The following is a 55,882-nucleotide window of genomic DNA, read 5'->3' on the forward strand; positions in this document are numbered from 1 at the left end:
AGCCAGGGCGGTCTGATGCAACGGCCGCCCTGGCTGGCGTGCTAGACTCGCTGCGTTTTTTTCCTCGGCCCGACCATGTCCTGCCCCACTGCCGAACTGCAGAAGAAAGCCGACGTGCTACGCACGACCTGGCAGGCCTATCGCGCCCGGCCGGGCTTCGAGCAATTCGTCGAATTCGCGATCACCCAGTCCAGCTTTGCCGAATTTCTGCAGGCCAAGGGCCTGTCTGGCCTGCACCAGACCGCGCGCGATCTTGAGCAGCAGGCGCTTGGCCTGTTCGGCGACGAACTCAGCCACCCGATTGCACCGACCGAACTCGGCGCGCTGGACGACCGTCTGCAAGGCCTGCTGCAACGCATTGCCGCCTATATCAGCCAGAGCAGCCACCCGCTGCCCGACCGGCGTGCCGGCGAAGTACCGGGTTCGGACAGCGATCTCGGCCCGGCGCGGCGCATCTGGTATGTGGGCCAGCAGGTATCGCAATGGCAGGAGCTGATGCTGCAGCTCGGTTACTTCGGCATCGATGTCGAGCAGCACCCGCCCACCGCCCAGCCCGATCAGCGCGATGAGCCGTTTATCGTGCTGTTCGACACCCAAGGCCTGGACGCCGCCCAATGGACCGAGCATCTGCGTGCACTGCGCCAGCGCTTTGCCGCCAGCAAGCTGATTGCCCTGTGTGTGCCGAGTGATTTCGCCAGCCTGCAGCTCGCGCTGTCGGCCGGCTGCGATTTCTGCTTCCCGCAGGGCACGCCGCAGACGACGGTGATGGGCAAGATCCTCGAACTGAATGGCAGCGAGGAGGAAGACCCCTACCGCGTGCTGGTGGTAGAAGACTCGCTGACCGCCACTAAGCTGATCCAGCGCAGCCTGAACGAGAGCGGCGTGGAAAGCCTGGCCATCGCCCATCCGCGCGATGTGCTGACCACCCTGCACCGCTACCAGCCCGACCTGATCCTGATGGATATGTATATGCCAGGCTGCACCGGCGTGGAGGCGGCGCGGGTGATACGCCAGCATGCCGAATTCCTGTCCATTCCCATCGTTTACCTGTCAGGCGAGACCGATGTGGCGCTGCAGATCGACGCGCTGCGGCTGGGCGGCGATCACTTTCTGACCAAGCCCTTCAACCCGGTCATCCTGAATGCCATCGTGAAAAGCAAGATCGAGCGCTACCGCGCGCTGCGTCGCTCGATGTTCCACGACAGCCTGACCGGCCTGCTCAATCACACCAGCTCCAAGCAGCGCCTCGACAGCGCACTGGGCACCGCCGCGGCCGAGCATGTGCCACTGGCCGCCGCGATGATCGATATCGATCACTTCAAGAAGGTCAATGACAACTACGGCCACCCGGTCGGCGACCAGATCATCCGCAGCCTGGCCTGGCTGCTCAAGCAGCGCCTGCGCAAGACCGATATCGTCGGCCGCTACGGCGGTGAGGAATTCATGGTCGCCTTGCCCGGCGCCAGCAGCGCACAGGCCCTGCAGGTGCTTGACCGCATCCGCCACGACTTTGCCCAGATCCGCCATCCCTTCGGCGGCAGCTGGTTCAACACCACCTTCTCCTGCGGCATTGCCAGCTTTCCCCATATCAGCCATGGCGAAGCGCTGGTGAAGGCCGCCGACGAGGCGCTCTACCAGGCCAAACGCGCCGGGCGTGATCGCATCGTCACGCAAGACTGAGCACCGTCGGGCACCCAACCCACCCCGGGCGGTCCAAGCCGGGTCAGCCAAGCCACTTAACGCGGAAGACCGCCACAGCCATGCACGCACTCCCCGCCCAGATTTTCAAGGCTTACGACATCCGCGGCCTGGTCGGCAAGGAGCTCGACGCCCCGACCCTGTTCCTGATCGGCCGCGCCATCGGCAGCGAGGCGCTGGCACGCCAGCAGACCCGCCTGGTGCTCGGCCGCGATGGCCGCCTGTCCAGCCCGGCCCTGGCAGCCGCACTATGCGAGGGCCTATTGGCTAGCGGCGTGGCGGTCATCGATATCGGCCTCGTACCCACGCCCCTGGTCTGGTTCGCCGCCCACCAGCTGGAAACCCTGTCCGGCGTGATGCTGACCGGCAGCCATAACCCGCCCGATTACAACGGGGTCAAGATCATGCTCGGCGGCGAGACGCTGGCCGGTACGGCCATCCAGGCCCTGCGCGCGCGCATCGCGGCAGGCGAGCTGGCGGCCGGTGTCGGTAGCTACAGCCAGGCCGATGTGCGCGAGGCCTACTACCAGCGCATCACAGCCGATATCAAGCTGCACCGCCGTGTCAGCGTGGTGGTGGACGCCGGCAATGGCGCAGGCGGGCCGATTGCGCCGGTGCTGTACCGGCGCCTCGGCTGCCGCGTGCGCGAGCTGTTCTGCGAGGTGGACGGCCGCTTCCCCCATCACCATCCCGACCCGGCCAAACCGGCCAATCTGCAGGATCTGAGCCAGGCACTGGCGCTGACCGATGCCGAATTCGGCCTCGCTTTCGACGGCGATGCCGACCGACTCGGTGTGGTGTGTAAGGATGGCGAGATCATCTATCCCGATAGGCTGCTGATGCTGTTCGCGGCCGATGCACTGAGCCGCCAGCCAGGCGGCAAGATCGTCTACGACGTGAAGTCGAGCCGCCTCTTGGTGCCCTGGGTCAAGCAGAACAAGGGCAAGGCGGTGATGGCACGCACCGGCCACAGCTATATGAAGGCCAAGATGAAGGAGACCGGCGCGCTGGTCGGCGGCGAGCTGTCCGGCCATCTGTTCTTCGCCGAGCGCTGGTATGGCTTTGACGACGGCATCTACGCGGGCGCCCGCCTGTTGGAAATCCTCTCCCAGGTCGATGACCCGAGTGAGCTGCTCAAACGCCTGCCGCAGGGGGCCAGCACGCCCGAGCTGCAGATTGATATGGCCGAGGGCGAGGCGCAGGCGCTGATCGAACGCCTCAAACAGGGCGCGCATTTCAAGGATGCCGAACTGATCACACTCGATGGGTTGCGGGTCGAATACGAGGACGGCTTCGGCCTTCTGCGTGCGTCAAACACCACGCCCAGCCTGGTACTGCGCTTCGAGGGCGACGACAGCAAGGCGCTCAAGCGCATCCAGGCCGAATTCCGCAAGCTGCTCAGCAAGGCCATCGCCAACCCGCTACCGTTCTGAACGCTGGCCAGGGTTTAAAGCGGCGCAGGAGGATGAGCTGATCAGCGCATCCGCTAGCGGTAGCGCGCCAGAATCGCCTGAAGGCTGCCATCGGCCTGCATGGCCAGGAAGGCCGCTTCCAGCGCCGGAATGGCATCCTGCTGGGCCGAGCGGCGCGAGAAGGCGATATAGGACGGCTTGCCCGCCACCACCCAGCTCGCCTTCTGCAAGGCCAAGCCCTCGCGGCGCAGCAGCCAGTCACCTTCCTGCTCGGGCAATAACGCTACATCACTGCGCGCGGCGGCCACCTTGCGCAAGGCGGTCAGTGAGTCATTGCACAGATCGCGCCGCATCCGGGTATCCGCATCGAACTGGTCGAAGAATTTCTTGCCCGCTTCCACTGAGACCAGCAGGCCATCCAGATCCTCATAGCGCTGGATATTCGCCCCACCCGGCCGCACGTAGAAGGCCTTGTTGGCGGGCGGGAAGCTCGCGTGCAGATAGTGCATGAACTGCTCACGCTCGCTGCTGCGGTTCGGGCCCAGCATCAGGTCGGCCTGGCCCTGCTCCATCATCATCAGCGCCCGCTTGGGCGGCACCTCGCTGAACTTCAGGCGGTAGCCACTGCGCTTGGCCAGGGCCTGCATCACATCGCAGTAGATGCCGCTGCAATTGCCCTGCACCACGATGCGAAAAGGCGGCGCATGGTCACCGACCACATGCAGCAGCTTGTCGGGCTCGGATGCCTGCGCCAGCAAGCTCAAACCGTACAAGCCACACAGGAATCCGCTGCCTAGCCGTGTCATTCGCCTCGTCCGAGATGGGGTGGGAGCTTGGAATGTAGCGCCTGGGCGGCGCGCCGCAAGCCCTTTCTAGCGCCGGCGCAGCCAGATCACGCGCGGTACCTGGTCACCATTGCGTTCCAGCAAGGCGCGATAGGCAATCGTGACGCGACCGAAACGGGCATCGACCTCGCTAAGAAAATACTCGCTGCGCACATCGGCCACATTGGGCAGATTCTCGTTGCGCACGCTCTCGGGCAGCGCATCGCGGAAGGCATCGATGGTCTGGAACGGTGCCGTAACGCGTTCGCGTACCAGCGCATCGGCCTGGCTCTTGTCGAGGCCGGGCAACAGCGCGGCCATGACCGCGGCCGGTGCGAAATTCACATTGATCTTGCTGGTGCGCGGCAGGGCGATCAGCAAGGGACGCAGCTTCTCCACGCTCTCGGCCGTGAAGCCGCGCACCTGACGCAGCTCGTCCAGGTCGAACAGCAGGCGGTTGGCCGTGCGCCGCGCCGGGGTCTCGGCCAGGTACTCGCGGTCTTCCGCCCCGCCCGGATAGCGGGTTTCCGAATCAGCATCCAGCCAGTCGAGCACCGCATTGGCCAGGTCAGGCGACAGGCCCTCGCCTTCCAGCAGGGTCTTGAAGGCGCGCAGATCGGGCTCGCTGACCGCGCCATCGCGCAGCAGATTGTTCAGATTGAAGCGGCCCTGCGCGTCGTAGATCGCACCACCCGCACTGCCCTGCTCGACCGGCAGATTGGGAATCGGGATCGCCCAGGCCTCGTTGGCCGCGTCGTAATTATTCTCGCGCGCATCGCCACGCAGGGTCAGCCGGCTCAGATTGACTGCCGCGCGTGCCACGCCGCGCGCCTGGATCAGGTCATGCTGGTTTTCCACCTGGCGCAGCCACAGGCTGTGGCGGAAGGCCATCGCCCCGGCAATGGCCGCCACCAGGGCAGCCACGGCCACGGCGGTAATGATGGCAATGCCGCGTTGGCGAGCGAGACGGGTCATGGCAGCACGAACAAACGGGTGATGGTTTCGCCGCTCTGCAAGGTCAGCACCAGCTCCACGCCGCGCGGCAATTGCCCGGCGCTCGGGCCCTGCGGCCAGGCCAGCTGCCATTGGCCGCCGGCATCGAGGAAGCGCACCTGGAAGCTGGCGACTTTTTCCAGCAGCGGCAAGGCGGTCGGGGCGCTACGCGGCGCCAGGTCCAGCGTGGGCCAGAGCAGCAGTTCCAGCGTGCCCTCGCGCAAGCGGTAGCCAAGGTGCACCAGCTGCCCACCATCGAAGCGCACCAGCTCGAGCTGCGCGCCATTCGCATCGATGGCGCCCGCGCTGCCGCGCACCGGCGCCTGGGTGGTGCCGCCCTCATCCATCCACTGCCGGTTGGCCACCTGGGAAAAATCTTCGTCGAAGCGGGCCAGGGCCACGGTCAACTCGCGCCATTTGCGATTGTCGGCGTCCATCACCTGCTTGGTAGTGGCCATGCGCGCCACGCCCTGATAGGCAATCACCGCCAGCACGCTGAATACCGCCAGCGCGATCAGGATCTCGATCAGGGTGAAGCCGGCCGCGCGGCGCAGGCTAAGGTTAGCGCGGAACATTGGCCACATAACCAATCAGCACGATATCGGCATGCTCGGGCTTGCCAGGTTCGAACACGCGGATCTCGACGCGGCGGAAGGATTTGTTCGGGGTTTCCGACACCGTTTCACGCCAGGCGAAATCCAGCCCAGCCTGCTGCTCACGGCCTTCATTGACGCCGGTGTCGGGAAACATGTCCTTGGCCGCATAGCTATTCAGGCGGTTCTGCGCGACCCAGCCACCGGCCAGATGGCGATGCAGGACCAGCGAGCCTTCGCTGACCGTCAGGGTGGCGCGTACCGCCGCCGCCAGGGCAATACCGAGCACGGCCAGAGCGATCAGTACCTCGATCAGGGTGAAGCCGCGCGCAGGCCTCATGGCTGGCCCGTCGCCTGCGGCGCTTGCGCAGCAGCGGCCGCCACGGCAACCGGGTCGCTGACCACCAGCCGCCCGAGCGGATCGGCGCTCAGCAGGCGCTTATCCTGGCCGGCACGCAGCAGCAGGCTGAACGGCGCATTCACGCCCGAAGGCGAGAACACTACGCGCGCATCGGGCGGCAAGGGCGCCAGATTGACGCGGATATCTTCCAGCTGCACAGGCGTGGGCAGTTCACGTACGCGCAGCGCCTCGTTCTTGTCCAGCGCCTGCCACGCACCTTGCGCATCCTGCTGCCAGAAGCGGTAGGTGCCGGCCTGTGCGCTAAAGCCGATGGGCTGGCCCAGGCCAATCGCCTCATCGCGCGCGGTTTCCAACAGCAGCGACAGACGCTCGGCCTCGCGCTGCAACGTGTCCACATCCGACATGCCAAAGCGTACCGCCGCCAGCGCCACCACGATGCCGACGATGGCCATCACCACCAGGATCTCGATCAGGGTGAAGCCAAGCTGGGTACGCAGGCGAGCAGCCATACGGCTTACAGCAGCCAGGAACCGATATCGGCCGCGTGGCCTTCACCGCCGGCCTGGCCGTCGGCGCCATAGCTCATCACATCGATTTCGCTCTTGATGCCGGGGTTCAGATAGACGTAGGCATTGCCCCAGGGATCATTCGGTAGCTTGTCCAGATAGGACTTCCAGTTGCCGGGAATCTGGCCGGCGGTGGGCTTTTCCACCAGCGCCTTCAGGCCTTGCTCGGTGCTCGGGTAGACACCGTTATCGAGCTTGTAGAGCTTGAGCGACTGCACCAGGGCCTGAACATCCTGCTTGGCGGCCACCACGCGCGCTTCGTCGGGGCGGCTCATGATCTTGGGCACCACCAGGGCGCCGAGAATGGCCAGGATGGCGATCACCACCAGGATTTCGATCAGGGTAAAGCCGCGCTGGGCGCGCTGTTTGAGGTTCATTGGTTTGCCTTTCTACTTAAACGGTCTTGTTGTCGGAAGCCTTGCCGGCAGACACCGGAAAGCGGGTTTCGTTCTTGGCCAGCTTGGCACGAATGGCCGCTGCCACGTCGATATCGAGGCTGTTGGCAAAGGCCAGCGCATACATGAGCACATCGGCCAGTTCCTCGGCCACCGCGGCCTGATCGACAGCTTCAGGCGCAGGCGGCGACCACTGAAAATGCTCCATCAGCTCAGCCGCCTCGATGGCAATGCTCATGGCCAGATTTTTGCCCGTATGAAAGGGCTGCCAATCGCGCGCGGCGGCAAAGTCGGCAATGGCCGCCTTTAGCTCGGCGACGCTAGTGTACTGATCTTGCATGACGAAGGAATATCACTTTCCGGAAAAGCGCCGTGGCGGTTATTTGACCAGCTGGTTCATTTCAAACACCGGCAGCAGGATGGCCAGCACGATCAAGAGCACGGCCACGCCCATCAGCAGCACCATCACCGGGCCAAGCAGGCTGGTGAAGGTGGCCACGCGCTGTTCGAGCTCGCCGGCCTGCTGGCGCGCCGCCTTGTCGAGCATGTCCTCCAGCCGACCGCTGGCCTCGCCGCTGGCGATCAGGTGCACCAGCACGGGCGGAAACAGTTTCTGGCGGTCCAAGGCCTTGGAGAGCGGCGCGCCTTCGCGCACATCACGCGCGGCATTGCTGACCGCACCGCGCAGCACCAGGTTCTCCACCACCCCGGCCGCCGCCTCCATGGCCTTCAGCAGCGGCACACCGCTGCCGACCAGGATGGACAGCGTGCTGGCGAGGCGCGCGGTATTGCTGGCCTTGTTCAGCCGACCGAACAAGGGCAGACGTAACAGCCAGGCATCCAGACGCAGGCGGAAAGCCGGGTTCTTCAGGGCACGGGCAAAGCCGGCACCGGCCAGACCCAGCACGATAAAACCGATCAAGCCGTATTCACGGATACCAGCCGAGATGGCCAGCAGCGCACGGGTCAGCAGCGGCAGTTCCTGCTTGGAAGACTGGAACACACCGACCATCTGCGGCACCACCCACCACAGCATGCCAACGATGACCAGCAGCGACACCGACAGCACCACGGCCGGATAGACAAAGGCCAGCGCCACCTTGGCGCTGAGCGCCTGGCGTGCCTCGATATAGTCGGCCAGGCGCGCCATTACCCCGGCCGCCTTGCCCGACTCTTCGCCGGCCCGCACGATGGTGCGATACAGCTCGGGAAACACACGCGGGTGACGCGCCAGCGCCACCGACATGGCGGAGCCGGCCAGCACCTCGCTGCGCACCCCGGCCAGCACATCGCGCAGGCGCAGATTCTCGGCCTGTTCGATCAGCACGGTCAGCGCACGTTCTATGGTCAGGCCGGCATCCAGCAAGGTAGCGAACTGGCGGGTGATCAGCGCCAGTTCCGCAGTGGACACGCCACCGCTACGGCTACGCTTGCCCTGGGCATCGCCCTCGGCCAGCTCCTGCATATCGAGTACCCACAGGCCCTGCTCGCGCAGCTTGGCGCGCGCCAGGCGGGCATTATCGGCCTCGACCACCCCATCGGCCTGCTTGCCGGCCGCATCCAAGCATTGGTAGCGAAAACCGGCCATCAGCGCGGGCTCGGCACGGTGGCAGGGGCGGCAGACGGCGTGCCCTGTGCAGGCACACCCAGCAGGACTTCCGCCAGCTTGGCCGGCTCCACGCCCAACATCGCCAGCAGTATCGACAGGAACACGCACAGCACCAGCACAAACAGCACGAAGACAAACAGGCCGTTCACCATATGCTTGGCCGGCACGCCATTGGTCTTGGCCAGCGCATTGACCAGCACGGCGAACTGATAGAACAGCAGCAGCATGAAGGCGGGCAGCTGCAGCACGCCAGGCACCAGGACCAGCAAGAGGCTGCTGAGCTGGGCGCAGCTGGCCAGCACGACCAGCGGGAACAGCGAGCCAGCCGGGCGCTCGCCCGGATAGCGCTTGAGCCACCAGCCGGAGAACAGGGTGAATAGCAACACCTGCACCCAGGTCAGCACCGCCGGGAGCAGCTGGCGCGTGGCAACGCCGCCACCCAGCAGGGCAATCAAGATAGGCAGGCCGGCCAGCGCGGTCAGCAGCAGGACGGGCTGCCACCACTCGTAGGCATAGTGGCTAAGGGCTTTGACCCGGAAACGGGCTACATCGATGGCATCCAGAATAATCGGCGGCATGGGCTTCAAAACAATAAGGCCGCCTGTTGGCGGCCCCAGGGCTAGTCGGGATCCTCAACCCACGCGGCAATCGGGGCGTGCTTCACTATGTTGCACCACCAGCTCGAAAGCCTGCCGCAGCGGGTTGTCGCGTTTGGCGACCAGATAGTAGCGCTTGCAGGCTTCTACGGTAAACGGCACGTCCATGACAACCGAATCATGGAAGGGCGTAGCCGGTGGCGCGCTGACCCGCAAGGTATGCTGGCCGGGCTGCACGCGCGGCAGCCAGGGGTCGATCACATACTCGCCATCGACGGCCAATATCTGAACCGGGTAGGTATGCATTTCCGCCCGGCCAAACTCGCGCTTGCCATCCAGCAAGCTGGTATTGGTATCGGTAAAGCTGGCACAGCCTGCCAGGGCAAGCGTGGCAAGGCTCAGGCTGATAGGCAAGGCATAAGACATGGCATCACTCCCACAAGAGGTTGGCACCTGGTCATTCTGCGCCGCCGCCACGCCAGAACCCAGACTTTGCAATCAATGTTTACAAAGCCTTGCCATCGCTAACAGGCTGCGCTCAGTCGAACACCACCGTCTTGTGACCATAGACGAGCACGCGGTGGTCGAGATGCCAGCGCACCGCGCGGCTGAGCACGATGCGCTCGAGGTCGCGTCCCTTCTGAACCAGATCGTCGACTGTCTCGCGATGCGAGATGCGCGTGACGTCCTGCTCGATGATGGGACCATCGTCGAGGATTTCGGTCACATAGTGGCTGGTGGCGCCGATCAGCTTCACCCCGCGTGCATGGGCGCGGTGGTAAGGCTTGGCCCCTTCGAAGGCGGGCAGGAAGCTGTGGTGGATATTGATGATGCGCTGGCGATACAGGCTGCTGAAATCCTGCGATAGCACCTGCATATAGCGGGCCAGCACGATCAGATCGACCTGGTTGGCGCGCAACAGCGCCTGCTGCTGGGCCTCGGCCTCGGCCTTATTGTCCTTGTTCACCGCAATCACATGGAAGGGGATGCCGTAGAACTCGGCGATGCGGCGGCAATCATCATGGTTGGCAATGATGAGCGGAATCTCGCAGGCCAGCTCACCGGTGTGCCAGCGATGCAGCAGGTCGACCAGGCAGTGGTCGTATTTGGAGACGAAGATCGCCATCCGCGGCTTCTGGCGCGACAGCTTGAGCTTCCATGCCATGCCGAAACGCTCGGCAATCGGCGCAAACGCGGCCTCGAAGGCGCCCATATCCAGTGCGAAGCCCTCGAGGTCCCACTCGATGCGCATCAGAAACAGATCGGCATCGTCGTCCTGATGCTGGTCGGCATGCAGGATATTGGCGTTATAGGTGTAGAGAAAATTGGCAATCGCCGCGACCAGACCTTTGCGGTCCGGGCAGGAAATCAGCAGGGTGGCAGTGTTTTTCATGCAGGCTTTCGATTGAATCAGATGCGGCTGGGCGCCTTGACCAACGCCTCGCCCTCCAGCACGGTGCGCTCGCCCACCCGGCAGCGCGTGGCCAGGGTCACCCGCTGCTTGAGCGGATCGAGGGCGGTCACTTCCACGCTGGCCGTGACGGTATCGCCAATGAATACCGGCGCCATAAAGCGCAGGCTTTGCGAGAGATAAATGGTCCCTGGCCCCGGCAGCTGGTTGCCCAGCACGGTGGAGACCAGGCTGGACGTCAAGAGGCCATGCGCGATGCGTCGGCCAAACGGCGTAGTACGTGCATATTCCTCGTCGGTATGCACCGGGTTGTGGTCGCCGGTAATGCCGGCGAATAGCACGACGTCAGCCTCGGTAACCGTCTTGCGGAAGGAGGCTGTCTGACCGAGGGTAATCTCGTCGAAGTAGACCGTCATGCTGCGCGATTCCTTGTATGAATGCGGCGGGAGGCTGATTCTGGCAAAGCGCAGGCCCGCAAGGCAAGGCGCACGCTTGTCGCATCACGCCCACAATCACAAATCAAACGCTTGTTTTAATCAAATATTCGGTGCTAAGTTGCTGCATGCGCAGCCTCCAGCATCGCGCGGCCAAATGACAGCGCGGTGACGCGCCACCCCGGCCGGTGCTATGCTGCAGGCCCCCTTACGTTCACGTCACGTAAGCACAAAATTCCTAATCCGACCCCCAGCGGAGGCCGTTTTGAAAATCCTGGTCGCAGTGAAGCGCGTTGTTGATTACAACGTCAAAGTCCGAGTCAAAGCCGACGGCAGCGATGTCGATATCGCCAACGTCAAGATGTCGATGAACCCCTTTGACGAAATCGCGGTGGAAGAAGCCGTGCGTCTGAAGGAAGCCGGCAAGGCCACTGAAATCGTCGCCGTGTCGCTGGGTGTCAAGCAATGCGAGGAAACCCTGCGTACTGCATTGGCCATGGGTGCCGATCGCGCCATCCATGTGGAGACCGATGCCGAACTGCAACCCCTGGCCGTGGCCAAGCTCTTGAAGGCTGTGGCCGACAAGGAAGCGCCGCAGCTGATCATTCTGGGCAAGCAGGCGATTGATGACGACGCGAACCAGACCGGCCAGATGCTGGCTGCGCTCTTGAACGCCCCGCAAGGCACCTTTGCCTCCAAGGTAGACGTGGCTGGCGACAAGGTGAATGTCACACGCGAAATCGACGGTGGCCTGGAAACCGTTGCCCTGAGCCTGCCTGCCATCATCACCACCGACCTGCGCCTGAACGAGCCGCGCTATGTGAAGCTGCCCAATATCATGGCCGCCAAGAAGAAACCGCTCGACAAGCTGTCTCCGGCCGACCTGGGCGTGGACCCGGCGCCGCGCCTGAAGACGCTGAAAGTGGCCGAACCGGCCGTGCGCAGCGCAGGCATCAAGGTGGGCTCGGTGGCCGAGCTGGTAGCCAAACTGAAGAATGAAGCGAAGGTGATCTGATCATGGCAATCCTGGTTATCGCGGAACACGACAACGCTTCGCTGAAGTCCGCCACCCACAATACCGTTAGCGCCGCCGCCAAGATCGGTGGCGATATCCATGTGCTGGTCGCCGGCCACAATGCCGCTGCCGCCGCGCAAGCTGCCGCCAAGCTGGCCGGCGTGAGCAAGGTTCTGGTCGCCGATGGCGCCCACCTCGCCCACGGCCTGGCCGAGAACCTGGCCCCGGTAGTCGTGGATCTGGCCAAGTCCTACAGCCATGTGCTGGCTCCGGCCACCACCAGCGGCAAGAACCTGGCACCGCGCGTGGCCGCCTTGCTCGATGTGGCCCAGGTGTCCGATGTGATCGACGTGGTGTCCAACGACACCTTCGTGCGCCCGATCTATGCCGGCAATGTGATCGCCACCGTGCAATCGTCGGACGCCATCAAGGTGCTGACCGTGCGGACCACCGCCTTCGATGCGGTAGCCGAAAGCGGCGCAGCCGCAATTGAGAACGTGGGCGCTGGCACTGACGCCGGCAAGTCGAGTTTCGTCGGCGCTGAGCTGACCGTCTCAAGCCGCCCCGAACTCGCCGCGGCCAAGATCATCGTCTCGGGCGGCCGTGCGCTGGCCTCCAGCGAGCAGTTCCACGCCGTGCTCGAGCCGCTGGCGGACAAGCTCGGTGCCGCCATCGGTGCCTCGCGTGCCGCGGTCGATGCCGGCTATGCACCGAACGACTACCAAGTCGGTCAGACCGGCAAGATCGTCGCGCCGCAGCTCTACATCGCGGTCGGCATTTCGGGTGCCATCCAGCACCTGGCCGGCATGAAGGACTCCAAGGTCATCGTCGCCATCAATAAGGACGAGGAAGCCCCGATCTTCCAGGTGGCCGACTATGGTCTGGTGGCCGATCTGTTCACCGCCGTGCCCGAGCTGATCGCCGAACTGAATAAATAAGCGTCGCCATGCACTAAAACGGTCACCACGGTGGCCGTTTTTTCAGCCCCAACAATCAAGCAAGCGCTCGAATTCAAGCGTTTCAATGGAGATAGCCATGACCTACCGCGCCCCTATTGCCGATATCCGTTTTGTACTCAATGAGCTGGCTGGCCTGAACGAAGTGGCCGCCCTGCCCGGCAATGAAGATGTGAACCCTGAGCTGGTCGATGCCATCGTGGAAGAGGCGGCCAAGCTGGCCGAGAACGTGATTGCCCCGCTGAACAAGATCGGCGACCAGCACGGCAATAAGCTCAACGATGGCGTGGTCACGACGGCACCAGGCTTCAAGGCGGCCTACCAGCAGTTTGCCGAGAATGGCTGGGTCAGCCTGGGCGTGTCGCCCGAGTATGGCGGCCAGGGCATGCCGGGCCTGGTATCGATGGCCACCGAAGAGCTGTGGTGCGCGTCGAACGTGGCTTTCAGCCTGTGCCCCTTGCTGACCCTGGGCGCGCTCGAGGCGCTGTCCCACCACGCTTCGGACGAAATCAAGGCCACCTACCTGCCCAAGATGGCCTCGGGCGAATGGACCGGCACGATGAATCTGACTGAGCCGCAAGCCGGCTCCGACCTGGCCCAGGTGCGTAGCAAGGCCGTGCCGGTGGGCGACGGCACCTACAAGATCTCCGGCCAGAAGATCTTCATCACCTGGGGTGAGCACGATATGGTGGAGAACATCGTCCACCTGGTGCTAGCCCGCCTGCCCGACGCCCCAGCCGGCGTGAAGGGGATTTCCCTGTTCGTGGTGCCGAAGTTCCTCGTCAATGCCGATGGCTCGCTCGGTGCACGCAATGATGTGAAGTGCGTGTCGATCGAACACAAGCTCGGCATCCATGCCTCGCCCACCTGCGTGATGAGCTATGGCGACCAGGGCGGCGCGATCGGTTATCTGGTGGGCGAAGCCAATAAGGGCCTCAGCTATATGTTCACCATGATGAATGCCGCTCGCCTCGGTGTAGGCGTGGAAGGCATGGCGATTGCCGAGCGCGCCTACCAGCAAGCCGTCTGGTATGCGAAGGACCGCGTGCAATCGCGTGAACTGGGGTCCGATGATCCGGCCCCGGTGGCCATCATCAAGCACCCGGATATCCGCCGCATGCTGATGACCATGAAGGCGCAGATCGAAGCGCAGCGCGCGCTCACCTACTTCACCGGTGCCGCGCTCGACAAGGCTGGCAGCCACCCCGACGCGAACGAAAAGGCCAAGTGGCAGGCTGTGGTCAATTTCCTGATCCCGATCGTGAAGGGCTGGAATACCGAGCAGGTGAACGAGATTGCCTCGCTGGGCGTGCAGATCCACGGCGGCATGGGCTTTATCGAAGAAACCGGCGCCGCCCAGCATCTGCGCGACGCGCGCATCACCGCCATCTATGAAGGCACCACCGGCATCCAGGCGCTGGACCTGATCGGTCGCAAGACCGCCATGGAGCGCGGCATGACCGCCAAGGCCCTGCTGGGTGAGGCCGAAGCGGTGGCTGGCAAACTGAAGGCAGCCGGCCTGGCCGAGATGGGCGATGCCCTGAACGCCGCCCTCGTCCATGCACGCAGCACGACCGATTATGTGGTCGGTCAGTTCGGCGAGCAGCCGCGCGCCGTGGCCGCAGGCTCGGTGCCCTTCCTCAAGCTGATGGGCATCGTGCTCGGCGGCTGGCAGCTTGGTCGCGCCGCTCTGGTCGCCAAGCAGAAGCTGGCCGATGGCGAAGGCGATGCCGCCTTCTTCGAAGCCAAGCTGATCACCGCGCGCTTCTACGCCGACCACCTGCTGCCGCAGACCGGTGGCCTGGCCGCCGCCATCCTGAATGGCGCTGCCAGCGTGATGGCCCTGCCGGACGAAGCGTTCTAAGTCCCTCAGCCGCCACATGGAAAAGCCACCCGCGGGTGGCTTTTTTTACGCCCAGCCTCAGCGCGGCCGCTGCAATACCCACATTGGCGACCTGGGCTATTTGCGCTAGGCTGCCGCTCCATTTCACCCCATCGATCTTCGCCATGCACCCGCCGTTCCTCCTCCCCTGTCTATGCCTGAGCCTGAGCAGCGCACTTGCGCTGGCCCAGGCAGCGGAATGGCGTGGCGATTTCGATGTCAGCGCGCGCTATGCCACCGGCAGCAGCCGCGAACTGGCCTGGGAACTGGATAGCGAGCTCGAGCGGCGCGCCAATCACAAGCGCGCCAGTCTGCAGGTCGAGGTGCGCCACGACCGCGAGGGCGAGGACATGGAGAAAGTGCGTGATCGCTACTTGATCTCGCCCAAATTCGAATGGTGGGATGAGGCAGAGCGCCTGTATACCTTCGTCGACCCCGAGTACAAGCACGATCAGCTCGAGTACCTGCGTAGTCGCGCCTCGGCCACGGCGGGCATAGGCGCGGGCGGTTTTGGCCTGGGTGCGGGCGAACTGCGCTTTGAAACCGGCCTTGGTGGCCGGCAGTCCCGCTATCAGGATGGGCGGCGCCAGAGCGCCGTACTGTGGGTGGTGCGTAATCGGCTCGACTATCCGCTGGGCACCGGCCTCAGCGCCTTCCAGACCCTGGCGCTGGAGCGTAGCCGGCACGAAGAGCAGGCCGAGGCGGAGTTCGGCCTGAAGCAGAAGCTGAGCGAGCGCCTGTCGCTGCGCGCACGCCTGACGCTCACCTATAGCCAGCCGGTGGAAGTAGACAGCAGCCACCTCGATACCGAGAGTCGGCTATCAGTCGCCTATAGCTTCTGAGCGCCCACCCACGGCAAGGCGCCCAGTGCGCGCCTAGACCGGCATGCGGTAATGGCCTTCGTCGAAGCGGTCGATGCCGCAGGCCAAGGCCTCGATCCAGTCCAGGAAGGCCAGCAAGACCGTCTTGCCGACGAAATAGCGCCCGTGCTGCGGCACCATCATCACGATCTCGCCGCGCTCGACCATGGGCCGCACCATGCCTGCCCACAGCCGGCACACCTTATTGGCCACCATATAACGGCGATGGAAGCCTTCCATGCTGGCGATATGCTTGTTGAAGTCGGCCACGCTGGAGATCGGTGTCTCGACCGCCTCGTGCTGAACCATGGACGCACCCATATCGCCAGAGAACAGGATGCGCGACTTCGGGTCGTAGAAATGGAAATTGCCCTCGGCATGCAGGAAATGCGCGGGCACCGCCGCGATACGGCTCTCGCCCAGCTTGATCCAGCTGCCTTCGTCCGGCACGCCGATGATCCGCCCAGCCGAATTACCCACACTGCAGAAATGCGGCACGAAGCGCGACCACAGCTTGGATACCACTAGCTGGCAATCGGTGCTGACCAGCCATTTGTTCAGCGAGGCAATGATGTCCGGGTCGGCATGCGAGGCCAGGATGTATTTGAGCTCGCGCGCCGGAAAGAAGCGCGCCATGGTCATGATCAGCGCGTTGTAAGTCATATTGCCAGCTGGGTCGATCAGCGCGCCTTCGCGCCCAGAGACAATCAGGAACTGGTTGGCCTGGACCGCGTGGTCCTCATCATCGTCCACCAGATCGGCGAACATCAAGCAACGGTGTACGCCGTCATCGAACAGGGAAATGGCCATGACTAGTGCCTTTGCAGCAAAAACGCGCACGCTAACGCACTAGTCCGAAGGGCGTATTGACTTAGCGCAAACCTGCCCACGAGGCAGGCCAAATCAAGCGTTTGACCGACAATCCTTGATTGGCCGCGCCGGATCGGCCGGCTACAATCAGCGCTTCCCCAAGTGAAGGAAGCAAGCAAATGGGTTTTCTCGCCGACAAAAAGATTCTGATTACCGGCCTCCTGTCCAACCGTTCCATCGCCTACGGCATTGCCGCGGCCTGCAAGCGTGAAGGCGCCACCCTGGCCTTTACCTATGTGAACGACAAGCTCAAGGACCGCGTGGTCGATATGGCGCGCGAGTTCGGCAGCGATATCGTGCTGCGCTGCGATGTCGGCTCGGATGAAGAGATCAATGCCATGGCGGCCGAACTCGGCCAGCACTGGGACAAGGTCGATGGCGTCGTGCACTCGATCGGCTTCGCCCCGCGCGAAGCACTGTCCGGCGACTATCTGGAATCGGTCAGCCGCGAAGCATTCCAGATCGCACATGACATCAGCAGCTACAGCTTTGCCGCCCTGGCCAAGGCCCTGCGCGGCCAGCTGGCAGCCGATGCCTCGCTGCTGACGCTCAGCTACCTGGGCGCCGAGCGTGCCGTGCCCAACTACAATGTGATGGGTCTGGCCAAGGCCAGCCTGGAAGCGAATGTGCGCTATATGGCCTCCGCGCTCGGTGCGCAGGGCATACGCGTGAACGGCATCTCGGCCGGCCCGATCAAGACCTTGGCCGCCGCCGGCATCTCCGGCTTCTCCAAGATCCTCCACCATGTGGAAGAGTCGGCGCCGCTCAAGCGCAATGTGACCATCGAGGAAGTCGGCAATGTAGCGGCCTTCCTGCTCTCACCGCTGTCCTCGGCCATCACCGCCGAGATCATGCATGTGGACAATGGCTACAGCACAGTAGCGGCCGGCATGGGCGAATAAGCAGCCCCAAGCAGGTCAACAAAAAACGCCCGGTATAGACCGGGCGTTTTGCATGGCGAACGCGGCGGACCGCTCACAGCCCGGCTATCGACAGATACTGTGACAGTCCATACAGATTCTGGGTGGTCGGTGAATAGCTGAGCAGGGTCGGCTGCTGCGCCGCACGGCTCTGGAACTGCTGCAGGCGTGCCTGCGCCAGATAGGGATTGTCCCCGTTGCGGCTGGCAATGCTGAAGCGCTCGCCCTGGCCGAATTCACGGCTTTGCAGCGCCGTGCTGCTCACGCTCTCCACCGTGCTGGCCGCCTGGCCAAGCAGTGCACTGACCCGCTCCGCATCGGCGCTGAAGGCCTGCTGGAGCTTGTCCTCATTCAGCTCCAGCTGACCGGTACGCGAGCGGCTGATGCCGATCTGCGCCAGATCGAGGCGCTCGCGCCCGCTACCACTCTCCACCTTGTCGAGCGCGGTGCGCAGCTGGCTGGCCAGGCGGGCACTGCCACTGCCCTCCTGCGTTACCTGCTGCTCGAAGCGATTCAAGCCATCCACCAGCGACCGTGCACTACGCTCCAGCTGCTGCGCATCGCGCGCCAAGCTCAGGCGCGCCGTACCGGTCTCGCGCGCCTCGATACGCACGCCCTCCAGCGCGGTATCGATCTGATTGCTGGCGCTGACCACATTGCGCCCATCCACGGTCAGCTCGGCATCCTGCGCATTGCGGGTCTGCTGCAGATTACGGCCACTGTTCGGCACCTCGCCCGGATCAAAGGCCAGCCGCGACAGGCCCAGGCCATTGTCGCGGTTATTGCCATCGCTATCGCTGACGCTGATGCGGAAGGCGTTGGCCGCACCGGTCTGCGTCGCGCTGATCTGAAGCCGGAAGCTGCCGTTATCGTCTTCCACACTGGCCTTCAGGCCCACATCGGCGCGATTCAGCGCATTGGCGATGCCGCTCAGCGTGCCGTCCCCCGCACTGATGCTCACACTACGCGCAGCGCGCTGATTCGACTGGAAGGTATTGCTGGCGCTATTGAAGCGACCGAACTCGATGCGCAGGCTGCCGGTGCCGACAATGCTGCTGTCCTTGTCGGCAAAGGCCTGGCTGCGCAGCTGCTGGCTTTGCGCGAGCTGGCTGACATTGAGCTCCAGCTCGTCTGGCAGCTTGGCGGCGCGCGCCTTGTCGCCGCTGAGCACGCGCGCGCTGATGGCCGGGTTGTCGGAACTGGCCCGGCCGGCAGCCACCTTGTCGGCGCTGTTGAGTGCGCTGGCTGTGCTTTTCAGATCGGACAGGGCCGACTGCAGGCGGCCACGCTCGGACAGGCTGACACTGGTGGAGCTGGGCAGGCGGAAACGCTCGGCTACGCTCAGACCCTGGCCTGGCGTACCATTGCGCAAAGCGCCGATGCCCGTGACCTGGCGGCCCGCATCCAGCCCGGCCAGGGCGCCGTAGCTTTGACTGAGTGAGTTGGCGATGTTGTAGAGGTTCATGACACGCTCCGCTAACGCAGCTGTGACTTAAGCGCTTGTTTCAATGAAAAATATACCCGCAGTCGGCACGCAGCAAGAGGCCGTCTGGCTGATAAAGCCCGCCAGGGCGAAAGGATAGTGCGATGTGCCAGTTGCTGGGCATGAACTGCAATGTGCCCACCGATATCTGCTTCTCCTTCGAAGGCTTCCGCAAGCGCGGCGGGCTGACCGACCACCATGCCGATGGCTGGGGCATAGGCTTCTTCGAAGGGCCGGGTTGCCGGCTGTTTCTGGATTGGCAGGCTTCCAGCACCTCGCCGGTGGCCGAGCTGGTGCGCAATTACCCGATCAAGTCGACCAATGTGATTGCGCATATCCGCAAGGCCACGGTCGGCCAGATCAGCCTGGCCAATACCCATCCGTTTATGCGCGAGCTATGGGGACGCTACTGGCTGTTCGCCCACAATGGTGATCTGAAGACCCTGCCGGCGCTGAATCATGGCCGCTACCAGCCGGTGGGCGATACCGATAGCGAGCATGCCTTCTGCTGGCTGCTGCAACAGCTCTCGCAACGTTTTGCCGAGGAACCGGCCGCCGAAGACCTTCATACCGCCCTGCGTGAACTGGCGCTGCAGTTGGCCCAGCATGGCAGCCTGAACTTCCTGCTCTCGAATGGCGAATGGCTGGCCGCACACTGCGCGACCCATCTGCACTATCTGGTGCGCCAGGCCCCGTTTGGCGAGGCCCACCTGATCGACCAGGACGTCAGCGTGGACTTCAAGGCGCTGACCACACCGGCCGACCGCGTGGCGCTGATCGCCACCCAGCCGCTGACCGACAATGAACACTGGACGGCGCTTAGCCCAGGTGAGCTGCTGATCTTCCGCGACGGCCTGCCTAGCCGGCTTTAAGCGCCGGCAGGCGGCCGCCTACTCCATCGTGCATTCGAAGTTCTGCCTATCGGCCTGCTCGCCCAGCACCGTTTCGGGCGGGCGATTGATGCCGCGATCGGTGGCGATCGGCACGCCTGCACTGGCCGGCACGGGCAGCGGCGGCTGATTCGGCCCGACAAAGCCGAACTGGCCAGCCTGATACTGCTGGCTGCCTAGTGCATTGCTGACCACGATCTGCCCCTCATGCACATCCACGTGCAGGCCATTGGCCGGCACCTGGCCGGTATTGGTCTGGTAGTCAGCGCAATCGTCCTGGCAATACAGCGCGCCGTAATTGGTGCCACGAATCCCGATGGTGGCCGTCGGGGTAGTCATCTTGTAGGCGGCCAGATTATTGCGTTTACCTACCAGACCCGTCACCGCCCGCAAGCCGCCCTTCAGCAGCTGGAAGAAGGCATTGTCCTGCTCGGGCTTGTCCTGCTCGAAGCGGAAATCGTCGATACGTAACTGGGTGTTTGGGCGCAGGGTCAGCTCGCCGCCATCCACGAACTTGAGCCGCGCATAGCTCTTCGGCCCGGTGGAAAGCAGATCGCCGGCACGGACGGTAGAGTTGAGCGCCAGCAGCTTGACTGCGCCATCAAGCTGGCGCACCGACAGCACCCCCGCCAGCTGGCTGACGGTGGCTGCATCATTGGCCAGGCCAGGCAGCGCCAAGCCGGCGCAAAACAGCAATACAGCAAAGCGAAGCATGGGTTTCAGCACTTGCGGGCCTTCTTGGGTTGGTCTTTGTCCTGGCCTTGCTGCTCGACCGCATTCATCAGCTGCTCAACCTGATCCTGCACGGAAGGCTGGGTATTGCCCAAGGCAGTCAGGATGCTGACCGCCTGCACTGACTCATTGCCGATCTGCTCGCTCTCGTCCACCGGCGTGGTACCCGGATAGGGTGCGCCACTGGCGTCGCGTACATCCAGCACGCCCGAACCACTGCTCAGTGTCAGCTTGTCGGCCGGCACATTGGCGCGCAGCAGAATGCCGCTCCCGGCCTTGGCATTCAGGGCACCCGCACGCACATTCATGCCGCCCGGCTGGGCCGAACTGATGCTGCCCTGGCTGGCGAGCAGATCGACCGCGCCCGTGCCGGCATCCAGCAAAGCCAGGGTCAGATTGCCCAAGGCGCTGTAGCGAATCGCACCGCCATTCGATTGCGAACTGGCCGCCGCACTCATCAGCAGATCCCCCCCGGCTGCATTCAGCAGCAGGCTGCCACCCTGGGTGCTGATGCCTGCATTCTGCTGGATGCCGCCGGCCGACTGGATTTCGCAATTGCCGAGCACATTCAGCGTGCCATTCAGGGTTATCTCGTCGTTCGCACCACTGCTCACTGTTTGCAGCAGTAGGTCGCCACCGACCTCCAGGCCGGCACTGCCGATCTGCAAGGGGCTGTGGGTCAACAGGGTCAGCTTGCCACCCGATTTGACCAGGCCGGTGGTGCTCAGGCCACCAAAACTTTCCACGCGCAGATCCTGCCCAGCCTGTGCGCCGCTTAGCGTGAGCGCCTGATGATTGACGAGGTCAATATTCGCCCCGGCTTTCAGGTCCAGGCTCGCGACCTGGCTGCTCAAACTGATATCGCCACCCGCCTGCAGACTGGCCGTATCTGCCACCAGCTGCTTGGCCTGTCCGGCTAAACCTTGGATGCTACCCAGCGCGGTCAGTTTGACCTGCTTGGCGTTCAGGCTCAGCAGACCGATATCCGCCCCACTCTGCAGTACGACATTGCTGGCGCTGCTGATCGTGGCGCTATAACTGCCGCTGCCACTGAAATCGGTCAGGCTACCGCTATTGTTGACCTGCAAGCTGGCCAGGCGCTGACTGCCATCCGCATACAGCTCGCCCGCCGCCTGCAGATCGGCCGACAGCGTATCCAGCTGCAGGCGCTGCGCCGCGCTACCCAGGCGCTGCGCGCTCAGCTGCACGCTGCCCGCGCTGAAGCTGCCATCCAGGGCCACATCGCTGCTGGCCTTGATCGCGCCGCTGCCTGCATTGGCCGCTACCTGGCTGGCTCCCTGGGCCTGCCAGTTGATATCGCCACCCTGGCTGCTCAGCTTGGCCGTGGCTGCCGTGCCGCTCAGCTGGATGTCGGCACCGGCCAGGCTACTGGCGGCATCGAGGGACGCGGTGTTGATCTGCAGCGCATTCGCGCCGCCAATCAGGCCGGCGGCGCGCAGGGTGATCTGGCTGCCCGTCAGCCGGCCGCCTTGGGCGTTGATCGCGCCCAGGCTGTCCAGCATCAGGCTGCCGCTGCTGTTCAGGTCGGTGTTGAGGTTCAGCTGGCCGGCCTTCAGTTCGAACTGCCCGGCTTGCCAGGCCGTGCCGCCCTGGCCGCTCAGGCTGCCTTGCAGGGCATGCAGCTGAGCCAGGCCGCTGACGCTGAGGCTTTGCAGCTGCAGGTCGCCGCTTTGCGCCTGCACGGTCAGATTACGGCCCTGGCCGCCGACGCTGGCGCTGACCTGGCTGCCCGTGCTGCTGTTCAGGCTGATGTCGCCGTCCTGGGTGCTCAGCTGAGCACTGCCGCCCTGGCTGTTCAGGGCGATGGCGGCATTGCTGCCCGTGGTGTGGGCGCTGAGCTGGCTGCTGTCGACTGCCAGCGCATTGCCGGCGCCGATGCCTTGCACGGCCTCTAGGCGGATATTGCTGGCCTTGAGTAGGCCGCCGCTGCTGCTGATGGCGCCACCGGCAGTGAGGCCCAGCAGGCCGCTGCCGGCATTCACGGTGCCGCTATAGCTGAGCGCGCCACCCGCCTTGAGTTGGGCACCCACGCTGTCCAGGCTGCCCAGGCTCAGTGCACCGCTGCTATCCAGCTGGACGCTGCCGCTGCCGGCTTGCACGCTGGTCAGGCTGAGGTCGCCAGCCAGGGTCTGCACCTGAATCGCGCCGCCCTGGCTTTGCAACAAATCGAGCTGGGTGTTGCCACTTTGCGCAATCAGGCTGATAGCGCCGCCTTGGCTGCTCAGCTTGGCGTTACCACCCTGGGTTTGCAGATAGATGGCCTTGCCGCTGCCGCTCACGCTGGCTTCCAGCTGGCTGGCATCAACCGCCAGGGCCTGGTTGAGCGCACCGATGCCGTTCGTGGCTTGTAACAGGATGTCGGCTGCCTTGGCAGATTGGCCGGCTGTACCATTGATGCGCGTGGCCGAGACGCTGAGTGTGCCCTGGCTTGCATCCAGACCACCCAGCTGCAGGGTGCCGTTCGACTGCAAGCGCATGTCCGCGCTCGAACTGGCCGCCAGCTGACTGCCATCTGCGGCCAGCACATCCAGATCGCCACCGGTGGCACTCAGCTGTAGTTGCGCGCCGTTCTTCTGGCTGTCCAGATAAAGATCAACCGCTGTCGCATTCACACTCGCGCCCAGCACGCGCAGACGCCCATCGGCCTGGGTGGCATCGCCGAGCCGACCCGAGGTCAATAGGCTGATCGTGCCGCCGCCGGCATCGATTAGGCCGCCCAGGCTAGCTGCCGCAGCATTGCCATCGATCGACACATTACCGCCCTGGCTCTGTACCGTGAGCTGGGCATCGCCCATGGCCAGCAGATCGATCAGCCCACCCTGGCTGTTCAGGTTGAGGTTGCCGCCAGTGCTTTCCAGGTACAGCGCCCCATTGCCGGTGCTGCTGACCGTCTGCGTGGCGCCACTGAGCGCGACCCGGGCCGCTGGCGCGCCGATAGACTGTGCGCTCAGTTGCAAGGGGCCGTTCAAGGCCTGCAGCAACGCATTGCTATTGATGGCACCAGTGCTGCTGAGATTCAGCGCGCCGGCACTGAAGGCATTCGCACGCAGCAAGGACAGGTTGCCACCGACATCCAGGCGCAGATTGCTGGCCGTGCCGAGCTGGCTTTGATCATCGAGCAGCACATTGCCGCCCAGCACCAGGTCCAGATCACCATCGCTGCGCAGGATATGCGCGCTCGCGCCGCCCAGCTCGCTGACATAGCTGCTGCCAGTGCTGGTACGGACCTCGAACTTCCCGCTGGCATCCGTCACCAGACGCTGGGCTGCGCTGCCGATGCTGCCTGCGCTCAACAGCAGGTCGCCGCCCTTGATACTGACACCCGCAGCAACAGCCAGCAGATTACCGTCAGTACTGAGCGAGACCGCCCCACTACCCGCCTGAATCTGTTGCAGCGTCAGCTCAGCCCCATTCAGGGCCGTAACCGAAATCTGGCTATTCGCGGTTTGCAGATCCAACACGGCCGGGGTGTCGGTTTCCAGATCAATCGCCCCTTGCCCATCCTGGCTGCTGCGGGCTTTGATTGTCTGGGCGCTCACACGCAAGCCACTATCGGCACCGAAGATGCCTTGCGCGGCATTCAGTACCAGTTCGCCTGTCGCGGTGACAGTACCGGCACCTTGGATGCTGGCGCTGTCCGACTTCAGCGTCAGTTGGTCGGCACTCAGATTGGCGTCCAGCTGAATGCCGCCGCCGGCCTGTAGGTTCAAATTTCCGGCGTGGTTGTAATCCGCACTGACCGTCAGGCTTGCATCAGCGCCGGTCGCTTTCAACTCCAGCAGATCCGTGTTGATGCTTCCAAGCTCATCTATCGACAAGCCCAGTACGCCCTCACCATCCACACCGCCCAGATCAATGCGGGTGCCCGCGCTACGCGTTTGCAAGCTGAATTTGGGTGCCTGTAGTGGTGCTGTACTCCCCTCAACCATCGCGGCCATCATCGCAAAAGCTGGCGGAGTGCTATTCAGATCCAAGGCATCCGTCGTGATGGCAAGCTGATTACCGGCAGTTAGAGAGGTAATGCCCTCGCCAGTCATCAGGCTCAAGGTGGCCGCATCGATCGCAAGGGTATCGAGGGCGTTGATACTGAGATTACTGACGACCAGGCCACCATTGGACTTCAGGCTGATATTTTTGCCCGCCATGCTGCTGTAACTTGTTAGCAACAGCTCGCCGCCCAGGGCGTGCAGGCTCAAATCAGCCGTGCCAGTATTAATGGGGCCGGCATTCTCCAGAGTCATGCCGTCTGCGCTTTGCAGGAACAGTGTCTGATCATTGCCCAGATTCAGGCTGGACACAGTCAGGTAATCACTGCTGACAATATGCGCGCCGGCCACGCTGGCGCCGCTGCCACCCAGATACAGCGAGATGGCTTCACCACCACTGCGCTTGGCCAGCTGCAACGCTTCATCCGGCGCGGCCGTACCGATCGCACCGCCATAGCCGTTCCCCGCCACATCGCGCTGCAAATTGATCAGATCGCTACGTAGCACGGCGTTGGCACCGCTGCCCGTCAGGGTGCTAGTCGTGGAATACAGATAGATGCCACTACCAGAATTACCGGTCTCGATACCCGCATTGTCCAGGTGGATCTTGCCGCTATTGCCTAGCACCACATCGCCATACTCGTGCCGCATACCGGAGCCGCCGATCAGCAGGTCCGCGCCATTGCGCACATCCAGCGCCGCACTCGAGCAACTTCCGGTTGCGCACAGTAGCTGTGCCGATAACTGGCCGATCTGGTTATCGCTGCTCAGCAATGTGACCTCGCCACCGCTGCCGGTGGCATTGTTGATGCTCAGATCCAGCTGCTTGACCTGAATCCGCCCCAGCGCCGCCGAGGTGTTCTGGCTGATGCTGCCGTTGTTCACCTGTAGTGCCGCCCGGCCATCCCAGCTGATACCGCTGCCATCGATGCGTAGATTGCTGTCCTGGACCCGCACATTCAGCTGCTTGTCGGTTGCATCGGCCAAGGTTGCCTGCAGCGCTACGGCGCTACTGCCCGCGCGCACATTCAGCAAGTTCACATCACCAGCGGTATTGATGGTCAGCGTATCCGCCACCAGGCTTGCTTCGCTGGACTGGCTGATCCCCAGCGCGCCAGCATTGAAGCGTACCGTGCCGGAACCTGCGCTCAGTGCGCCCCCAGCCTGGGTGATGCCCTTGCCGGACAGATCGATCAGGCCGAAGGTCGTGACATCGTGATTGAGGTTCAGCGTACCCACGCAGCCATAGGCCGCACACAGGGCCGAATCATTGGCAAATAGATTGAGGGTATTGCCGTTGCTGCTGAACAGCGCGTTCTGGACGATGTCATTCCCGGCCCGGATCTGCAGCATGCCGCCTGCGCCGAAATCCGCCTCGTTTTGGACATTGTGCCCAGCACTGATCTGCAGATCGCCAATGGCGCTGATCGCGCCAAGGGACAGTACATCACGGCCCGCGTTCAGGTTGATGCTGCCGCCGGTGCTGCTCAGCGTGGTGCCGGTCTGCAGGCTGATATCGCGGTCAGCCTGCACGCTGATGTTGTAGAAGGTTGAGGCAACGCCGGCCGAAGCATCAAAGATGACATCCTGTGTCGCCGCCAGTGTCACATCGGCCGAGGCGCCGAACAGCGCAGCGACATTCGTGCTGTCGATAATGAAATCGGTCGGATCAAGCAGGAGCTTGCCGATCTGCCCCTTGGGGGCACTCAGATCGACCGCAGTCTGGAACTGCAGATGGCGCTTGCCGGACACTTCGGCAAAGCCGCCATTGCCGCCCAGTACACCACCGCGCGCGCTGATCTGGCCATGGGCCGCAGTATCCTGATCGGCCCAGACGATGATCTTGCCGCCGTCGCCCTGCTGGCCAGCACTGGCATCGAGGCGCGCCTGACTGCCCAGCTCAGTGAACTGGGCGTTGCGGATAGCGGCATTCTTACCCTGGTAATCGCCACCGATCAGGATGGTGCCGCCGCCCGTGGCGCCACTAGCATCAAGCTGCCCATCCACCTTGACCTGCTCGCCCAGCACGGTGATCTGGCCACCCTTGCCGGTCTGATGCGCAACGTCGATCTGGCCGAGCACGTCGGCGCGCCGCCCGGCATCCACCACAACGCTGCCACCACCCTGGGCCTCGGTCTGGCTGGCGCCGGCCAGCTGTACGTCACGGCTGGCCTTGAACAAGATACGCCCGCCCTCGCCCAGCTCGGTGCGGTTGGCACTGACCAGGCCCTGCTGCTGGATCGCGGTCGCGAAAATCCCGATCCGCCCCTGGCTGGCAATCAGCTGGCCGACATTGAGCACCTCGCCGGCCGGCGCGGCGATCTTGACCCGCAAGCTGGTATCCACCCCGTCCACCAGTTCCACGCTCTGGCCGGCAGCCAGCAAGACCTCGCCCTGCGGCGAGACGATCACACCATGGTTGTGCACATTCGGGGCGATCAGGTAGACGAAGCCGCCACTCGGGGTGCTGATGCTGGCCGCATTGCTGACCGAGGCGGTGGTAGTACCGCTCAGACGCAGCTTGCCGGCCTGGAAATCCGCATCGCTGATATTCAGCGTGGAGGCCAACAGGCCCGCCACGTCCACCTGGGCGCCCTGGCCGAACACCACCCCGTTCGGGTTGATCAGGAAGACCTGGCCGTTCGACTGCAGCTGGCCAAGAATCTGCGAAGGGTCCTGCCCGACGACCCGGTTCAGCACCGCGCTTTGCGCGCTTTGCTGCACGAAACGGGTCAGCTCGTGCGGCTGGATGGAGAAGGACTGCCAGTTGATGATGGTGCCCGGCGTATTGCTGATCACCAGGCTATTGCCCTGCTGCTGTAGCTGGGCACTGCCCGCCACCACCTCGGCGCCAGCCGGATTAGCCTGTGCCAGCGGCGCATAGCAGGCCAGCGTGGCAGCAAACATGGTATTCAGGGCAAAGCGCGGTGGCTTTCGACGGGTATGCATGTCCAAACTCCTTCCATCCCTAGGGATGGCCGGGCCGCCCAAGCGGCCCAGATCATAGATATCAATCAATACTGACTTGCTTGCGCAGAGCCGAACTCAATAGGACAACAGGGCCGAGGCATGCGCCTCGCTATCGCCCTTGCGCTGGCCGCCGCCCTCTTTCAAGGCGCGCGCCCAGTCCAGCTTGAACTGCGCGTACTTGCCCAGATTCAAGCGTAGCCCCAGGCCCGCGCTGGCCAGCTTGGCAGAACGCAACTCACCTGGCAGCGGCTGATTGCGGCTCAGGCGGCCCCAATCGGCAAAGCTCAGCAATTGCAGGCGGGTATCGGTCCAGTCCAGGCGCCGCGCTAGGTCCGGCGTGTACAGCTCCACGCTGGCATTCACGCCTTCATCATTGGCCAATACGCGTTCCTGATAGCCACGCACGCTGCTGGCGCCGCCCAGGCCAAACCATTCGCCCGAGGGCAAGGCATCCGGGCTGAGCTGGCCATTCAAGCTGGTGCGCAGCAGCCATTCCTGCGGCAGGCCTAGGTAGCCGCTCGCGCCAAAGCGCAGCAGCTGGTAGTCGTCATTATCAATGGGCTGAGCCGGTGTGCCGGGCCGGCCGGATGCACGGGCCAGATCGTCGCCATGCGGCAGATTGCGCGCATAGCTGAGGTTCCAGTCATACGACCAGCCACTGCCCTGTGACTGGGCCTGATAAGCCAGGCTGAGCGGCTGGATGAAGTACTGCTGCTTGCCCTGGCGGAAGCCGAAGAAGGTAGTCTCGTTCTCGAAACGGCGCCAATCGATGCCCAGTACCAGCTTGTGCTGGTATGCGCCACTGGCCTTGAGGCCCAGGTTGTAGCGCGCGCCCGCCACGGTGCCCTTGCCACTGACATTGAACAGGCCCTGCAGGGCGCCGGAACTGACATTCGAGTAACCGGCAAAGGCGCTCAGGCTGTCGCCCCAGCCATACAGGGGCAGCTTGTAGCCAAGGCCAAAGATCTTCACCTGCTCGCCTGATTCCGGGGCGGTGGTGAATTGCGCGGTCAGTACCTGATCACGGTCGAACAGATTCGCATGCTGGTAACCGAGCGAGAGGCGTGTACGGCCAGTTTCCTCGCTGCCGGTATTGTCGGCTGCCAGAAAGGCCCGCCACGGCTTTTCATCTTGCACGCGCACCAGCGCATCCACGCTTTGCGGCTGGGAGCCGGCTTGCAGTGCCACACTCAGGCGCCGCGATGGGCTTTCATTCGCCAAGCGCAGCGAGGCGCCCATGGCGCCGGTATTGGGAATCTGTCCACTCTGCAGGGCGGGCAATGCGCGGCGGATATTCTCGGCGCCGAAGTAGAGATTGCCCTCGATGCGCACCTGATCGAGCTTGGGCTCAATGACCTGGAACACCACCTCGCCGTCGCGCAGCTCCTGCTCGGGCAGATAGACCTGCAAGCTGCCAAAGCCGGCGCGCCGGTACAGCGCCTCCAAGGTCTCCAGCGCGCGCTGCACATCGCCAAAATCGCGTTGCTCGCCGGCATGGGCGCGCAGCGCCGCATCGATCTCGGCCTGAGGCAGCACGGTATTGCCCTGCACCAGGAACTGGCGGATGGTGAAACGCAGGGTGTCATCGGCCTGGGCAAGGCTGCCCAGGGCAAGCAGGATGGCAATGGCGTACGACTTCATTCTGACCTCGGTCTGGCGTTAGGGCCGTACTTTAACGGTCAGCGTGCAGCGGGGGAAACCTCCGATTGGGGGAAATATTCTGTCGGCATGCCAGAAAAGGCCCCAACCAAGGCTAGAAGCCGCCCATGGACATCGATTGCAGCAAGGACATGCCCTGCTCAGACACATAGTGGCGGAAATTGAATTGTTTCAATTGACGCAACACCTGGTTGGGATCGAATTTACCCGAGGAGATCTGATCACGGATGCGTTTGAAACGTCCGCATTCGAGCAACAAGGCCTGGCGGCGCTTATTGACCAACTGCACATGGTGGCGCTCGATGATCACTGACAGTTGCAGCCAGAGCAGCAGGCCGGCGGCCGGCCACCACCATTCGGCAAACAGCGAGATCACGCAGGCCAGCACTAGCAGCAGATACCAGACCAGATCGGCATTGGGAAAGTCGGGCGCCCAGTTACCGAGCTTGGGCCAGTTCAGTTTGAGCTGGCTGATGATGCGCTCGCGGTCATTCGCATCGCGCTTGAGGCGCGCCCAGATCGCATCGAACTCCAACGCCACATACCATTTATCGTACAGGCGCGATTCCAGCCATGCGGTCTGGCGGTAATTGCCGATGCGCGTGGCCAGCAGCTGCCGGTAGTCGTCGGACGCCAGCGGCGGCAGCAGCTCCCATTCCGGGTGGGCGAGCTGGCGGCGCACCATGAGCGGAAAACCCAGCACATCGATCAGCTCAGCCTTGCGCGCCTCGATGGCCGCGCGGTCGAGGCGGCCGTCCATACTGTCCAGATTGCTGTACTGCTCGATAAAACCATCGAGCTTTTCCAGCACCGGTGGCACCAACGGATTCTTGACCAGCTGGCGGCGCAGGTTCTCGGTTTCTTCCAAGATGGCCGGCACCAGAAACTGGGCCTCGGGTGGCCAGGGCATGCGCAGGAAGCTCTCCACCTTGAAGAACACTTCCTCGTAATGCGAGGCAAACGCGCGCTTATAGTCTTCCTGCGCCTGCGCATCCTTGTCGCGCTCGCCTGTGGCCAGCGGTGGCGAAGGCGGCCGGCGTTGCAGGTCGAGGCGCAGATTATTGGCCATTTGGGCGAATTCCGGCGCCACGCCGATGCGGGCAAACATCGGCCCGAGTTCCTTATGGCGCTGACGTAGCTCGTCCAGCTCCTTCCAGATATCCCACTGCGGTTTTTTGTTCTCGGCCATGTGTACAGCTTACGCGATGCGGCAGGCGTCCTCGAAGGCCAGGCGCGGATTGCGCGCATGCAGCTGCTGGCCATCACCGTAACCGAGGTTGATCAGGAAGTTGGAGCGCACGCTGGTGCCGGCGAAGAAAGCCGCATCCACCTTGCTGTTGTCAAAACCCGACATCGGACCACAATCCAGGCCCAGTGCACGTGCAGCCAGCAGCAGATAAGCGCCCTGCAGGCTGCCATTGCGAAAGGCCGTGGTCTGGATCGCCGCATCATTGCCAGCGAACCAGCTGCGCGCATCGGTATGCGGAAAGAGCGTGCCCAGCTGCTCATAGAAGGCCAGGTCGTGCGCGACGATGACGGTGACTGGCGCGGCCAGGGTCTTGGCCAGATTGCCTTCCGACAGCGCCGGCGCTAGCAGCTGCTTGGCGGCGATCGACTTCACGAACACGAAACGGGCCGGCGAGGCATTCGCGCTGGTCGGGCCCCATTTGAGTAGCTCGTACAGCGCCTGCAAGGTGCTGTCCTCGACCGGGCGGTCGCTGAAATGATTGTGGGTACGGGCTTGGCGGAAAAGCTGATCGAGGCTGGCGTCGGAGAGTGGCGTGGACATGGCAGGCATCAGGTCGGTTCGAATGGAGGCCAGCATAGCCGGCCAGCCTCGCAAACGCTACTGATGCCGCTCACCGCCTAGGCCTTGGCCTGTTCGGCCAGGGCCAGCAGCGGGGCCAGCTTGGCCAGCAAGGCCGGCAGATGCGGCCGCACGGCCTCCTCGCGCCCCTCGGCCAGCAGGGCCAGCGCTTCATGGATTTCGATGGGCGCAAGCGCGGGCGCCGGCAAGGCCGGTGCTTGCAAGCGATTGCCGCCCAGCTCGATGGCTTCAGCCAAGCGTTGCAGCGACAAGCTGAACAGCGGCTCGAACTCGCTCAGCTGGTCCACCGTGGCACTACCCACGCCGGCACTCACCGTCACGCTCAGTGGCTGGCCTTTGAAATTGATCTTGGCCGCGGCGATGATCTCGCACAGCCGCTCGGCATAACGCAGGCTGCCGGCCAGGTCGGCGTACAGGAAGATGCCGAAACGCGGTCCTTCCAAACGCGCCAGGATCTCTTCCTTGCGCAGACGGCTGGCCACGGTCTTGGCCACCAGGCTGACCACCTGCTCGGCCACCGCACTCCCCACCCGCTCGCACAGCGCCGGATAGGCATCGATCTCGAAGACCAGCAGGGTCGCCTCACCATGCACGCGCAGCGCATGCGCCATCAGCTTCTCGCCGTGCAGCTGGAACATATGCGGGGTAGCCAGGCCGGTCTGCACCTCGGTGGTCGCCGTACGCGCCTGATTAACCTCGCTGGCACGCAGATCGCGGGCGGTCTTTGCAAGCTTAGCTGCTGCCGTGACCCGTGCCAGCATCTCGGCGCGGTCGGTGGACTTGGTCACGAAATCGTTCGCGCCGCGCTCCACCGCCAGCTGCTTGGTCTCGGCATCCTCCTCGCCCGAAATGATGATCACCGGGGTATGGCGAATGCGTGCATCACTGGACTTGCGCACGCGGGCCAAGAGGCCGAAGCCATCCAGGCGCGGCATGCTGAGGTCACTCATCAGCACCAGGATGGTGCCGTCCGCCATCAGGCGCTCCCAGCCCGCCTCGCCATCGGCCTCTTCGATAATGTCGAAACTGGCGGCCAAGTGCTTCTTGACGGTGGCACGGACGATGCGCGAATCATCCACCACGAGGATACGTGGGCGATCGCTGGCGAGTTCAGTTTGCGTCATGACGTTTGAATAATTTCAATTGGAAGCGACAATCTAGCACAGGCGGGCGTCGGACTTGTATTGCGACGCAACAGGCGATTTGTTAAAACCGCCACACGCCCATTCTGCAGAAGCCGGCCATGCCACTCAGCTACCGTGTTTATCTGTCTGCCTTTCCGCTTGGCTCCAGCGAGCCAGCACGGGTATTGGCTGCCATCCGGGCGGACTGGGTTAGTCCATCCTGGGTTTCCAGTCGCGCGCTCGATGGCGCCTGGCTGTTCGAGATGCAGGCCGAAGCCTGCGCGCCCGATGTGGACGAGGCGGCGCTGGCCGAGCGTCTCACCCTGCTGATCTGGCGCAAGCTCGGGCGCTACGTCAAGGTCGTGGTGGATGCCAGCCCGGGCGAGTCGGATGAAGCGCGCCGGCGCGAACTTGGCCAGACCGAATACCGCAAACTGATGCGCCTAAACTAGTCGCTTCGTTCACTGTAGGTCAGCGAGTCCTCCCATGCAGTCACTTCAAGGCAAATGCGGCCTGATCATCGGCGTGGCCAATGCGCAGAGCATCGCCTGGGGCTGCGCACGCCAGCTCAAGGCGGCCGGTGCGCGCAGCGCTATCACCTATCTGAATGCCAAGGCGGAAAGCCATGTGCGCCCACTGGCCGAGCAGATTGAGGCCGAACTGATTCTGCCCTGTGATGTGGAACAGCCAGGCCAGCTCGAAGCCGTGTTCGCCGCACTCGAGCAGCACTGGGGCCAGCTCGACTATCTGATCCACTCGATTGCCTACGCGCCGCTGGCCGATCTGCACGGCCGGCTGGTCGATTGCTCGACAGCCGGCTTTCTGCGCGCCATGGATGTGTCCTGCCACTCGCTGATCCGCATGGCCAAGCTGGCCGAACCGTTGATGCCCAAGGGCGGCACACTGCTGACCATGTCCTATCTGGGCGCCGAACGGGTGGTCGAGCACTACGGCCTGATGGGGCCAGTGAAGGCCGCGCTGGAAAGCACGGTGCGCTATCTGGCCGCCGAGCTGGCCGAGCGCGGCATCCGCGTACACGCGATCTCGCCCGGCCCCATGCCCACCCGCGCCGCCTCGGGCATCGCCCATTTCGACACGCTGATGCAGGCCGCCATGGCCAAAAGCCCGCAGCATCAGTTGGCCACGCCGGACGATGTCGGCCAGCTGGCCAGCTTTCTGATTTCCGACGCGGCACGCGTCCTGACCGGCTCGACCCATTATGTCGATGCCGGCTACCACATCATGGGATAACAATGACTTCCGATGCCCTGAGCCTCTTGCTGGAACTGGCACGCGCCCTGCCCGCCGTCCGCATGGCGGTTGCCCACCCTTGCGATGCCGAGTCGCTGCGCGGCGCGCTCGATGCGCGCGAGCAGGGTTTGATCGACCCCATCCTGATCGCCCCACTGGCCAAGCTGCAGGCGGTGGCCGAGGCGAGCGGGCAATCGCTGCAAGGTGTGCACTGCATTGATGTGCCGCATAGCCATGCCGCGGCCGAGCAGGCCGTGCAGCTGGCGCGTCGCGGCGAGGTCAATGCGCTGATGAAGGGCAGCCTGCACTCGGATGAGCTGCTGCATGCGGCGCTCAGCTCGGCCGGCGGCCTGCGCACCGAGCGCCGGGTCAGCCATGTATTTGCGATGGAAGTACCGGCCTACCCGAAACCGCTGTTCATTACCGATGCAGCGGTCAATATCGAACCCGATCTGCTCGCCAAGCGCGATATCGTGCAGAACGCGATTGATCTGCTGCATGCGCTGGGTATCGTCGAGCCCAAGGTGGCCATCCTGGCCGCAGTGGAAACCGTCAATCCGGCCATGCGCGCCACCATCGATGCGGCGGCACTGTGCAAGATGGCCGATCGCGGCCAGATCAGCGGCGGCATGCTGGATGGTCCGCTAGCCTTCGATAATGCGATCTCGGCCGATGCGGCGCGCAGCAAGGGCATCCGCAGCCCGGTGGCCGGCCTGGCGGATATCCTGCTGGTGCCCGATCTGGAAGCCGGCAATATGCTGGCCAAGCAGCTGCAATATCTGGCCGGTGCACGCGCGGCCGGCATTGTGCTCGGCCTGAAGGTACCCATTGTGTTGACCAGCCGTGCCGACAATGCCGAGGCGCGCATGGCATCCTGCGCCATCGCCAAGATCCTAGCCGCACGACGAGTAGTGGCATGAGGTCGGTACTGACCCTGAACGCCGGCTCCAGTAGCCTGAAGTTCGCGCTGTATCGGGCCGCAGATCTGACGTTGATCTGCAAGGGGCAGATAGAGAACCTCGGCCATCTCAGCGATGACAGCCACACGCTATTCCACGCACGCGACGCCGCAGGCAAGGCGCTGGCCGATGCTGAGATCGCCGGGCATGAGCATGCGGCCGCGCTGCGCTATTTGCTCGACTGGCTGGACCGCCAGTACCAGGGCCTGCGCCCGGCGGCGGTCGCGCACCGCATCGTGCACGGCGGCCCGCGCTTTGCCGAACCCCTGCGCCTGAGCGACGAGACGTTGCAGGCACTGGATACGCTCACCCCACTCGCCCCCCTGCACCAGCCGCATGGCCTGGCTGGTGCGCGCAGCATGCTGACCCTGCTGCCCGAGGTCGCGCAGATCGCCTGCTTCGACACCGCCTTCCACCGCAGCCAGCCCGAGCTGCAGCAACGTTTCGCGCTGCCGGACTCGTATTTCCAGCAGGGCGTGCGCCGTTACGGCTTTCACGGCCTGTCCTACCAATACATCGCCCAGCAATTGCCCGCCCACCTGGGTGCCGCCGCCGAGGGCCGCGTGGTGGTCGCCCATTTGGGCAATGGCGCCAGCGCCTGTGCCTTGCTCGGCCGGCAGAGCATGGCCAGCAGCATGGGTTTTACCGCGCTGGATGGGCTGATGATGGGCACCCGCTGCGGACGGATCGATCCGGGCGTACTCATCTATTTGCAAGAGACGCTGGGCATGTCGGTAAACGAGATCAGCCAGCTGCTCTACCAACAGTCCGGCCTGCTGGGCGTATCCGGCCTCAGCCACGATATGCGCACGCTATCGGCCAGCCCGGAACCAGCCGCCCAGCTGGCGATTGCCCTGTTCTGCCAGCAGGCCGCGCGCGAAATCGCCGCACTCTGCGTGGCCATCGGCGGCCTGGATGCCCTGGTATTCACCGCCGGCATCGGTGAACACCATCCACGCGTGCGCGCCGAAATCTGCCGCCAGCTGCAATGGCTGGGGCTGGACCTCGACAGTGCAGCCAACCAGGCCAACGCCGCGCGCATCAGCACGGCGACCAGCTCAATCAGCGCCTGGGTGATAGCCACCGACGAGGAAGCCATGCTGGCCCGGGCCGCGGTGGCTTATTGCTAAGCCGCGCGCCAGACCAATAAAAAACCCGCTCCAAGGAGCGGGTTTTTTGCGACATTCGATGCTGGCCAGCGATTCGTTTGTCTGTGTCTTGCGACTTAGGCCATGGCCTTGATGGCGGCAGCCAGGCGGCTCTTGTGGCGAGCAGCCTTGTTCTTGTGGAACACGCCCTTGTCGGCGATGCGGTCCAACGTGCTGGTGCTTGCCTTGAAGGTTTCGACTGCAGCAGCCTTATCGCCAGCTTCGATGGCCTTCAGCACTTTCTTAACTGCAGTGCGGAATTCCGAGCGTTGGCTCATGTTGTGAAGGCGGGCCTTAGCAGCCTGACCTGCGCGCTTACGTGCTTGTGCGCTGTTTGCCATTTAAATCAACTCCTTAAACCGGTAAAAGGACTATCGCGAAACCGCGCATTATGCCGATGCTCGGCCTATCTGGCAATCATCGCGTACACTTGCGCGGTTTTGTCAATCAGCAGCCCTGCGCATGAATCTCCTCAAGGCCCTTGCCCGCACCAGCAGCATGACCATGCTGTCCCGCATTCTCGGCTTCGTGCGCGATGCGATCAATGCCCATCAGTTTGGCGCCAGCAAGGCTATGGATGCCTTCGTGGTGGCCTTCATGCTGCCGAATATGTTCCGGCGCATCTTTGCCGAAGGCGCCTTCTCGCAGGCCTTCGTCCCCCTGCTGGCCGAATACAAGCAGACGCAGGGCGAGGACGCCACGCGGCGCTTTATCGCCGATGTGGCCGGCCTGCTGACCCTGGCGCTGGTCGTCCTGACCGTGATCGGCGTGCTGGCTGCGCCCGCCATCGTGCTGCTGTCCGCTTCCGGCTTTGATAAGGATGCAGCCAAGTTCCAGCTCACTGTCGAGCTGACCCGCATCACCTTCCCCTACATCCTGCTGATCTCGCTGTCCTCGCTGGTGGGCAGCATTCTCAATACCTGGAATCGCTTCACCGTCCCCGCCTTCACGCCCACCCTGCTCAATCTGGCCATGATAGGCAGCGCACTGTGGCTATCGCCCTTCTTTGCAGAACCCATCGTGGCGCTCGCCATTGGCGTGACGCTGGGCGGCGTGGCCCAGCTGCTGTTCCAGCTGCCCTGGCTGGCCAAGACCGGCATGCTGAGCTGGCCGAAGTTGAATCTGAAGGACCCGGGCGTGTGGCGTGTGCTCAAGCAGATGGGGCCGGCCATGTTTGGCGTGTCGGTGGCGCAGATCAGCCTGCTGCTCAATCGCAATTTCGCCTCCTGGCTGCCCGATCACAGTATGAGCTGGATGTATTACGCCGACCGCCTGATGGAGCTGCCCACCGGTGTGCTCGGTGTGGCGCTGGGGACCATCCTGCTGCCCAGCCTGTCCAAGCTGAAGGCGGCCGAGCGCCATGATGACTACTCGGCCACGCTGGACTGGGGGTTGCGCCTGTGCTGGCTGCTGGCCCTGCCCGCCACGGTGGCACTGGCGGTGATCGGCGAGCCGCTGATCGCCGTGCTGTTCGAACGCGGTGCCTTCCAGCTGCAGGACACCCTGCAAACCCAGCGTGCGCTGAGCGCCTATGCGGTTGGCCTAATGGCGCTGATCTCGATCAAGGTGCTGGCGCCGGCCTTCTATGCGCGTCAGGATATCCGCACCCCGGTCAAGATCGGCGTCGCCACCCTGCTGCTGACCCAGCTGTTCAATCTACTGCTGATCGGCAGCCTGCAGCATGCCGGCCTCGCCCTGGCCATCAGCCTGGGCGCGTGCTTCAATGCCACCCTGCTCTATCTGGGCTTGCGCAAGAAGAACATCTATCAACCCAAACCGGGCTGGCTGCGCTTCCTGGCCAAGCTGTTTGCCGCAGTCGGCCTGATGGCGCTAACGCTATGGGGCCTGCAACACGCGCTCGGCGCTTGGCATCATCTGCCGGTATGGATACTGGTGAGCAAGCTCAGCATGCTGGTCCTGGCCGGCGCCCTCGTCTACTTCGCCGTACTGGGTGCCCTAGGCTTTCGGCCGCGCGATTTTTCGCGCAAATCCATCTAGATACCCGCATCGTCACCCGGCCTGCTCGCAGGCCACTGGCTAGACCGCATCAAGGAAAGGAAGACCATGGAACTCTCGCACCGTGTTCAAGCGATCAAGGAATCCCCCACGCTGGCCATTACCGCCAAGGCGCAGAAGCTGAAGGCCGAAGGGCGCGATGTGGTGGCGCTGGCCGCCGGCGAGCCGGATTTCGACACGCCCGAGCACATCAAGGCTGCTGCGATCGCTGCGATTCAAAATGGCTTTACCAAGTACACGCCGGTCTCGGGCACGCCGGGCCTGAAGAACGCCATCATCGCGAAGTTCAAGCGCGACCAAGGACTCGACTACACCGCCAAGCAGGTACTGGTGTCCTGCGGTGGTAAGCAGAGCTTCTACAACCTTTGCCAGGCCTATCTGAACCAGGGCGACGAGGTGATCATCCCCGCGCCCTACTGGGTGTCCTACCCCGATATGGTGATCCTGGCCGAGGGTAAACCGGTCATCGTCGAATGCGGTATCGAGCAGGGCTTCAAGCTCAGCCCGGCCCAACTGGCCGCGGCTATCACCCCGCGCACCAAGCTGGTGGTGCTGAACTCACCGTCCAACCCGACTGGGGCTGTGTACACACTGGCCGAGCTGAAGGCACTGGGCGAGGTGCTCAAGCAGCACCCCAAGGTGCTGATCGCGTCGGACGATATGTATGAGCACGTGATGCTGGGCGATACCAGTTTCGCCAACATCCTGAACGCCTGTCCGGAGCTGTATCCGCAGACCATCGTGCTGAACGGCGTGTCCAAGGCCTACTCGATGACTGGCTGGCGCATCGGCTATGCAGCCGGGCCGGAGTGGCTGATCAAAGCGATGGAGAACATCCAGTCGCAATCGACCTCGAATCCGACCTCGATCTCGCAGGTGGCCGCCGAAGCGGCCCTGAATGGTCCACAAGCCGATTGCTTCGCCCCGATGCTGGCCGCCTTCAATGCCCGGCATGAGTTCGTGCTGAGCGCCTTCAATGCGATTCGCGGCCTGAAGTGTCTGCGCGCCGGCGGCGCCTTCTACGCCTTCGTCGATGCGCGCGAGGCGATCCAGAACCTGCATCGCGAAGGCAAGCTGGCTGCGCCTACCGATCTGGCACTGGGCAGCTATCTGCTCGAGGCTCAGGATGTGGCCGTGGTGCCGGGCTCGGCCTTCGGTGCCGAGGGCTATTTCCGCATCAGCTTCGCCACCAGCATGGCCAATCTGGAAAAAGCACTGGCACGCATCGCCAGCGCGCTCAACTAGCCCGCCCAGCCCAGCCGACAAGCCGCTCCCAGCCCGGAGCGGCTTTTTTGTTCCCAGTTCGCCACATTATCGAAAACCCTTACACGGGCATTCCAGCGCGATGCCAAAGGCCTATGTTATGGTGCACTTGCTCTAAACCGCGCTACAGCGTCGTTTGCGGGCAAAAAACCATAATGGGGACAAACCAATGCAGCTGCTACTCAAACTGGCAGGCTGGGTGGATGCGCTGAACGAGCGCATCGGTCAGTCAGCCAAATGGCTGGTACTGGTCTGCGTCTTGATCAGTGCCGGCAATGCCGTCATCCGCAAGGCTTTCGATATGAGTTCGAATGCTTTCCTGGAAATCCAGTGGTATCTGTTTTCCGCCATCTTCCTGCTTGGCGCCGCCTACACCCTCAAGCACAACGAGCATATCCGCATCGACATCCTGCTCGGCAAGCTCAGCCCACGTAAGCAAGCCTGGGTCGACATCCTGGGCGGACTGTTCTTTCTGCTGCCGATGGCCATCGCGATCTTTTATTACGCCTGGCCCGTGGTGACCCAGATGATCGCCAGCGGCGAACAGTCGGCCGACCCAGGCGGGCTGGTGCGCTGGCCGGTGTGGGTGCTGATACCGATCGGCTTTGGCCTGCTGATCGCGCAAGCGATCGCGGAAATCATCAAGCGCGTGGCCTTTCTGCAGGGCCTGATCCCAGATCCGGCCGAAAAACACAGCGGTCAGACCGCGGAAACCGTCGATACCCATCTCGACGCCGTACTCGACCAGGATAAGGGAGGCCGCGCATGAGCCACGAAATGCTCGCCCCGGTCATGTTCGCCTCGCTGATCGTCTTTCTGCTGATCGGCTACCCGGTGGCTTTTGCCCTATCCGCAGTTGGGCTGTTGTTCTCCTTTATCGGCATCGAAGCGGGCTTTATGCCTGCCGCCTTGCTGCAGGCGCTGCCGCAGCAGGTGTTCGATGTCATGCGCAATGACACGCTGCTGGCCATCCCCTTCTTCACCTTCATGGGCCTGATTCTGGAGCGATCCGGTATGGCGGAGGACATGCTGGACACCATAGGCCAGCTGTTCGGCCCGATACGCGGTGGTCTGGCCTATGCGGTGATCTTCGTCGGCGCGCTGCTGGCCGCTACCACCGGCGTGGTCGCCGCCTCGGTGATTTCGATGGGGCTGATCTCCCTGCCCATCATGCTGCGCTATGGCTACAACCCGCAGCTCGCCTCGGGCGTGATTGCCGCATCGGGCACCCTGGCGCAGATCATCCCGCCCTCGCTGGTGCTGATCGTACTGGCCGACCAGCTGGGTACCTCGGTTGGCGATATGTACACCGGCGCCCTGGTGCCGGGTCTGGTGCTGACTGGCTTATATGCCGTTTATGTGCTCGGCATCTCGGTGTTCAAACCACAATGGGTGCCCGCCCTGCCCGCCGAAGCGCGCACCCTGCGCGGCGGCAAGCTGCTGGGCCGGGCGCTGTTCGTGATGGTACCGCCGCTGGTGCTGATCTTCCTGGTGCTCGGCACCATCTTCTGGGGTATCGCCACCCCGACCGAGGGCGGCGCCATGGGCGCGGTCGGCGCACTGATCCTGGCCCTGGCCAAGCGCAAGCTGAGCTGGGACCTGACCCGTCAGGCAATGAACTCCACTCTCAAGCTGACCACCTTCGTGGTGTTCATCCTGCTTGGCGCGCGGGTCTTCCGCATCGCCTTCCTGGGTGTGGATGGCGATGCCTGGGTGGAAGGCCTGTTCGACAGCTTGCCTGGCGGCGTAGTCGGCTTCCTGGTGGTGGTCAACATCCTGATCTTCGTCCTGGCCTTCTTCCTCGACTTCTTCGAGATCGCCTTCATCCTGGTCCCACTGCTGGCGCCGATCGCGGCCAAGCTCGGCATCGATCTGGTGTGGTTCGGGGTGATGCTGGGCGTGAATATGCAGACCGCCTTCATGCACCCGCCGTTCGGCTTCGCACTGTTCTATCTGAAGAGCGTGGCGCCCAAGTCAGTGAAGACGAAAGACATTTACTGGGGCGCCGTACCCTTTGTCTGCATCCAGGTGGTCATGGTGGGCCTGGTGCTGGCCTTCCCGCAGATGGTCACCCACTTCCTCGACAAACCGGTGGTCACCAATGAAGCGAACACCGAAGCGATTCTGCAAAGCCTGCCTCAGGATGTGCCGGTGGAGGAGAACCTGAACGAAGCTGACGAGGCCGCCGCCGCACTGATGGGCGATAGTGCACCGGCACCCAATGCCGAGCCACAGACCGAGGCCGACCCGGCCGCGGCACTGCTGGAGGAAGCCGGAAAGAACGCAAACTGAAATCTGGATTTCGCCAATAAGGGCGCCGCAGCTGACGACGCCTCAACCCCTGGAAGAAGGAGCAGACTGTGCAAAGACGTAGCTTTCTGAAGACAGCAGGAACCCTGGGCGTCGCCGCAGCGGGCGTTTCAGCGCCGGCCATCGCCGCCAGTGAACCCAGCATCCAATGGCGCATCACCTCCAGCTTCCCCAAGAGCCTGGAAACCATCTACGGCGGCGCCGAGCAGCTGGCCAAGCGGGTCAGCGAGCTGACCGATGGCAAGTTCCAGATCAAGGTCGCTGCCGCGGGCGAAATCGTCCCCGGCCTGCAGGCGCTCGACGCCGTGCAGAACGGCACCGTGCAGGCCTGCCACACCTGCGGTTACTACTACGTGGGTAAGAACAAGACCTTTGCCTTCGATACCGCAGTGCCATTTGGCCTGTCCTCGCGCCAACAGGCGGCCTGGATGTATTACGGCGGCGGCCTGCAGCTGATGCGTGATTTCCTCAAGGAATACAACGTCATCAGCTTCTACGGCGGCAATACCGGCACCCAGATGGGCGGCTGGTTCCGTAAGCCGATCAAATCACTGGCTGAGGTCAAAGGCCTGAAGATCCGCATTCCCGGCATCGGCGGCGAAGTATGGTCGCGCCTGGGCGCTGTGCCGCAAACCCTGGCCGGCGGCGACATCTACCCGGCGCTGGAAAAAGGCACCATCGATGCCGCCGAATGGGTTGGGCCCTATGACGATGAGAAACTCGGTTTCTACAAGGTGGCCAAGAACTACTTCTACCCAGGCTGGTGGGAACCGGGTCCGCAGATCTCCTTCTATGTGAACCTGCAGGAATGGGCCAAGCTGCCCAAGAGCTACCAGGCGGCCTTCGAAGTTGCCACGGCCGAAGCCGCGATTGCCATGCAGGCCGAGTACGACGCCAAGAACCCGCAAGCCCTGGTGCGCCTGCTGCAGAATGGTGTGAAGCTGCACAAATACCCGGCCGACATCATGAAAGCCGCCCAGAAAGCCACCTTCGAGCTGTACGAGGAAGAGGCGGCCAAGAACGCGGCCTTCAAGAAGGTCTACACCGAGTGGAAGAAATTCCGCGGCATCGAGCAAGGCTGGTTCAGCCTGGCCGAATCGGGACTGGAAAGCTTTATGTATGCCAATCGGGTCAAGTAGACCGGCTCGGCGTGATGTCAGCAGTAAAAAAACCCGCCTGATGGCGGGTTTTTATTTGTTTAGGCGACTGACTCAGTGGCCGCTCGGCTTTGGCGTAGCCGGCTTGGGGACAACCGGTTTGACGACTGGAGCTGGAGCCGGCGTTGCGGGCTTGGCCGCTTTATCCTCATAGCCACCAGGGCCGCTATTCATTGCCCCGATCGCATCACGCAGATTCAGGCACTTCACGTCTTCCTTGCTGCGGATCGCACCACCTTGCAGCTCGCACTCTTTGTCAGCAAATTTGAGCAAAGCGCCCTTTACCGCTTGCTCGGCCTTGCTGCCGGTGCCGGTCAAGCTGGTGCGGATATCCTGCAGCACCTTGTCCAGCGCCTCTTTCTCCAGCTTGGCCAGTGCCAATTGCTCCTTCAGCGTGGCCACATCCTTGTCCTTGGCCTCCTGCAAGGTCTTGGCCTCCTCCAGCTGGGTTTGCAGCTGAGCCTTCTCTTCGGCCAGCTTGGCGGCCGCCTGCTTGGCAGCACGGGTCTGGGTCAGCAGATTGCGCTCCATGGTCTGATTACGCTGGGTTGCCAGCGCCAGCCCCCCCAGAAAACCACCCGCGCCAATCGCAATCACCAGGGCAATCAGCAAAACCACCAGCATGGCCGATACTCCATTGGGCACGCCACCACGCAGCGCTAGGACAATGCGCTTCATCAAAGGCAATTTAGCGACTTGTTCATTTGACGTTGTCATGCGATCCTCTCGGGGTTGGCACGTAAACGGCCCTGGAGGCCGCTTGCAGCAGTTTTAGCGACTTTGCGCCTTAGGTCAAACCGACACAAGCGCGACGCAAAAACAAAAACCGCATTGCTTTTCAGCAATGCGGTTTCAGATAATTCGCTTGGCTCCTCGACCTGGGCTCGAACCAGGGACCTACGGATTAACAGTCCGGCGCTCTACCGACTGAGCTATCGAGGAACAAAAGAAGCCGCTATACTAAAAGGCTGTCCAAAACGTGTCAACATTCGTTTCGTTATCCTGTATAGAGGCCTCATGTCCGCCCTCAAGAAACTGTTGATTATCGTCCTAGTCCTGGCCGCCATCCTGGCCGCTATTCCGCTGTTGATTCCCTACGACAATTACAAGTCGGACCTGGAACAAAACCTGAGCACCCGCCTGGGCACGCCGGTCAAGATTGACAGCATCCAGTTCAGCTATGCGCCCAAGCCGCAGTTGCAGCTGCAGGATATCCAGCTGGGCGACGCCGCCGAAAACACCGTGGGCAAGATCGTGGTGCCGGTGACCTTGCGTAATCTGTTCAAATTCCGTGAATCGCTAGCCGATGTCTCGCTGGAAGCCGCGACGCTTAAGCAGGATTTCGCCTTGTCACTGCCCGATAGACTGAAAACCAAGCCTGCCGGCAGCAATATTCATGTCGCCTCGCTGAAGCTGCAGGGCCTGACCATACAGCTGGAGAAGCAGCAGGTCGGACCATTCAATGGTGCACTGCGCTTCAATGCCGACAGCAGCCTGAAGAACATCACCCTGAGCAGCGAGGACGAGCGCGCCAAGCTGCATATCAAGCCCGAGGGTGAGCAATATGAGCTCGACTTCGAAGCCAAGAACTGGGTACTGCCCGGCAAGTATGAGGTGCGCTTCGATCAGCTGATCCTGCGCGGCCAGGCCGACAAGAACGGCTTGTTGATCGACGATATCAACGGCCTGCAGTTTGGCGCCGTAGCCGTCGGTACGGCGCAGCTGGACTGGGTCGATGGCTGGAAGCTGCGTGGCTCGCTGCAGACCCGCGGCATGCAGGTGGAAGAGCTGATCTCGCTGGCCAGCCCGATCACCCGCGCCACCGGCCGTATGACCGGCACCGCCAATTTCGAATTTAGCGGTAGCGGCTACGACACCCTGTTCGATGCGCCGATGATAGAGCTGAAGTTCTCGGTCACCGATGGCAATCTGCATAACCTCGACCTGATCACCCCGCTCAAGTCATCCAGCCCTTCGGTTCTGCAGCGCGGCGGTCAAACCCGCTTCGATACGCTGACCGGCACCTATCTACTCAATAAGGACAGCGTGGCCCTGCGCGGGTTGGCCTTGAATTCCGGCAAGTTCACCGCATCTGGCAATCTGAGCATCGACGCCAAGCAGAACATCAGCGGTAACATCGCCACCCGCTTGGCAAGCGGCGTGATCGTGGTCAGTGCACCGCTGCGCGTCGATGGCACACTCGATGCCCCTGAGCTGCGTTCCAGCGGCGCCTACAAACCAGGTGCCGCCGACGCCACCACGCGCATCTTCTAAGCGCGGGTCAACCTCAGCCCCAGCTCGCCGGCCTCCAAGCCGGCGATGCTTTTTGTACTTTCGGAAGGATGGCAGCATGGCCTGGCAAGATTTTCTCAGCACACAGGGCGCCCAGTTCGATGCCGAGCTGGCCGTCAGTTTTCCCGGCGAACAGCAGCCGGCCGAGCAGCAGCAGGGCGCTGCCCTGGTGCCGCTCAGCCATTTCGGCTTGATACGCTTCAGCGGCGAGGAAACCGCGGCCTTCCTACACGGCCAGCTGTCCAGCGACGTCAAGCAGCTCGGACCGAATCGCGCGCAATACAGCACTTACTCAACGCCCAAGGGCCGCATGCTGGCCAGCCTGCTGGTGCTGGCCGATGGCGAAGACAGGCTGCTGATGCTGCCGCGCGCCCTGCTGCCCACCATCCAGAAGCGCCTGAGCATGTATGTGCTGCGCAGCAAGACCAAGGCCAGCGATATCAGCGCGGACACCGTGCTGCTCGGCCTGTGCGGCGCGCAGGCCGCCGGCGTGGCCAAGCAGCTGGGTGGCAGCTTGCCCACCGAAGCATTGCAAAAGGTGGATCTGCCAGCCGGCTGGTTGCTCAAGCTCGATGAGGGACGTTTCCTGCTCGGCATCGCCGCGGCACAGGCTGAAACCGTCTGGCAAGCCCTGCTGGCAGCCGGCGCCAGTCCCGCAGGTGCCACCGCCTGGACCCTGGCCGATATCCGTGCTGGCATTACCTGGGTGCTACCCGCCACCCAGGAGGCCTTCGTGCCGCAGATGGCGAATATGGAGCTGATCGGCGCGGTCAACTTCAAGAAAGGCTGCTATCCGGGCCAGGAGATCGTTGCGCGTACCCAATATCTGGGCAAGCTCAAGCGCCGCGCGCTGCGCGTGCAGGCCAGCAGCCCGATGCAGGCCGGCGAGTCGGTATTCAGCCCGGAAATGCAGGATCAGGCATCCGGCCAGGTGGCACTGGCGGCACCGAGCGCAGATGGTCAGTGGGAAGCACTGGTGGTGGTCCAGCTCAGCAGCATCGAGCACGGCCTGCATCTGCACGGCCCGCAAGGCCCAGCACTGAGCATCCTGCCCCTGCCCTACACAGTGATCGAATAAGCAGCTCAAGCAGACAAACAAAAGCCCGCCAATCCGGCGGGCTTTTTACACGTAGATACAGCGAAGCGCGCCAGGCTTACAGCGCGAACGCCTTGCGTATGCTGGCTTCCACGCCTGCGGCATCCAGCCCGCACTCGGCCAGCAGCAGCGCCGGGTCACCATGATCGACATAGCGGTCCGGCAAACCGAGTTGCAGCACACGCTTGGCCACGCCAGCAGCATTCAGCGCCTCCAGCACGGCCGAACCGGCACCACCCATGATGGCGTTTTCTTCCAGCGTGACCAGGTAGTCGTGGCTGGCAGCCAGCTCAAGCACCAGCGCCACATCCAGCGGCTTGGCCCAGCGCATATTCGCCACCGTGGCATCCAGCGCTTCAGCCGCTTTGAGCGCAGGCATCAGCAAGCTGCCAAAGGACAGGATGGCCACGCGCTGACCGCGCCGACGCAGCTCGCCCTTGCCCACAGGCAGGGCTGTGAAGGCTTTTTCCACCTGGGCGCCCGGGCCAGTGCCGCGCGGGTAACGCACGGCAGTCGGCTGGTCCATCTGGAAGGCGGTGTACAACATCTGGCGGCATTCGTTCTCATCCGCCGGGCACAGCACAGCCATATTCGGAATGCAGCGCAGGAAGCTGATATCGAAGCTACCCGCATGGGTCGGACCATCCGCCCCCACCAGGCCGGCGCGGTCGATGGCGAAGACGACGGGCAGATTCTGCAATGCCACATCGTGGATCAGCTGGTCGTAAGCGCGTTGCAGGAAGGTCGAGTAGATCGCCACCACGGGCTTGAGGCCCTCGCAGGCAAGGCCGGCGGCAAAGGTCACTGCATGCTGCTCGGCAATGCCGACATCGTAATAGCGCTCGGGAAAGCGCTGCGCGAACTCCACTAGACCAGAGCCTTCGCGCATGGCCGGGGTAATGCCGACCAGACGTGCATCGGCCTCGGCCATATCGCACAGCCACTCACCGAAAATCTGAGTATAGCTGGGCTTGCTGGCCGCCTTGGCCGCCATGCCATCGGCCGGGGTGAATGGCGTAACCGCGTGATACTTGACCGGATCACCCTCGGCCAGCTTGTAACCCTGGCCCTTCTTGGTCACCACATGCAGGAACTGCGGGCCGGACAGGCTCTTCAGGTTCTGCAGGGTGGATACCAGCGTGTCCAGATCATGCCCATCGATGGGCCCCACATAGTGGAAGCCGAATTCCTCGAACAGGGTGGAGGGCGAGAACAGGCCCTTCATATGTTCTTCGCCACGCCGTACCAGCTCGTGCAGTGGTGGCACGTTCTCCAGCACCTTGGCCCCGGTCGAGCGGAAGCCCTGATAGAAGCGCCCCGAGATCAACTTGGCCAGATAGGCATTGAAGGCGCCGACATTCGGCGAGATCGACATCTCATTGTCGTTCAGCACCACCAAGAGGTCGGTGTCTTTGTCGCCAGCATTGAACAGTGCCTCGAAAGCCTGCCCGGCCGTCATTGCGCCGTCGCCGATCACCGCCACGCATTTGCGCCGCTCGCCCTTCAGCTTGCTGGCCTCGGCCATACCGGCTGCCGCGCCGATACTGGTGGAGCTATGCCCGACACCGAAGGTGTCGTATTCGCTTTCCTCGCGCTTCGGGAAGCCCGCCAGACCGCCATACTTGCGCATGGTGGGCATGCGCTCGCGCCGGCCGGTCAGCACCTTGTGCGGATAGCTCTGGTGACCCACATCCCAGACCAGGCGATCATCCGGGGTGTTGAACACATAGTGCAGCGCAATGGTCAGCTCCACCGCGCCCAGATTGGAGGCGAAATGACCGCCGCTCTGGCTGACCGATTCGAGCAGAAAGGCGCGCAGCTCCTGAGCCAAGGGCTTGAGCTGTTCGCTTTCCAGGCGGCGCAGATCGGCCGGTAGGTGGAGGGTGTCGAGAAGCGGATAAGGCATAGCAATCTAATCAGTAAGGGCGGGCCAGATCGGGCGTGCGCCGCAAAACAAGTTCAGCGGATGCGCCGGCGGCGCACCCGGCAAGGTATCAAAAGGCGCGGTGCACGATAAAATGCGCCAGCTCGCGCAGCCGTTCAGCGCGCGCACCAAACACACTCAGGCAATCAAGCGCTTCGGCTTCCAACTCGGCCGCACGCAGCTTGGCCTCCTTCAGCCCCAGCAGCGAGACATAGGTGGGCTTGTCATGCGCGGCATCCTTGCCAGCCGTCTTGCCCAGGGTCGCGCTATCGGCCTCCACGTCAAGGATGTCGTCGACCACCTGGAAAGCGAGGCCCATCAGCTTGGCAAAACGGTCCAGCTTGTCGCGCTCGGCTTGCGGCAGTGCTTCGCCGCAGTAACTGCCCAACAGCACTGCCGCGCGGATCAGCGCGCCGGTTTTCAGGATATGCATATTTTCCAGCTCAGGCAGGCTGAGCGGCTTACCCACCGAAGCCAGATCAATCGCCTGGCCGCCGGCCATGCCGGCCGCACCGGAGGCCGTGGCCAGAATCTTGACCATCTTCAGCTGATCGGCCGGCTCATCGCACAGGCTGCGCGCCGAGATCGCCTCGAAAGCCGCGGTCTGCAGCGCATCGCCGGCCAAGAGCGCCGTGGCTTCGTCGAACTCCACATGCACGGTGGGCTTGCCGCGGCGCAGTACATCGTCGTCCATGCAGGGCATGTCGTCGTGCACCAGCGAATAGGCATGGATCAGTTCCACCGCCGCCGCCGCGTACTGCAGGCGCTCGACCGAAGCCTGCACCACTTCACCGCTCGCGAAGGTCAGCAAAGGCCGCACCCGCTTGCCCCCGCCCAGCACCGCATAGCGCATCGCCTCGTGCAGGCGCTGCGGCAGTTGATAGGCCGGCGGCAGCACCGCGCCCAGCGCCAGCTCCATCTGTTGCTGAATCGCAAACGACCAGGTCTGGAAATCCTGTGACTTGCTCATTGTTCCGCCTCGGGCTCGAAAGGTTTGAGGCTGTCGCCATCCAGTTGCTTGATCTGCTGCTCGGCATTGGCCAGCTGCTCCTGGCAGTAGCGGATCAATTCGCCACCGCGCTTATAGGCAGTCAGGGAGGCATCCAGCGGCAATTGGCCGGCTTCCATCTCGGTAATCAGGCTTTCGAGCTCACTCATGGCGGACTCGAAGCTGGCGGGTTTACTGGGTTTCGCCATGGGCTTCACAGGCTGGAGGTAATGGGAATCGCGCGATTTTACCCTGCTGACAGCAAGGACACTGCGCCAGGGGCATAAAAAAAGCGCGTCGGAGTGAACCAACGCGCCCTAAATACCCAAGCGTAGGCAAACCGGCCGGGCTAGCCCGGCGGCCTCGCTGCACATCCCGTAGTAGGTTGCGCAGCGACTACGGAGCGAAATGTAACACAGCTTTTTCAGTTTCAAACAATCGTTTGATAGGCTGTTGCAAGAGCGCAAATTTGTCGTAGCGCGGGAGAGCAATCCAGCCGCTACAGGCCTGAAGACTGGGGCTTTCCATCCTCGTATGCCCGCGCTTTCCACAGCAGGCTCGCTGCTCGTCGCTTGCTGACGCTTTCGCCCTGAACGCTTTTATCAGGCTAGACTCCAAGCCAGACCGCTCAACAGCCCCACTTGCTCCATGCCCCGTAAACTGCTCCGCCGCTGGCTGCCCACGCGTGAAACCCTGGATAACAATGCCTTCCTGCGCCGCTGCGCGCCCTTTCTTACCCATCACAATCTCTGGCATCTGAACCGTCATTCGGTGGCTGGCGGGCTGGCGGTCGGCTTGGCTTGCGGCATGATTCCCGGTCCCTTGCAGATTCTGAATGCGACCATCCTGGCCATCCTGTTCCGGGTCAATCTGCCGGTGGCCATCTTCGGTACTTTCTTCAGTAACCCCTTTACTATCGTGCCGCTGTATATCGCCGCCTATGGGCTGGGGCGGCTGATCACCGGCGCGAATGGCACACAGGCGGTCATTCCGCCCGCGCCGGAAACCCAGTGGAGCGATCTGGGTGCGAGTGTGCAGGCCTGGCTGGACTGGATGCTGACGCTGGGAACGCCGCTGGCCGTGGGCATCGTGGCCCTGGCGCTACTGCTGGCGCTGGCCGGTTATGGGGTGGTGCAGCTCGGCTGGCGCCTGCATGTGCTGCATGCCTTGCGCTTGCGGCGCCAACGCCGCGGTGCCTAGGCGATGAAAAAGCCGGATCCTGCGATCCGGCTTTTTGTTGATGGTGGTGATTTCGTCGCGAATCAGGCGTTGTGCACGATCACATTCTGCGCCGGCATCGGTGCCGGGAAGCCGGCCTCGGCCAGGCCCTCACGGATCAGCGCCTGGGTGTCGAAATACACCTGCCAATAGTGGTCGTTATGGCAGAAGGGGCGCACCGCCAGTACCGGGCCGACCAGATTGAACTCGAGGATGGCCACTTCGGGCGCCGGGCTGCTCACCACATTCGCGATGGCTGCGAGGCGGGTCTGCAGCAGGCTGATGGCCGCGCGATGATCGGCATTGCCGGCCAGCTGGGCCTTCAGTTCTACGCGCCGATAGGGGTTGGCGGTGAAGTTCTGGATGGTGTCGCCGAAGATCTTGTTGTTGCCGACGATGGTCAGCACATTGTCCGGCGTGTTGATGGTGGTGGCGAACAGGCCGATCTCCTTCACCGTGCCGATGATGCCGCCCACCGAGACGAAGTCGTCCACCTTGAAGGGGCGCAGCACGATCAGGAAGGCGCCGGCCGCGAAATTGGCCAGCAAGCCCGACCAAGCCATGCCGATGGCCACGCCGGCAGCGGCGATCAGGGCGGCGAAAGTGGTGGTCTGCACGCCGAAGTAACCTAGGATGCCGATCACCAGCAGGATATTCAGCGTGACGGTCAGCACACCGCCGATATAGCGCATCACGGTCGGATCGACCTTCTGCCGCTCCAGCGAGCTGCGCACCGCGCGCTCGGCCACGCCGATCAGCCAGCGGCCGATGACCCAGAAGGCAATCGCCGCCAGGATCTTCACCCCGAAAGTGGCGACATAGCCCATCAGGATGTTCTGCCATTGCGAAATATCAAATCCGCCCATTTTCTTCCCTCTCCTTGCAGTTAAATTGCTGCGCCCCATGCTGGGCGACAAGCCAGCTTAGAAGCTGGTAGGGCAGATTTCCGCAAAAGATCGCACTGCGCTTCAGGGCAGCGGGCGCAGATGCTGGCGCGCCGCACGCAGCACCTCCTGGCTCAGCCGCTCCAGCTTGGGCGACTGCACCTGCCAGCGATGCCAATACAGCGCGACATCGGTGGGCTGCTCTGGGGCCAGATCGAGCAGCTCGCCGCGTGCCAGCGCATCGCCATACTGCTGCTCGGGCACCATGCCGTAGGCGAGGCCAAGCCTTATCGCCAGCAGGAAGGCATCGCTGGCAGGCACGTAGTGACAGGGATAACTGCCGGGCGCGAGGCCGAGCTGATGCTGGAGGAAATCGGCTTGCAGCGCGTCCTTGCGGTTGAATACCAACAAGGGTGCGAGGCGCGCGGCGGCGCGATTCAAGCCCTGCGGGAAGTAGCGCGCGGCGAAGGCAGGCGTGGCCAGCAGGCGGTAGCGCATGGCGCCCAAGGGCTCGGCCACGCAGCCGCGCATGGCACGCGGCTCGCTCGATACGCCGGCCAGCACATGGCCAGCTTCCAGCCAGGTATAGGTGTGGTCCTGATCATCCACGGTCAGGTCGAGCAGCACCTGTTCGCGCAGCAGGAAGTCACGCAGCGCAGGCAGCAGCCAGGTGGCCAGCGTGTCGCTATTCACCACGATGGGCAGGCTGAGCGGTGCCTGCTGATTGCTGACCTGCTCGGCCAGGAATTCCTCCTCCAGGAGGCGGCTGCGGCGCAGGTATTGCGCCAGGCGCTGGCCGGCCGTGGTGGCGTGACAGGGCCGGCTGCGCACCAGCAAGGGGGTGCCGAGCGCCTCCTCCAGCGCACGCACGCGCTGCGACACCGCGGATGGCGTCAGATGCAGACGCATGGCCGCCGCCTCGAAACTACCGGTTTCCAGCACCGCCAACAGGGCTTCGCCCTTGCGGATATCGAGCAGCATGGCCGTCCCTTATGAAGCAATTTTAAGCATTCAATCAAAATACTTAGTTTTGTTCATTATTGCAGCCGCGCCGGCCAGAATGGCGACATACCAAACGCAAGGAGCGGGTGATGTTAAGCAGCAGTTACTGGCAGGGCCTGGGCCTGAGTGCGGGTTTGATCATGGCCATCGGTGCGCAGAATGCACATGTGCTGCGCATGGGCCTCAAGCGTCAGCATGTTTTACTGACCGTGCTGGTGTGTGTGGCCATCGACGCCAGCCTGATCAGCCTGGGCGTGGCGGGCATGGGTGCGCTGGTGCAGCGTTCGCCCAGCCTGCTGAGCGTAGCGCGCTGGGGCGGGGCAGCGTTTCTGCTCTGGTATGGCTTGCGCAGCTGGCGTGCGGCCTTCGCCGGCGGCGCATTGCAGGCAGATGCGTCGCCGCAAGCCATGCGCTGGCAGGCGGCCCTGCTCAGCGTGGTAGCGCTGTCGTTGCTCAACCCGCATGTGTATCTCGACACTGTGGTGTTGATCGGCGCGATCGGCGGCCAACAGCCGGCCGAGCAGCGCCCGCTCTTCGCTGCCGGCGCGATCACCGCCTCCCTGCTATGGTTTGCGGCGTTGGGTTTTGGTGCGCGGCTGCTATCGCCCTGGTTTGCCAAGCCCATGGCCTGGCGCGGTATCGATGCACTGACCGGCACGACCATGCTCGGCCTGAGCGCCATGGTGGCGCTGGGCTGAGGCTAGGCGTCGATAAGGAGAGGGCATGACACAAGCAATACGCGCACTGGACACGCTACTGGCCACGATGACTCCGGTACTCAACCTCGGCGTGTATGCGTTTGCCTGCCTGGACGCGGGGCGCGCACCGGACCAACTGCCCGCCATCGCGACCCTGCGCGAGCAGGAGGGCTGGACCGTGGTGCTGCCGCTGGATGCGGCTCGGCAACATGGCCTGAACGTGCTATTCGAAGCAGCCTGGATCAGCCTGCATGTGCATAGCGACCTGGCCGCGGTCGGCCTGACTGCCGCCTTTGCTGGCGCATTGGCCGAACAGGGCATTGCCTGCAATGTGCTGGCCGGCGCCTACCACGACCACCTGTTCGTACCCCATGCAGAGGCCGAGGCCGCCATGGCCGCCTTGCTGGCACTGCAGGCGCGGCACAGCACCTAGAGCCGCGCGCGCACATAGCTGCCCGGCGCCTCTTCCAACGCGGGCAGGCTGCCAGCACCGGGCGTGCGCGCCGGCACCAGCTTGCCCTTGTGCGGCGCCAGCCAAGCATCCCAATCGGTCCACCACGACCCTTCATGCGCCACGCTGCCGGCCAGCCAGTCCTCGGCGGTGGGCGGCAGTTCCGGATTGCTTGCATAACCATATTTATTGGCTGCCGGCGGGTTGACGATGCCAGCGATATGGCCGGAACCGCCGAGCACGAAGCGCACCGGTCCGCTTAGCAGCCGCGCACCGGCATAGGTAGAGGTCCACGGCGCAATATGGTCCTCGCGCGCCGAGATAAAGTAAGCGGGCGTGCGGATGGCGCGCAGATCGATGGGCACACCGGCCAGCGTGACGCCGCCGGGTGCCTGCAGCGCATTCTCCAGATACATCTTGCGCAGATAGAAGCGGTGCATGGCGGCCGGCATGCGCGTGGCATCGCTGTTCCAGTACAGCAGGTCAAATGGCATCGGTTCGCGGCCCAGCAGGTAGTTATTGACCACGAAGCTCCAGATCAGGTCGTTCTCGCGCAGCAGATTGAACACCCCGGCCATCTGGTGCCCTTCCAGATAGCCTTTCTCCTCCATATAGGCATCAAGGCCAGCCAGCTGCTGCTCGTCGATAAACACCCCCAGCTCGCCTGGCTCGCTGAAGTCCAGCATGGTGGTGAAGAAGGCGGCCGATTTGATGCGGCTGGGCGGATAACGCTTGTCCTTGGCTGCAGCCATCCAGGCCAGGGTGGATGCCAGCAACGTGCCACCGATGCAGTAGGCCGCCGCATTGATGCGCTTCTCGCCGGTGGCGGCCTCAATCGCATCCAGCGCGGCCAGCACGCCCTGCTGCAGATAGTCGGCAAAATCCATCTCGCGGTGGTGCGCATCGGGGTTGACCCAGGAAATCACGAACACGCTATGGCCTTGGTCGACCAGCCATTTGATCAGCGAGTTCTTTGGCTTGAGATCGAGGATGTAGAACTTGTTGATCCAGGGCGGCACGATCAGCAAGGGCGTCTGGTGTACCTGGCTGGTGCTCGGCGCGTACTGGATCAGCTGCAGCAGCGCGTTCTGGAACACCACTTTGCCCGGCGTGCTGGCCACGTTCTCACCCAGGGTGAAGGCCGTGGTATCGGTCATCTTGGGCATCAGCCGCCCGCCATTGCGCTGCAGGTCGTCCAGCAGATGGCTAAAGCCCTGAATCAGGTTCTCGCCGCCGCTGTCTAGCGTGGCTTTCAGCGCCGTGGGGTTGGTGGCCAGGAAATTGGTCGGCGCCAGCGCATCGACGAACTGACGGGTATAGAAATTCACCTGCCTGGCGGTATGCGCATCCAGCCCCTCCACGCCGGCCACGCCGTCCTGGATATGGCGCGAGGCCAAGAGATAAGCCTGTTTGACGAAGCCAAACACCTGGTTATTCACCCACAGCTCATCCTTGAAGCGCTTATCGGGCACGGCCGGCGGTGGCGGCTCGCCCAGCCAGAACTGGCGTAGCGTCTGCTGGGTCAGCTCGGCATAGGCCAACCAGAAGTCCCATTGCGCACGCAACATGGGTTCCGGTTTTTCCAGCACCACACGCCAGAGCGCTTCGAACGCATGCTGCACGCTCTGCGGGTCGGGAATCTGCACCTGGGGCGCGCCGCTGGCCTGCTGGCTCAGTTGCGCCTGCAGCACCTGTTGCCAACGAGCAGCCAAGTCGCTCAGCTGCGTCAGACGGTCTGGGGCGGTGGACATGGCCGGTCTCCTTTTGCTTACCCAGTGTAGTCACGGCTCGCAGCACTGAAATGTTCAAAGAATACGAACTAGATGTTGATTACTTTCCGCTATTCACTGACCAAGCCTCAATCGATACTCGGGAACAGTCATTGAAGGAATTCGACCATGAGCACGCTGCCCACCCTGTTTGTTTCACACGGTTCCCCCATGCTGGCCCTGGATGCCGGCGCGACCGGCCTCGCCTGGGCCGAGATCGCGCGTACGCTGCCCAAGCCGCGCGCGGTGGTGGTGGCCTCAGCCCACTGGCTAAGTGCACAAGCGGCCGTCAGCACCACAGCCAGCCCGGCCACCATCCACGACTTCTATGGCTTTCCCGAGCCGCTGTTCCGCATCCAGTACACGCCGCCCGGCGCGCCGCAGCTGGCCGAACAGGTCGCGGCCCTGCTGGCCGATGCGGGCTTCGAGGTGGGCATAGACCCGGCGCGCGGACTCGATCATGGTGCCTGGGTGCCGCTGAAGAATATGTATCCGGATGCCGATGTGCCGGCCTTCCAGCTCGCCATCCAGCCGCGCCAGGGCCCCGAGCACCACTGGCGCCTGGGCCGTGCGCTGGCCAGCCTGCGCGAGCAGGGTGTGCTGGTGCTGGCCTCGGGCAGCATCACGCACAATCTGCGCGAGCTGGAGTGGGATATTCCGGAAGGGGTGGCCAGCAATGAATACGTGCCGGCCTTCCAGCACTGGGTGTACCAGCGCCTACTGACCGGCGACCTCGCCGCCCTGCTCGATTACCGCCGCCAGGCGCCCGGCGCGCAGCGCGCCCATCCGACTGACGAGCACTATCTGCCGCTATATGTGGCCCTGGGCGCGGCGGGCGATGCCCCACGCGCCGAGCGCCTGTTCACCAGCCTCACCCACGGCGGCCTGGCCATGGATGTGTACGCCTTCCACTAGGCCGCGAGGCACACGCCGACTTGGCCAGGGCTAAGCGCTACGGTCCTGGCTGCTTGCACCTGGCTGATGGCTAGTCGCCGGCCTGCAAACGGGCCAGTGGCTGGCTGGCCTCGTCGAGTAGCTCCAGGCCATGCTCGGTCAGGCGCCAGCCGCGTACCTGCTCGAGCGCCTGGATAAAGGCCTGCTCGCGCTCCATGCCCTTGCTACAGGCCATCATGGTGCCGGCCAGCTGGCCAAAGCGCAGGCTGTCGCCCTTCAGCACATAGCTGCCCATCAGGCGGTTGCAGCCGCCCGAGGCGCTCAGTCGCTCGCCACGCGCGGCCAGCTGCAGGAAGGCCTCGCGCTCGCACATCACACGGGGAATCAGCTTGTCGCCCAGCTGTACCAGCACCCAGCGCGTGTCCCTCAGCGCCTGCTGCGCCTGGCGCTCGGCACAGCTGCGCTGGCGCAGCA

General features: G+C 63.4%; 52 protein-coding genes and 1 tRNA gene (1 of these 53 running past the window's edge). 23 read left to right on the forward strand and 30 right to left on the reverse strand.

What is annotated here, in order from left to right; genetic code table 11:
• Positions 1-75: 75 nt before the first annotated feature.
• Together BT173_RS16475 and BT173_RS16480 are read left to right on the forward strand one after the other, a co-directional pair.
• Positions 76-1,680 (forward strand): GGDEF domain-containing response regulator, encoded by a 1,605-nt coding sequence (locus BT173_RS16475; protein ID WP_072429769.1) that lies wholly within the window; start codon positions 76-78, stop codon positions 1,678-1,680.
• Positions 1,681-1,760: 80 nt separating this feature from the next.
• Positions 1,761-3,131, forward strand: coding sequence for a phosphomannomutase/phosphoglucomutase (locus tag BT173_RS16480; protein WP_072429770.1), 1,371 nt, complete (start codon positions 1,761-1,763; stop codon positions 3,129-3,131).
• Positions 3,132-3,184: 53 nt separating this feature from the next.
• Here the strand turns inward: BT173_RS16480 and BT173_RS16485 are convergent, their stop codons facing one another.
• The 12 genes from BT173_RS16485 to BT173_RS16540 form a co-directional block, all read right to left on the reverse strand.
• Positions 3,185-3,916, reverse strand: a complete 732-nt coding sequence (locus BT173_RS16485; RefSeq protein WP_084658769.1) for a substrate-binding periplasmic protein — start codon at positions 3,914-3,916, stop codon at positions 3,185-3,187.
• 66 nt (positions 3,917-3,982) lie between these two features.
• A complete protein-coding gene (gene gspK, locus BT173_RS16490; protein WP_072429772.1) occupies positions 3,983-4,909 on the reverse strand; it encodes a type II secretion system minor pseudopilin GspK in 927 nt (308 codons plus the stop codon).
• Positions 4,906-5,502, reverse strand: coding sequence for a type II secretion system minor pseudopilin GspJ (gspJ, locus tag BT173_RS16495; protein WP_072429773.1), 597 nt, complete (start codon positions 5,500-5,502; stop codon positions 4,906-4,908). The genes gspK and gspJ overlap by 4 nt, the downstream gene beginning before the upstream one ends.
• Entirely contained in the window at positions 5,489-5,860 is a 372-nt protein-coding gene (gene gspI, locus BT173_RS16500) for a type II secretion system minor pseudopilin GspI (RefSeq protein ID WP_072429774.1), read from the reverse strand. The genes gspJ and gspI overlap by 14 nt, the downstream gene beginning before the upstream one ends.
• A complete protein-coding gene (gspH, locus tag BT173_RS16505) occupies positions 5,857-6,390 on the reverse strand; it encodes a type II secretion system minor pseudopilin GspH (protein ID WP_072429775.1) in 534 nt (177 codons plus the stop codon). The genes gspI and gspH overlap by 4 nt, the downstream gene beginning before the upstream one ends.
• 5 nt (positions 6,391-6,395) lie before the next feature.
• Complete coding sequence (gspG, locus tag BT173_RS16510; RefSeq protein WP_072429776.1) at positions 6,396-6,824, reverse strand: type II secretion system major pseudopilin GspG; 429 nt, start codon at positions 6,822-6,824, stop codon at positions 6,396-6,398.
• Between the two features lie 16 nt (positions 6,825-6,840).
• Positions 6,841-7,182, reverse strand: a complete 342-nt coding sequence (locus BT173_RS16515; protein ID WP_072429777.1) for a nucleotide pyrophosphohydrolase — start codon at positions 7,180-7,182, stop codon at positions 6,841-6,843.
• A 39-nt stretch (positions 7,183-7,221) separates the two neighbouring features.
• Entirely contained in the window at positions 7,222-8,430 is a 1,209-nt protein-coding gene (gspF, locus tag BT173_RS16520) for a type II secretion system inner membrane protein GspF (RefSeq protein ID WP_072429778.1), read from the reverse strand.
• Positions 8,430-9,029 (reverse strand): hypothetical protein, encoded by a 600-nt coding sequence (locus BT173_RS16525; RefSeq protein ID WP_072429779.1) that lies wholly within the window; start codon positions 9,027-9,029, stop codon positions 8,430-8,432. The genes gspF and BT173_RS16525 overlap by 1 nt, the downstream gene beginning before the upstream one ends.
• Before the next feature lie 54 nt (positions 9,030-9,083).
• Positions 9,084-9,473: a pepsin/retropepsin-like aspartic protease family protein gene (locus BT173_RS16530; protein ID WP_072429780.1), complete on the reverse strand. Its 390-nt coding sequence runs from the start codon at positions 9,471-9,473 to the stop codon at positions 9,084-9,086.
• Between the two features lie 112 nt (positions 9,474-9,585).
• Positions 9,586-10,440, reverse strand: a complete 855-nt coding sequence (gene purU, locus BT173_RS16535; protein WP_072429781.1) for a formyltetrahydrofolate deformylase — start codon at positions 10,438-10,440, stop codon at positions 9,586-9,588.
• Between the two features lie 17 nt (positions 10,441-10,457).
• Positions 10,458-10,874, reverse strand: a complete 417-nt coding sequence (locus BT173_RS16540; protein WP_072429782.1) for a MaoC family dehydratase — start codon at positions 10,872-10,874, stop codon at positions 10,458-10,460.
• A 283-nt stretch (positions 10,875-11,157) separates the two neighbouring features.
• On the opposite strand from BT173_RS16540, the gene BT173_RS16545 reads away from it, so the two are divergent.
• The 4 genes from BT173_RS16545 (at position 11,158) to BT173_RS16560 (ending at position 15,587) form a co-directional block, all read left to right on the forward strand.
• Positions 11,158-11,907, forward strand: a complete 750-nt coding sequence (locus BT173_RS16545) for an electron transfer flavoprotein subunit beta/FixA family protein (protein ID WP_072429783.1) — start codon at positions 11,158-11,160, stop codon at positions 11,905-11,907.
• 2 nt (positions 11,908-11,909) lie between these two features.
• The gene (locus BT173_RS16550; RefSeq protein ID WP_072429784.1) at positions 11,910-12,845 is read left to right on the forward strand and encodes an electron transfer flavoprotein subunit alpha/FixB family protein; all 936 of its coding nucleotides are present in this window, start codon (positions 11,910-11,912) and stop codon (positions 12,843-12,845) included.
• A 97-nt stretch (positions 12,846-12,942) separates the two neighbouring features.
• Positions 12,943-14,727, forward strand: a complete 1,785-nt coding sequence (locus BT173_RS16555; protein ID WP_072429785.1) for an acyl-CoA dehydrogenase C-terminal domain-containing protein — start codon at positions 12,943-12,945, stop codon at positions 14,725-14,727.
• A gap of 143 nt (positions 14,728-14,870) precedes the next feature.
• On the forward strand, positions 14,871-15,587 hold the full coding sequence (locus BT173_RS16560) for a DUF481 domain-containing protein (RefSeq protein WP_072429786.1): 717 nt from the start codon (positions 14,871-14,873) through the stop codon (positions 15,585-15,587).
• A 33-nt stretch (positions 15,588-15,620) separates the two neighbouring features.
• Here BT173_RS16560 and BT173_RS16565 read toward each other — a convergent pair whose 3' ends face one another.
• Positions 15,621-16,415: an oxygen-binding di-iron domain-containing protein gene (locus BT173_RS16565; protein ID WP_072429787.1), complete on the reverse strand. Its 795-nt coding sequence runs from the start codon at positions 16,413-16,415 to the stop codon at positions 15,621-15,623.
• A gap of 179 nt (positions 16,416-16,594) precedes the next feature.
• Between BT173_RS16565 and fabI (BT173_RS16570) the strand changes: the two genes are divergently transcribed.
• Positions 16,595-17,377 carry an enoyl-ACP reductase FabI gene (gene fabI / locus BT173_RS16570; protein WP_072429788.1) on the forward strand — a complete coding sequence of 261 codons (783 nt, stop codon included), beginning with the start codon at positions 16,595-16,597 and terminating at the stop codon, positions 17,375-17,377.
• A 73-nt stretch (positions 17,378-17,450) separates the two neighbouring features.
• Here the strand turns inward: fabI (BT173_RS16570) and fliD are convergent, their stop codons facing one another.
• Positions 17,451-18,860, reverse strand: coding sequence for a flagellar filament capping protein FliD (fliD, locus tag BT173_RS16575; protein ID WP_072429789.1), 1,410 nt, complete (start codon positions 18,858-18,860; stop codon positions 17,451-17,453).
• Positions 18,861-18,982: 122 nt separating this feature from the next.
• Between fliD and BT173_RS16580 the strand changes: the two genes are divergently transcribed.
• Positions 18,983-19,750 carry a class II glutamine amidotransferase gene (locus BT173_RS16580; RefSeq protein WP_072429790.1) on the forward strand — a complete coding sequence of 256 codons (768 nt, stop codon included), beginning with the start codon at positions 18,983-18,985 and terminating at the stop codon, positions 19,748-19,750.
• A gap of 18 nt (positions 19,751-19,768) precedes the next feature.
• On the opposite strand, the gene BT173_RS16585 is transcribed toward BT173_RS16580, so the two are convergent.
• The 6 genes from BT173_RS16585 to BT173_RS16610 form a co-directional block, all read right to left on the reverse strand.
• Entirely contained in the window at positions 19,769-20,482 is a 714-nt protein-coding gene (locus tag BT173_RS16585) for a FecR family protein (RefSeq protein ID WP_072429791.1), read from the reverse strand.
• Between the two features lie 5 nt (positions 20,483-20,487).
• Positions 20,488-27,456 (reverse strand): two-partner secretion domain-containing protein, encoded by a 6,969-nt coding sequence (locus BT173_RS16590; RefSeq protein WP_072429792.1) that lies wholly within the window; start codon positions 27,454-27,456, stop codon positions 20,488-20,490.
• Between the two features lie 96 nt (positions 27,457-27,552).
• Positions 27,553-29,118 (reverse strand): ShlB/FhaC/HecB family hemolysin secretion/activation protein, encoded by a 1,566-nt coding sequence (locus BT173_RS16595; RefSeq protein ID WP_072429793.1) that lies wholly within the window; start codon positions 29,116-29,118, stop codon positions 27,553-27,555.
• 112 nt (positions 29,119-29,230) lie between these two features.
• Positions 29,231-30,325, reverse strand: coding sequence for a hypothetical protein (locus BT173_RS16600; protein WP_072429794.1), 1,095 nt, complete (start codon positions 30,323-30,325; stop codon positions 29,231-29,233).
• 9 nt (positions 30,326-30,334) lie between these two features.
• Complete coding sequence (locus tag BT173_RS16605; protein WP_072429850.1) at positions 30,335-30,925, reverse strand: malonic semialdehyde reductase; 591 nt, start codon at positions 30,923-30,925, stop codon at positions 30,335-30,337.
• Positions 30,926-31,002: 77 nt separating this feature from the next.
• Positions 31,003-32,088 (reverse strand): response regulator, encoded by a 1,086-nt coding sequence (locus BT173_RS16610; RefSeq protein ID WP_072429795.1) that lies wholly within the window; start codon positions 32,086-32,088, stop codon positions 31,003-31,005.
• 119 nt (positions 32,089-32,207) lie between these two features.
• Here BT173_RS16610 and BT173_RS16615 point away from each other — a divergent pair, with 119 nt between their 5' ends.
• Genes BT173_RS16615 through BT173_RS16630 form a run of 4 tightly spaced genes read left to right on the forward strand, consistent with a single transcriptional unit; the run spans position 32,208 to position 35,428 of the window.
• Positions 32,208-32,540 carry a hypothetical protein gene (locus BT173_RS16615; protein ID WP_072429796.1) on the forward strand — a complete coding sequence of 111 codons (333 nt, stop codon included), beginning with the start codon at positions 32,208-32,210 and terminating at the stop codon, positions 32,538-32,540.
• A 34-nt stretch (positions 32,541-32,574) separates the two neighbouring features.
• Positions 32,575-33,339: an enoyl-ACP reductase FabI gene (gene fabI / locus BT173_RS16620; protein WP_072429797.1), complete on the forward strand. Its 765-nt coding sequence runs from the start codon at positions 32,575-32,577 to the stop codon at positions 33,337-33,339.
• Between the two features lie 2 nt (positions 33,340-33,341).
• Positions 33,342-34,259: a bifunctional enoyl-CoA hydratase/phosphate acetyltransferase gene (locus tag BT173_RS16625; RefSeq protein ID WP_084658777.1), complete on the forward strand. Its 918-nt coding sequence runs from the start codon at positions 33,342-33,344 to the stop codon at positions 34,257-34,259.
• Positions 34,256-35,428 carry an acetate/propionate family kinase gene (locus BT173_RS16630; protein ID WP_072429798.1) on the forward strand — a complete coding sequence of 391 codons (1,173 nt, stop codon included), beginning with the start codon at positions 34,256-34,258 and terminating at the stop codon, positions 35,426-35,428. Before BT173_RS16625 ends, BT173_RS16630 begins: the two co-directional genes overlap by 4 nt.
• A 95-nt stretch (positions 35,429-35,523) precedes the next feature.
• On the opposite strand, the gene rpsT is transcribed toward BT173_RS16630, so the two are convergent.
• A complete protein-coding gene (gene rpsT, locus BT173_RS16635; protein WP_072429799.1) occupies positions 35,524-35,787 on the reverse strand; it encodes a 30S ribosomal protein S20 in 264 nt (87 codons plus the stop codon).
• Between the two features lie 121 nt (positions 35,788-35,908).
• Here rpsT and murJ point away from each other — a divergent pair, with 121 nt between their 5' ends.
• The 5 genes from murJ to BT173_RS16660 all read left to right on the forward strand — a co-directional run bounded on the left by murJ (position 35,909) and on the right by BT173_RS16660 (position 42,174).
• Positions 35,909-37,444 (forward strand): murein biosynthesis integral membrane protein MurJ, encoded by a 1,536-nt coding sequence (gene murJ / locus BT173_RS16640; RefSeq protein WP_072429800.1) that lies wholly within the window; start codon positions 35,909-35,911, stop codon positions 37,442-37,444.
• Between the two features lie 66 nt (positions 37,445-37,510).
• Positions 37,511-38,707 (forward strand): pyridoxal phosphate-dependent aminotransferase, encoded by a 1,197-nt coding sequence (locus BT173_RS16645; protein ID WP_072429801.1) that lies wholly within the window; start codon positions 37,511-37,513, stop codon positions 38,705-38,707.
• 187 nt (positions 38,708-38,894) lie between these two features.
• Entirely contained in the window at positions 38,895-39,494 is a 600-nt protein-coding gene (locus BT173_RS16650; RefSeq protein ID WP_072429802.1) for a TRAP transporter small permease subunit, read from the forward strand.
• Entirely contained in the window at positions 39,491-41,017 is a 1,527-nt protein-coding gene (locus BT173_RS16655) for a TRAP transporter large permease (RefSeq protein WP_072429803.1), read from the forward strand. The genes BT173_RS16650 and BT173_RS16655 overlap by 4 nt, the downstream gene beginning before the upstream one ends.
• 68 nt (positions 41,018-41,085) lie before the next feature.
• Entirely contained in the window at positions 41,086-42,174 is a 1,089-nt protein-coding gene (locus tag BT173_RS16660; protein WP_072429804.1) for a TRAP transporter substrate-binding protein, read from the forward strand.
• A gap of 72 nt (positions 42,175-42,246) precedes the next feature.
• On the opposite strand, the gene BT173_RS16665 is transcribed toward BT173_RS16660, so the two are convergent.
• Both BT173_RS16665 and BT173_RS16670 read right to left on the reverse strand, forming a co-directional pair.
• On the reverse strand, positions 42,247-42,870 hold the full coding sequence (locus tag BT173_RS16665) for a hypothetical protein (protein ID WP_072429805.1): 624 nt from the start codon (positions 42,868-42,870) through the stop codon (positions 42,247-42,249).
• Between the two features lie 188 nt (positions 42,871-43,058).
• Positions 43,059-43,134, reverse strand: a tRNA-Asn gene (locus BT173_RS16670).
• Between the two features lie 75 nt (positions 43,135-43,209).
• Between BT173_RS16670 and BT173_RS16675 the strand changes: the two genes are divergently transcribed.
• Positions 43,210-44,466, forward strand: a complete 1,257-nt coding sequence (locus tag BT173_RS16675) for an AsmA family protein (protein WP_072429806.1) — start codon at positions 43,210-43,212, stop codon at positions 44,464-44,466.
• Between the two features lie 76 nt (positions 44,467-44,542).
• Positions 44,543-45,562, forward strand: coding sequence for a CAF17-like 4Fe-4S cluster assembly/insertion protein YgfZ (gene ygfZ / locus BT173_RS16680; protein WP_072429807.1), 1,020 nt, complete (start codon positions 44,543-44,545; stop codon positions 45,560-45,562).
• A 76-nt stretch (positions 45,563-45,638) separates the two neighbouring features.
• Here ygfZ and dxs read toward each other — a convergent pair whose 3' ends face one another.
• From dxs to BT173_RS16695, 3 genes are all read right to left on the reverse strand, one after another.
• Positions 45,639-47,486: a 1-deoxy-D-xylulose-5-phosphate synthase gene (gene dxs / locus BT173_RS16685; protein WP_072429808.1), complete on the reverse strand. Its 1,848-nt coding sequence runs from the start codon at positions 47,484-47,486 to the stop codon at positions 45,639-45,641.
• An 88-nt stretch (positions 47,487-47,574) separates the two neighbouring features.
• Positions 47,575-48,474, reverse strand: coding sequence for a polyprenyl synthetase family protein (locus BT173_RS16690; protein WP_072429809.1), 900 nt, complete (start codon positions 48,472-48,474; stop codon positions 47,575-47,577).
• Positions 48,471-48,701 (reverse strand): exodeoxyribonuclease VII small subunit, encoded by a 231-nt coding sequence (locus BT173_RS16695; protein ID WP_072429810.1) that lies wholly within the window; start codon positions 48,699-48,701, stop codon positions 48,471-48,473. Before BT173_RS16695 ends, BT173_RS16690 begins: the two co-directional genes overlap by 4 nt.
• Before the next feature lie 439 nt (positions 48,702-49,140).
• On the opposite strand from BT173_RS16695, the gene BT173_RS16700 reads away from it, so the two are divergent.
• Entirely contained in the window at positions 49,141-49,692 is a 552-nt protein-coding gene (locus tag BT173_RS16700; protein ID WP_072429811.1) for a DUF2062 domain-containing protein, read from the forward strand.
• A 62-nt stretch (positions 49,693-49,754) separates the two neighbouring features.
• Here BT173_RS16700 and BT173_RS16705 read toward each other — a convergent pair whose 3' ends face one another.
• Both BT173_RS16705 and argP read right to left on the reverse strand, forming a co-directional pair.
• The gene (locus BT173_RS16705; RefSeq protein ID WP_072429812.1) at positions 49,755-50,576 is read right to left on the reverse strand and encodes a mechanosensitive ion channel family protein; all 822 of its coding nucleotides are present in this window, start codon (positions 50,574-50,576) and stop codon (positions 49,755-49,757) included.
• A 102-nt stretch (positions 50,577-50,678) separates the two neighbouring features.
• Positions 50,679-51,575 (reverse strand): HTH-type transcriptional regulator ArgP, encoded by an 897-nt coding sequence (gene argP / locus BT173_RS16710; RefSeq protein ID WP_072429813.1) that lies wholly within the window; start codon positions 51,573-51,575, stop codon positions 50,679-50,681.
• A gap of 110 nt (positions 51,576-51,685) precedes the next feature.
• Between argP and BT173_RS16715 the strand changes: the two genes are divergently transcribed.
• Both BT173_RS16715 and BT173_RS16720 read left to right on the forward strand, forming a co-directional pair.
• On the forward strand, positions 51,686-52,294 hold the full coding sequence (locus BT173_RS16715; protein ID WP_072429814.1) for a LysE/ArgO family amino acid transporter: 609 nt from the start codon (positions 51,686-51,688) through the stop codon (positions 52,292-52,294).
• Between the two features lie 25 nt (positions 52,295-52,319).
• Positions 52,320-52,727 (forward strand): ACT domain-containing protein, encoded by a 408-nt coding sequence (locus BT173_RS16720; RefSeq protein ID WP_072429815.1) that lies wholly within the window; start codon positions 52,320-52,322, stop codon positions 52,725-52,727.
• Here the strand turns inward: BT173_RS16720 and BT173_RS16725 are convergent.
• On the reverse strand, positions 52,724-54,496 hold the full coding sequence (locus tag BT173_RS16725) for a PHA/PHB synthase family protein (protein ID WP_072429816.1): 1,773 nt from the start codon (positions 54,494-54,496) through the stop codon (positions 52,724-52,726). The two genes, BT173_RS16720 and BT173_RS16725, sit on opposite strands and share 4 nt — an antisense overlap.
• Positions 54,497-54,643: 147 nt before the next feature.
• Here BT173_RS16725 and BT173_RS16730 point away from each other — a divergent pair, with 147 nt between their 5' ends.
• A complete protein-coding gene (locus BT173_RS16730; RefSeq protein ID WP_072429817.1) occupies positions 54,644-55,429 on the forward strand; it encodes a dioxygenase family protein in 786 nt (261 codons plus the stop codon).
• A 70-nt stretch (positions 55,430-55,499) separates the two neighbouring features.
• Here the strand turns inward: BT173_RS16730 and BT173_RS16735 are convergent, their stop codons facing one another.
• On the reverse strand, positions 55,500-55,882 hold the final stretch of the coding sequence (locus BT173_RS16735; RefSeq protein WP_072429818.1) for an META domain-containing protein. The gene runs 982 nt beyond the window's last position; only the last 383 of its 1,365 coding nucleotides appear in the window; its start codon lies off the right edge, out of view; its stop codon occupies positions 55,500-55,502.

Source organism: Chitinimonas taiwanensis DSM 18899, from assembly GCF_900119825.1.
Lineage (GTDB): Bacteria > Pseudomonadota > Gammaproteobacteria > Burkholderiales > Chitinimonadaceae > Chitinimonas > Chitinimonas taiwanensis.

What these genes read in the sequence shown, in the direction of transcription:
- BT173_RS16480 (WP_072429770.1), top strand. Translation starts at nt 1,761, where the DNA reads ATGCACGCACTCCCCGCCCAGATTTTCAAGGCTTACGACATCCGCGGC.
- gspH (WP_072429775.1), bottom strand. Translation starts at nt 6,390, where the DNA reads ATGGCTGCTCGCCTGCGTACCCAGCTTGGCTTCACCCTGATCGAGATC.
- BT173_RS16645 (WP_072429801.1), top strand. Translation starts at nt 37,511, where the DNA reads ATGGAACTCTCGCACCGTGTTCAAGCGATCAAGGAATCCCCCACGCTG.
- BT173_RS16725 (WP_072429816.1), bottom strand. Translation starts at nt 54,496, where the DNA reads ATGTCCACCGCCCCAGACCGTCTGACGCAGCTGAGCGACTTGGCTGCT.
- BT173_RS16600 (WP_072429794.1), bottom strand. Translation starts at nt 30,325, where the DNA reads ATGGCCGAGAACAAAAAACCGCAGTGGGATATCTGGAAGGAGCTGGAC.
- BT173_RS16555 (WP_072429785.1), top strand. Translation starts at nt 12,943, where the DNA reads ATGACCTACCGCGCCCCTATTGCCGATATCCGTTTTGTACTCAATGAG.
- purU (WP_072429781.1), bottom strand. Translation starts at nt 10,440, where the DNA reads ATGAAAAACACTGCCACCCTGCTGATTTCCTGCCCGGACCGCAAAGGT.
- BT173_RS16580 (WP_072429790.1), top strand. Translation starts at nt 18,983, where the DNA reads ATGTGCCAGTTGCTGGGCATGAACTGCAATGTGCCCACCGATATCTGC.
- BT173_RS16625 (WP_084658777.1), top strand. Translation starts at nt 33,342, where the DNA reads ATGACTTCCGATGCCCTGAGCCTCTTGCTGGAACTGGCACGCGCCCTG.
- BT173_RS16665 (WP_072429805.1), bottom strand. Translation starts at nt 42,870, where the DNA reads ATGAAGCGCATTGTCCTAGCGCTGCGTGGTGGCGTGCCCAATGGAGTA.
- gspK (WP_072429772.1), bottom strand. Translation starts at nt 4,909, where the DNA reads ATGACCCGTCTCGCTCGCCAACGCGGCATTGCCATCATTACCGCCGTG.
- fabI (WP_072429788.1), top strand. Translation starts at nt 16,595, where the DNA reads ATGGGTTTTCTCGCCGACAAAAAGATTCTGATTACCGGCCTCCTGTCC.
- BT173_RS16565 (WP_072429787.1), bottom strand. Translation starts at nt 16,415, where the DNA reads ATGGCCATTTCCCTGTTCGATGACGGCGTACACCGTTGCTTGATGTTC.
- gspI (WP_072429774.1), bottom strand. Translation starts at nt 5,860, where the DNA reads ATGAGGCCTGCGCGCGGCTTCACCCTGATCGAGGTACTGATCGCTCTG.
- BT173_RS16650 (WP_072429802.1), top strand. Translation starts at nt 38,895, where the DNA reads ATGCAGCTGCTACTCAAACTGGCAGGCTGGGTGGATGCGCTGAACGAG.
- BT173_RS16515 (WP_072429777.1), bottom strand. Translation starts at nt 7,182, where the DNA reads ATGCAAGATCAGTACACTAGCGTCGCCGAGCTAAAGGCGGCCATTGCC.
- murJ (WP_072429800.1), top strand. Translation starts at nt 35,909, where the DNA reads ATGAATCTCCTCAAGGCCCTTGCCCGCACCAGCAGCATGACCATGCTG.
- rpsT (WP_072429799.1), bottom strand. Translation starts at nt 35,787, where the DNA reads ATGGCAAACAGCGCACAAGCACGTAAGCGCGCAGGTCAGGCTGCTAAG.
- BT173_RS16485 (WP_084658769.1), bottom strand. Translation starts at nt 3,916, where the DNA reads ATGACACGGCTAGGCAGCGGATTCCTGTGTGGCTTGTACGGTTTGAGC.
- BT173_RS16560 (WP_072429786.1), top strand. Translation starts at nt 14,871, where the DNA reads ATGCACCCGCCGTTCCTCCTCCCCTGTCTATGCCTGAGCCTGAGCAGC.
- dxs (WP_072429808.1), bottom strand. Translation starts at nt 47,486, where the DNA reads ATGCCTTATCCGCTTCTCGACACCCTCCACCTACCGGCCGATCTGCGC.
- gspJ (WP_072429773.1), bottom strand. Translation starts at nt 5,502, where the DNA reads ATGTTCCGCGCTAACCTTAGCCTGCGCCGCGCGGCCGGCTTCACCCTG.
- BT173_RS16675 (WP_072429806.1), top strand. Translation starts at nt 43,210, where the DNA reads ATGTCCGCCCTCAAGAAACTGTTGATTATCGTCCTAGTCCTGGCCGCC.
- BT173_RS16615 (WP_072429796.1), top strand. Translation starts at nt 32,208, where the DNA reads ATGCCACTCAGCTACCGTGTTTATCTGTCTGCCTTTCCGCTTGGCTCC.
- BT173_RS16700 (WP_072429811.1), top strand. Translation starts at nt 49,141, where the DNA reads ATGCCCCGTAAACTGCTCCGCCGCTGGCTGCCCACGCGTGAAACCCTG.
- BT173_RS16655 (WP_072429803.1), top strand. Translation starts at nt 39,491, where the DNA reads ATGAGCCACGAAATGCTCGCCCCGGTCATGTTCGCCTCGCTGATCGTC.
- BT173_RS16550 (WP_072429784.1), top strand. Translation starts at nt 11,910, where the DNA reads ATGGCAATCCTGGTTATCGCGGAACACGACAACGCTTCGCTGAAGTCC.
- BT173_RS16690 (WP_072429809.1), bottom strand. Translation starts at nt 48,474, where the DNA reads ATGAGCAAGTCACAGGATTTCCAGACCTGGTCGTTTGCGATTCAGCAA.
- BT173_RS16475 (WP_072429769.1), top strand. Translation starts at nt 76, where the DNA reads ATGTCCTGCCCCACTGCCGAACTGCAGAAGAAAGCCGACGTGCTACGC.
- BT173_RS16540 (WP_072429782.1), bottom strand. Translation starts at nt 10,874, where the DNA reads ATGACGGTCTACTTCGACGAGATTACCCTCGGTCAGACAGCCTCCTTC.
- fabI (WP_072429797.1), top strand. Translation starts at nt 32,575, where the DNA reads ATGCAGTCACTTCAAGGCAAATGCGGCCTGATCATCGGCGTGGCCAAT.
- BT173_RS16720 (WP_072429815.1), top strand. Translation starts at nt 52,320, where the DNA reads ATGACACAAGCAATACGCGCACTGGACACGCTACTGGCCACGATGACT.
- BT173_RS16605 (WP_072429850.1), bottom strand. Translation starts at nt 30,925, where the DNA reads ATGTCCACGCCACTCTCCGACGCCAGCCTCGATCAGCTTTTCCGCCAA.
- BT173_RS16630 (WP_072429798.1), top strand. Translation starts at nt 34,256, where the DNA reads ATGAGGTCGGTACTGACCCTGAACGCCGGCTCCAGTAGCCTGAAGTTC.
- BT173_RS16590 (WP_072429792.1), bottom strand. Translation starts at nt 27,456, where the DNA reads ATGCATACCCGTCGAAAGCCACCGCGCTTTGCCCTGAATACCATGTTT.
- argP (WP_072429813.1), bottom strand. Translation starts at nt 51,575, where the DNA reads ATGCTGCTCGATATCCGCAAGGGCGAAGCCCTGTTGGCGGTGCTGGAA.
- BT173_RS16525 (WP_072429779.1), bottom strand. Translation starts at nt 9,029, where the DNA reads ATGCCGCCGATTATTCTGGATGCCATCGATGTAGCCCGTTTCCGGGTC.
- BT173_RS16530 (WP_072429780.1), bottom strand. Translation starts at nt 9,473, where the DNA reads ATGTCTTATGCCTTGCCTATCAGCCTGAGCCTTGCCACGCTTGCCCTG.
- gspG (WP_072429776.1), bottom strand. Translation starts at nt 6,824, where the DNA reads ATGAACCTCAAACAGCGCGCCCAGCGCGGCTTTACCCTGATCGAAATC.
- BT173_RS16730 (WP_072429817.1), top strand. Translation starts at nt 54,644, where the DNA reads ATGAGCACGCTGCCCACCCTGTTTGTTTCACACGGTTCCCCCATGCTG.
- BT173_RS16715 (WP_072429814.1), top strand. Translation starts at nt 51,686, where the DNA reads ATGTTAAGCAGCAGTTACTGGCAGGGCCTGGGCCTGAGTGCGGGTTTG.
- BT173_RS16595 (WP_072429793.1), bottom strand. Translation starts at nt 29,118, where the DNA reads ATGAAGTCGTACGCCATTGCCATCCTGCTTGCCCTGGGCAGCCTTGCC.
- fliD (WP_072429789.1), bottom strand. Translation starts at nt 18,860, where the DNA reads ATGAACCTCTACAACATCGCCAACTCACTCAGTCAAAGCTACGGCGCC.
- BT173_RS16695 (WP_072429810.1), bottom strand. Translation starts at nt 48,701, where the DNA reads ATGGCGAAACCCAGTAAACCCGCCAGCTTCGAGTCCGCCATGAGTGAG.
- ygfZ (WP_072429807.1), top strand. Translation starts at nt 44,543, where the DNA reads ATGGCCTGGCAAGATTTTCTCAGCACACAGGGCGCCCAGTTCGATGCC.
- BT173_RS16585 (WP_072429791.1), bottom strand. Translation starts at nt 20,482, where the DNA reads ATGCTTCGCTTTGCTGTATTGCTGTTTTGCGCCGGCTTGGCGCTGCCT.
- BT173_RS16705 (WP_072429812.1), bottom strand. Translation starts at nt 50,576, where the DNA reads ATGGGCGGATTTGATATTTCGCAATGGCAGAACATCCTGATGGGCTAT.
- gspF (WP_072429778.1), bottom strand. Translation starts at nt 8,430, where the DNA reads ATGGCCGGTTTTCGCTACCAATGCTTGGATGCGGCCGGCAAGCAGGCC.
- BT173_RS16610 (WP_072429795.1), bottom strand. Translation starts at nt 32,088, where the DNA reads ATGACGCAAACTGAACTCGCCAGCGATCGCCCACGTATCCTCGTGGTG.